Source organism: Streptosporangium amethystogenes, from assembly GCF_000721075.1.
In the GTDB taxonomy this organism is placed as follows: Bacteria; Actinomycetota; Actinomycetes; order Streptosporangiales; family Streptosporangiaceae; genus Streptosporangium; species Streptosporangium amethystogenes.
Map to the genome: position 1 here is coordinate 1 of NZ_JOEQ01000036.1, position 56,745 is coordinate 56,745.

General features: G+C 70.6%; 53 protein-coding genes. 19 read left to right on the top strand and 34 right to left on the bottom strand.

Annotated features, from left to right (window positions below):
* Positions 1–299: 299 nt before the first annotated feature.
* Positions 300–1,895 (bottom strand): MDR family MFS transporter, encoded by a 1,596-nt coding sequence (locus IG98_RS0135630; RefSeq protein WP_169750243.1) that lies wholly within the window; start codon positions 1,893–1,895, stop codon positions 300–302.
* A gap of 638 nt (positions 1,896–2,533) precedes the next feature.
* Here IG98_RS0135630 and IG98_RS0135635 point away from each other — a divergent pair.
* Both IG98_RS0135635 and IG98_RS0135640 read left to right on the top strand, forming a co-directional pair.
* Complete coding sequence (locus IG98_RS0135635) at positions 2,534–4,363, top strand: thiamine pyrophosphate-binding protein (protein WP_084195893.1); 1,830 nt, start codon at positions 2,534–2,536, stop codon at positions 4,361–4,363.
* Entirely contained in the window at positions 4,360–5,316 is a 957-nt protein-coding gene (locus IG98_RS0135640) for a beta-ketoacyl-[acyl-carrier-protein] synthase family protein (RefSeq protein ID WP_030922747.1), read from the top strand. The genes IG98_RS0135635 and IG98_RS0135640 overlap by 4 nt, the downstream gene beginning before the upstream one ends.
* Positions 5,317–5,495: 179 nt before the next feature.
* On the opposite strand, the gene IG98_RS0135645 is transcribed toward IG98_RS0135640, so the two are convergent.
* The 4 genes from IG98_RS0135645 to IG98_RS51265 form a co-directional block, all read right to left on the bottom strand.
* Positions 5,496–6,224 carry an EthD domain-containing protein gene (locus tag IG98_RS0135645; protein ID WP_030922749.1) on the bottom strand — a complete coding sequence of 243 codons (729 nt, stop codon included), beginning with the start codon at positions 6,222–6,224 and terminating at the stop codon, positions 5,496–5,498.
* Positions 6,225–6,336: 112 nt separating this feature from the next.
* Positions 6,337–7,992, bottom strand: coding sequence for an AMP-binding protein (locus IG98_RS0135650; RefSeq protein WP_051753372.1), 1,656 nt, complete (start codon positions 7,990–7,992; stop codon positions 6,337–6,339).
* Between the two features lie 103 nt (positions 7,993–8,095).
* Positions 8,096–8,812 carry an alpha/beta hydrolase gene (locus IG98_RS0135655; protein ID WP_030922753.1) on the bottom strand — a complete coding sequence of 239 codons (717 nt, stop codon included), beginning with the start codon at positions 8,810–8,812 and terminating at the stop codon, positions 8,096–8,098.
* Between the two features lie 108 nt (positions 8,813–8,920).
* Positions 8,921–9,076, bottom strand: a complete 156-nt coding sequence (locus tag IG98_RS51265; RefSeq protein WP_157594712.1) for a hypothetical protein — start codon at positions 9,074–9,076, stop codon at positions 8,921–8,923.
* On the opposite strand from IG98_RS51265, the gene IG98_RS0135660 reads away from it, so the two are divergent.
* Positions 9,069–9,479 carry a YybH family protein gene (locus IG98_RS0135660; protein WP_030922757.1) on the top strand — a complete coding sequence of 137 codons (411 nt, stop codon included), beginning with the start codon at positions 9,069–9,071 and terminating at the stop codon, positions 9,477–9,479. The two genes, IG98_RS51265 and IG98_RS0135660, sit on opposite strands and share 8 nt — an antisense overlap.
* A 123-nt stretch (positions 9,480–9,602) precedes the next feature.
* Complete coding sequence (locus IG98_RS0135665; RefSeq protein ID WP_157594713.1) at positions 9,603–10,319, top strand: TetR/AcrR family transcriptional regulator; 717 nt, start codon at positions 9,603–9,605, stop codon at positions 10,317–10,319.
* 88 nt (positions 10,320–10,407) lie between these two features.
* On the opposite strand, the gene IG98_RS0135670 is transcribed toward IG98_RS0135665, so the two are convergent.
* The 4 genes from IG98_RS0135670 to IG98_RS0135685 all read right to left on the bottom strand — a co-directional run bounded on the left by IG98_RS0135670 (position 10,408) and on the right by IG98_RS0135685 (position 13,595).
* The gene (locus tag IG98_RS0135670) at positions 10,408–11,247 is read right to left on the bottom strand and encodes a sulfurtransferase (protein WP_030922763.1); all 840 of its coding nucleotides are present in this window, start codon (positions 11,245–11,247) and stop codon (positions 10,408–10,410) included.
* An 86-nt stretch (positions 11,248–11,333) separates the two neighbouring features.
* Positions 11,334–11,834 carry an RrF2 family transcriptional regulator gene (locus tag IG98_RS0135675; protein WP_051753373.1) on the bottom strand — a complete coding sequence of 167 codons (501 nt, stop codon included), beginning with the start codon at positions 11,832–11,834 and terminating at the stop codon, positions 11,334–11,336.
* A gap of 50 nt (positions 11,835–11,884) precedes the next feature.
* Complete coding sequence (locus IG98_RS0135680; protein ID WP_037972151.1) at positions 11,885–12,262, bottom strand: rhodanese-like domain-containing protein; 378 nt, start codon at positions 12,260–12,262, stop codon at positions 11,885–11,887.
* 10 nt (positions 12,263–12,272) lie between these two features.
* Positions 12,273–13,595 (bottom strand): LLM class flavin-dependent oxidoreductase, encoded by a 1,323-nt coding sequence (locus tag IG98_RS0135685; protein ID WP_030922773.1) that lies wholly within the window; start codon positions 13,593–13,595, stop codon positions 12,273–12,275.
* A 116-nt stretch (positions 13,596–13,711) separates the two neighbouring features.
* Between IG98_RS0135685 and IG98_RS0135690 the strand changes: the two genes are divergently transcribed.
* On the top strand, positions 13,712–14,908 hold the full coding sequence (locus IG98_RS0135690; RefSeq protein WP_084195903.1) for an RNA-guided endonuclease InsQ/TnpB family protein: 1,197 nt from the start codon (positions 13,712–13,714) through the stop codon (positions 14,906–14,908).
* Positions 14,909–14,948: 40 nt separating this feature from the next.
* On the opposite strand, the gene IG98_RS0135695 is transcribed toward IG98_RS0135690, so the two are convergent.
* Genes IG98_RS0135695 through IG98_RS0135720 form a run of 6 tightly spaced genes read right to left on the bottom strand, consistent with a single transcriptional unit; the run spans position 14,949 to position 22,149 of the window.
* On the bottom strand, positions 14,949–16,148 hold the full coding sequence (locus IG98_RS0135695) for an acyl-CoA dehydrogenase family protein (protein WP_051753374.1): 1,200 nt from the start codon (positions 16,146–16,148) through the stop codon (positions 14,949–14,951).
* A complete protein-coding gene (locus tag IG98_RS53810; RefSeq protein ID WP_030922784.1) occupies positions 16,142–17,950 on the bottom strand; it encodes a dipeptide ABC transporter ATP-binding protein in 1,809 nt (602 codons plus the stop codon). The genes IG98_RS0135695 and IG98_RS53810 overlap by 7 nt, the downstream gene beginning before the upstream one ends.
* Positions 17,947–18,897: an ABC transporter permease gene (locus IG98_RS0135705; RefSeq protein ID WP_245651857.1), complete on the bottom strand. Its 951-nt coding sequence runs from the start codon at positions 18,895–18,897 to the stop codon at positions 17,947–17,949. Before IG98_RS0135705 ends, IG98_RS53810 begins: the two co-directional genes overlap by 4 nt.
* Before the next feature lie 11 nt (positions 18,898–18,908).
* A complete protein-coding gene (locus tag IG98_RS0135710; RefSeq protein ID WP_030922789.1) occupies positions 18,909–19,856 on the bottom strand; it encodes an ABC transporter permease in 948 nt (315 codons plus the stop codon).
* Positions 19,857–19,858: 2 nt separating this feature from the next.
* On the bottom strand, positions 19,859–21,517 hold the full coding sequence (locus tag IG98_RS0135715) for an ABC transporter substrate-binding protein (protein WP_051753375.1): 1,659 nt from the start codon (positions 21,515–21,517) through the stop codon (positions 19,859–19,861).
* Positions 21,518–21,576: 59 nt separating this feature from the next.
* A complete protein-coding gene (locus IG98_RS0135720) occupies positions 21,577–22,149 on the bottom strand; it encodes an NAD(P)H-dependent oxidoreductase (RefSeq protein ID WP_030922793.1) in 573 nt (190 codons plus the stop codon).
* Between IG98_RS0135720 and IG98_RS54465 the strand changes: the two genes are divergently transcribed.
* The gene (locus IG98_RS54465) at positions 22,148–22,282 is read left to right on the top strand and encodes a hypothetical protein (protein ID WP_281178581.1); all 135 of its coding nucleotides are present in this window, start codon (positions 22,148–22,150) and stop codon (positions 22,280–22,282) included. The genes IG98_RS0135720 and IG98_RS54465 overlap by 2 nt on opposite strands.
* Positions 22,283–22,708: 426 nt before the next feature.
* A complete protein-coding gene (locus IG98_RS0135730; RefSeq protein ID WP_051753376.1) occupies positions 22,709–24,013 on the top strand; it encodes a WD40 repeat domain-containing protein in 1,305 nt (434 codons plus the stop codon).
* A gap of 255 nt (positions 24,014–24,268) precedes the next feature.
* Here the strand turns inward: IG98_RS0135730 and IG98_RS52110 are convergent, their stop codons facing one another.
* Entirely contained in the window at positions 24,269–24,739 is a 471-nt protein-coding gene (locus IG98_RS52110) for an ATP-binding protein (protein WP_245651866.1), read from the bottom strand.
* Between the two features lie 180 nt (positions 24,740–24,919).
* Between IG98_RS52110 and IG98_RS0135740 the strand changes: the two genes are divergently transcribed.
* Positions 24,920–25,750, top strand: a complete 831-nt coding sequence (locus IG98_RS0135740) for a helix-turn-helix domain-containing protein (RefSeq protein ID WP_030922800.1) — start codon at positions 24,920–24,922, stop codon at positions 25,748–25,750.
* The gene (locus IG98_RS0135745) at positions 25,741–25,950 is read left to right on the top strand and encodes a DUF397 domain-containing protein (RefSeq protein WP_030922802.1); all 210 of its coding nucleotides are present in this window, start codon (positions 25,741–25,743) and stop codon (positions 25,948–25,950) included. Before IG98_RS0135740 ends, IG98_RS0135745 begins: the two co-directional genes overlap by 10 nt.
* Here IG98_RS0135745 and IG98_RS0135750 read toward each other — a convergent pair.
* Positions 25,928–26,872 carry an EamA family transporter gene (locus tag IG98_RS0135750; protein ID WP_030922804.1) on the bottom strand — a complete coding sequence of 315 codons (945 nt, stop codon included), beginning with the start codon at positions 26,870–26,872 and terminating at the stop codon, positions 25,928–25,930. The genes IG98_RS0135745 and IG98_RS0135750 overlap by 23 nt on opposite strands.
* Positions 26,873–26,911: 39 nt before the next feature.
* Here IG98_RS0135750 and IG98_RS0135755 point away from each other — a divergent pair, with 39 nt between their 5' ends.
* Complete coding sequence (locus IG98_RS0135755) at positions 26,912–27,526, top strand: MarR family winged helix-turn-helix transcriptional regulator (RefSeq protein ID WP_245651858.1); 615 nt, start codon at positions 26,912–26,914, stop codon at positions 27,524–27,526.
* Here the strand turns inward: IG98_RS0135755 and lysA are convergent.
* A complete protein-coding gene (lysA, locus tag IG98_RS0135760; RefSeq protein WP_030922809.1) occupies positions 27,514–28,797 on the bottom strand; it encodes a diaminopimelate decarboxylase in 1,284 nt (427 codons plus the stop codon). The two genes, IG98_RS0135755 and lysA, sit on opposite strands and share 13 nt — an antisense overlap.
* 144 nt (positions 28,798–28,941) lie before the next feature.
* Here lysA and IG98_RS0135765 point away from each other — a divergent pair, with 144 nt between their 5' ends.
* Genes IG98_RS0135765 through IG98_RS0135785 form a run of 5 tightly spaced genes read left to right on the top strand, consistent with a single transcriptional unit; the run spans position 28,942 to position 33,946 of the window.
* Positions 28,942–29,826: an ABC transporter substrate-binding protein gene (locus IG98_RS0135765; RefSeq protein ID WP_030922812.1), complete on the top strand. Its 885-nt coding sequence runs from the start codon at positions 28,942–28,944 to the stop codon at positions 29,824–29,826.
* Positions 29,823–30,737, top strand: a complete 915-nt coding sequence (locus IG98_RS0135770) for an amino acid ABC transporter permease (RefSeq protein WP_037972160.1) — start codon at positions 29,823–29,825, stop codon at positions 30,735–30,737. The genes IG98_RS0135765 and IG98_RS0135770 overlap by 4 nt, the downstream gene beginning before the upstream one ends.
* Positions 30,737–31,501 (top strand): amino acid ABC transporter ATP-binding protein, encoded by a 765-nt coding sequence (locus IG98_RS0135775; RefSeq protein WP_030922817.1) that lies wholly within the window; start codon positions 30,737–30,739, stop codon positions 31,499–31,501. The genes IG98_RS0135770 and IG98_RS0135775 overlap by 1 nt, the downstream gene beginning before the upstream one ends.
* Positions 31,498–33,102 (top strand): N-acyl-D-amino-acid deacylase family protein, encoded by a 1,605-nt coding sequence (locus tag IG98_RS0135780; protein WP_030922820.1) that lies wholly within the window; start codon positions 31,498–31,500, stop codon positions 33,100–33,102. The genes IG98_RS0135775 and IG98_RS0135780 overlap by 4 nt, the downstream gene beginning before the upstream one ends.
* A gap of 34 nt (positions 33,103–33,136) precedes the next feature.
* Positions 33,137–33,946: a serine hydrolase gene (locus IG98_RS0135785; protein ID WP_030922823.1), complete on the top strand. Its 810-nt coding sequence runs from the start codon at positions 33,137–33,139 to the stop codon at positions 33,944–33,946.
* 196 nt (positions 33,947–34,142) lie between these two features.
* Here the strand turns inward: IG98_RS0135785 and IG98_RS0135795 are convergent, their stop codons facing one another.
* Positions 34,143–35,054, bottom strand: coding sequence for a LysR family transcriptional regulator (locus IG98_RS0135795; protein WP_030922826.1), 912 nt, complete (start codon positions 35,052–35,054; stop codon positions 34,143–34,145).
* A gap of 262 nt (positions 35,055–35,316) precedes the next feature.
* On the bottom strand, positions 35,317–35,655 hold the full coding sequence (locus IG98_RS0135800; protein WP_211264270.1) for a hypothetical protein: 339 nt from the start codon (positions 35,653–35,655) through the stop codon (positions 35,317–35,319).
* Between the two features lie 102 nt (positions 35,656–35,757).
* Here IG98_RS0135800 and IG98_RS0135805 point away from each other — a divergent pair, with 102 nt between their 5' ends.
* Positions 35,758–36,492, top strand: a complete 735-nt coding sequence (locus tag IG98_RS0135805) for a TetR/AcrR family transcriptional regulator (RefSeq protein ID WP_084195896.1) — start codon at positions 35,758–35,760, stop codon at positions 36,490–36,492.
* A gap of 284 nt (positions 36,493–36,776) precedes the next feature.
* Positions 36,777–37,037, top strand: a complete 261-nt coding sequence (locus tag IG98_RS0135810; protein WP_157594714.1) for a hypothetical protein — start codon at positions 36,777–36,779, stop codon at positions 37,035–37,037.
* 261 nt (positions 37,038–37,298) lie between these two features.
* Here IG98_RS0135810 and IG98_RS0135820 read toward each other — a convergent pair whose 3' ends face one another.
* From IG98_RS0135820 to IG98_RS0135845, 6 genes are all read right to left on the bottom strand, one after another.
* On the bottom strand, positions 37,299–37,796 hold the full coding sequence (locus IG98_RS0135820) for a hemerythrin domain-containing protein (protein ID WP_030922837.1): 498 nt from the start codon (positions 37,794–37,796) through the stop codon (positions 37,299–37,301).
* A 194-nt stretch (positions 37,797–37,990) separates the two neighbouring features.
* Entirely contained in the window at positions 37,991–38,650 is a 660-nt protein-coding gene (locus IG98_RS0135825; protein ID WP_051753379.1) for an ABC transporter ATP-binding protein, read from the bottom strand.
* The gene (locus tag IG98_RS0135830; protein WP_037972161.1) at positions 38,643–39,578 is read right to left on the bottom strand and encodes an ABC transporter ATP-binding protein; all 936 of its coding nucleotides are present in this window, start codon (positions 39,576–39,578) and stop codon (positions 38,643–38,645) included. The genes IG98_RS0135825 and IG98_RS0135830 overlap by 8 nt, the downstream gene beginning before the upstream one ends.
* Positions 39,575–40,387 (bottom strand): ABC transporter permease, encoded by an 813-nt coding sequence (locus IG98_RS51270; protein ID WP_030922846.1) that lies wholly within the window; start codon positions 40,385–40,387, stop codon positions 39,575–39,577. Before IG98_RS51270 ends, IG98_RS0135830 begins: the two co-directional genes overlap by 4 nt.
* The gene (locus IG98_RS51275) at positions 40,388–41,368 is read right to left on the bottom strand and encodes an ABC transporter permease (protein ID WP_245651859.1); all 981 of its coding nucleotides are present in this window, start codon (positions 41,366–41,368) and stop codon (positions 40,388–40,390) included. It lies immediately after the preceding gene.
* Positions 41,365–42,915 (bottom strand): ABC transporter substrate-binding protein, encoded by a 1,551-nt coding sequence (locus IG98_RS0135845; protein ID WP_063766348.1) that lies wholly within the window; start codon positions 42,913–42,915, stop codon positions 41,365–41,367. Before IG98_RS0135845 ends, IG98_RS51275 begins: the two co-directional genes overlap by 4 nt.
* A gap of 258 nt (positions 42,916–43,173) precedes the next feature.
* On the opposite strand from IG98_RS0135845, the gene IG98_RS0135850 reads away from it, so the two are divergent.
* Positions 43,174–43,629 carry a GNAT family N-acetyltransferase gene (locus IG98_RS0135850; RefSeq protein WP_030922856.1) on the top strand — a complete coding sequence of 152 codons (456 nt, stop codon included), beginning with the start codon at positions 43,174–43,176 and terminating at the stop codon, positions 43,627–43,629.
* 259 nt (positions 43,630–43,888) lie between these two features.
* Here the strand turns inward: IG98_RS0135850 and IG98_RS0135855 are convergent, their stop codons facing one another.
* From IG98_RS0135855 to IG98_RS0135885, 7 genes are all read right to left on the bottom strand, one after another.
* Complete coding sequence (locus IG98_RS0135855; protein ID WP_030922858.1) at positions 43,889–45,358, bottom strand: dihydroorotase; 1,470 nt, start codon at positions 45,356–45,358, stop codon at positions 43,889–43,891.
* Positions 45,351–45,671: a hypothetical protein gene (locus IG98_RS0135860; protein ID WP_030922861.1), complete on the bottom strand. Its 321-nt coding sequence runs from the start codon at positions 45,669–45,671 to the stop codon at positions 45,351–45,353. The genes IG98_RS0135855 and IG98_RS0135860 overlap by 8 nt, the downstream gene beginning before the upstream one ends.
* Entirely contained in the window at positions 45,664–46,572 is a 909-nt protein-coding gene (locus tag IG98_RS0135865) for a cyclase family protein (RefSeq protein ID WP_157594715.1), read from the bottom strand. The genes IG98_RS0135860 and IG98_RS0135865 overlap by 8 nt, the downstream gene beginning before the upstream one ends.
* Positions 46,573–46,635: 63 nt before the next feature.
* Positions 46,636–47,838 carry a CaiB/BaiF CoA transferase family protein gene (locus IG98_RS0135870; protein WP_030922867.1) on the bottom strand — a complete coding sequence of 401 codons (1,203 nt, stop codon included), beginning with the start codon at positions 47,836–47,838 and terminating at the stop codon, positions 46,636–46,638.
* A 54-nt stretch (positions 47,839–47,892) separates the two neighbouring features.
* On the bottom strand, positions 47,893–48,723 hold the full coding sequence (locus IG98_RS0135875; protein WP_051753380.1) for an IclR family transcriptional regulator: 831 nt from the start codon (positions 48,721–48,723) through the stop codon (positions 47,893–47,895).
* A 272-nt stretch (positions 48,724–48,995) separates the two neighbouring features.
* Positions 48,996–52,958, bottom strand: a complete 3,963-nt coding sequence (locus IG98_RS0135880; RefSeq protein WP_030922873.1) for an AAA family ATPase — start codon at positions 52,956–52,958, stop codon at positions 48,996–48,998.
* Positions 52,959–54,086 (bottom strand): exonuclease SbcCD subunit D, encoded by a 1,128-nt coding sequence (locus IG98_RS0135885; RefSeq protein WP_030922876.1) that lies wholly within the window; start codon positions 54,084–54,086, stop codon positions 52,959–52,961.
* Between the two features lie 141 nt (positions 54,087–54,227).
* On the opposite strand from IG98_RS0135885, the gene IG98_RS0135890 reads away from it, so the two are divergent.
* On the top strand, positions 54,228–55,745 hold the full coding sequence (locus tag IG98_RS0135890; RefSeq protein WP_245651860.1) for an alpha/beta hydrolase family protein: 1,518 nt from the start codon (positions 54,228–54,230) through the stop codon (positions 55,743–55,745).
* Between the two features lie 72 nt (positions 55,746–55,817).
* Here IG98_RS0135890 and IG98_RS0135895 read toward each other — a convergent pair whose 3' ends face one another.
* Complete coding sequence (locus IG98_RS0135895; protein ID WP_030922883.1) at positions 55,818–56,699, bottom strand: enoyl-CoA hydratase-related protein; 882 nt, start codon at positions 56,697–56,699, stop codon at positions 55,818–55,820.
* Positions 56,700–56,745 lie beyond the last annotated feature (46 nt).

Below are 56,745 nucleotides of genomic sequence, written 5' to 3' on the forward strand. Positions count from 1 at the left end.
ATCGAGATGCGCGACACCGACGAGGACGTCTTCCGCGCCGCGGAAGAACTCGGCATCGACCTGTCCCGGCGCGAGCCGAGCAGCGTCGAAGAGGTCTGACGGTCTCCATGCACGACCTGCGGGTGCCGGTCCGCGACGGAGGGAAGGTGGTCCTCTTCCGGCGCGGGCCGACACACCGCGGTGGAGCAGAACCCGCGGGTTCGCGAAATGACCCATCGCAGACCTGCTCGGCACGGGCCCGGCGGCCGGCAACGCGGTCGCCGCCCGGGTACGGACTCCGGGTGGGCCGTCGCGGAGGACTATCCCTCGGCGGCCGTGCCGGATGATCCGGTGAGCGGACGTTCCTTGAGCAGCAACGCCAGCACCAGGCCGGCCCCGAACACCACCGCCAGCCACAGGAAAATCGGCACCAGGCCATCGGCGTACGCCCCGGCGACGAGCGCACGGCCGGCGGGAGGCAGCGCGGCGGCGGCCTCCGGCGTCAGACGGGACGGGTCACCGGCTCCGCCGAGCACGGGCCCCAGCCCGGAGGCGATCCGGTTGGCGAACACCGAGCCGATCACCGCCGCCCCGACCGTCACACCGATCTCCCGTACGAAGACGACCGTGGAGGTGGCGGTGCCGACCGAGGACTGGGGCACCGCGATCTGCACCGCGGTGATCGAGACCTGCATGAAGCAACCGACCCCGAGGCCGAGCAGCACCAGGTAGGCGGCCAGCAGCCACGAGGGCGTCTGCGTGGTCATCGATCCGAGCAGCAGCATCGCGGCGGTGGCGAGGGCGGTGCCGGCGATCGGGTAGATCTTGTAGCGCCCGAACCTGCTGATCAGGAGACCGGTGCCGATGTTCGCCGCGAGCAGGCCGAGCGTCAGCGGCACCAGGAACAGGCCCGCCGCGGTGGCGCTCATCGAGTACACCATCTGGACGTACGACGGCACGTAGCTGACCACGCTGAACAGCCCGGCGCCGACCACGAGGCTCAGTCCCCCGGCGATCAGGACCGTGCGGTCGGCGAGGAGTCCGAGCGGGATCAGCGGATCGGCGGCGCGGCGCTCGGCGAGCACGAAAAGGAACGTTCCCAGCACGGCGAACGCGACCAGGCCCAGGATCGTCGGCGACGCCCAGCCGTGCAGCGTGCCGCCCCAGGTGCCGATCAGGACGAGCGCGGTGGTCGTGACGGTCATCAGAACGGTGCCCGTCACGTCGAGGGGGGCCGAGAGGCGCCGCTTGGGAAGGTGCAGCGAGGTGGCGGCGAGGACGAGCGCCACGATGCCGAGCGGCAGATTGATCCAGAAGATCCAGCGCCATCCGGCACCGTCGGTGAGCGTCCCGCCGAGGAGCGGGCTGACCACCGTGGCGACACCGAAGACCGAGCCCAGCGGGCCGAGGAACCTGCCCCGGTCGCGCGGCGGGACCAGGTCGGCGACCACGGCCTGTGACAGGATCATCAGTCCCGCGGCGCCGAGACCCTGCAGGGCGCGGGCCAGGACGAGCTGGACGATGTCCTGGGCCGCACCGCACAGCACCGACGCGACCAGGAAGACGACGATCGACCCGAGCAGCAGCGACTTGCGCCCCAGGGCGTCGCCGAGCTTCCCGAAGACCGGCATCGCGACCGCCGCGGCGAGCGCGTAGGCCGCCACGACCCACGACATGTGTTCCAGGCCGCCGAGCTCGCCGACGATGGCGGGCAGGGCCGTGGCGACGATCGTCTGGTCCAGCGCGGACAGGAAGGTGACCAGCAGCAGGGCGACGAAGACCCTTCCGAGCCGGGGGGCGGGCGCCTCCGGTCGGGCGCCTGAGGAAGCGGAGGCGGGAGTCTCGGACAGGGATGAGGGAGAAGGAAGAGCCCTGGGCTGCGCAAGGGCGTCGGGCGTGACAGGGGGGTGATCCACGAGAGGCTTCTCCGCGGGTCTCCGCTCGCGCTGTGCGGCGGTGACGGCGGCAGGAGGCGCGGCACGGGGCATGATCGTCCCGGGCCGACGGGCTGCGATGTCAACAACGCGCCCCGTCGTCCTGACAAGTGTCCCATGCCCCCTTCCGCATCATCCGCCCCGGGTACGCCTTCCGCCGCCGCGCCGTGGACGGGCATGGTTCCGTGCCGGAGCCGGGACCACGCCGGAGCCGTCCCGCGTCGCGGTCCCGATTCGGCGGCCCGTACGGGGAGACCTCACGCGCCGGACGAACACCGGGGATGAAGGCAGTGGCCGCCGCGACGGGAAAGGGCCTCACGCGTCAGATCACCGGTCTCGGCCGTCTCCGTGATTCACGTCTCCGGATTTTACAAAACAGCGCCATTCAACCGATAAACACTTTGTTTGTTAACTCTATGTTCTCCGGGAATTTCGAGCATGCCGGGTGTTCGTCACCTCGACGGCGGGCGCCCCTCCACGCCGCCGTTCCCGCACCGTGCATTTGACCTGGAAAAACGGACTCCCGCCCGCCGGTGACAGCGCCCCTCTCCACCGTGCGGGTGATCGGTGATGGCCCTCTCCTCCCCCGCACGGGTGATCCGGCATCCGCCTGGAGAGTGATGCCCAGTAGGCGAACGGATGATGAATATGTCGTTAGATATCACGTTGTCCCGTTAGATATCCCATTGCTTCGTTTCCCGGGGGGAACAGTTGTGCTGAACACCGGAACAGATTCGGTAAGCGAGCTGACCGTGGCCGAGTTTCTCCTCGAGCAGCTCGACGCTCTGGGGGTGGACTCGGTTTTCGGCATTCCCGGCGGAAACATATCTGCGTTCATTCAGGCGCTGCGAGAACATCCGAAGATCAAATTCATCATCGCCTCTCACGAGGGAGGAGCCGCCTTTATGGCGGACGGATACGCGCGGTCGACGGGAAAGCTGGGCGTGTGCCTGGTCACCGCGGGCCCCGGCGCCCTCAACGCGCTGACCGGGGTCGCCTCAGCTCACCGTGACCAGGTTCCGCTGCTGGTGGTGGGCGGTCAGGTCCGGACGGATCTCTTCGGCCTCAGGGCGCTTCAGGACAGCAGCGATCTCGGCACCAACATGACCGCGATGTACTCCCACGTCTCCGGGTTCTCCACCGGCCTGAGCGACCCGGGCTCCTTTCCCCGGATCCTCTCCCAGGCGATCAACGTCGCGACCGGTCCCCGCCCCGGTGCCGCGTACCTGTCGGTTCCCGCGGACATCGCCCGGATGCCGGTCGGGGACGAGAAGGCCACCGTGGTGGCCCGGCGGCCCGGCATGGAACTCGACCCCGCCGAGGCGCGGCGCGTCCTCGGAGCGCTCTCGCAGGCACGACGTCCCCTGATCTTCCTGGGGAACGGAGCGCGGCAGGCGCTGCGCTCGGATCAGTCGTCGCTCCGGGAAATCGCCCACACGCTGGGGGTTCCCGTCGTGACCAGCATGCGTGCCAAGGGCGTCTTCCCCGAGAGCGACGACCTCTGCCTCGGCGTGCTGGGGACGGCGGGCACCGAGCGGGCGGCGAGTTACGCCGCGGCGGGGGTCGACGCCCTCCTGGTGATCGGCAGCGGTCTGGGGGAATGGGCGACCAGGAGCTTCGACCGCGATCTCGCGGCCGTCTCGTCGTACTTCCACGTCGACCTGGATCCCACGGTCTTCGCTCAGTTCCTCAAGGGCGGCGAGCACATTCAGGCCGACGCGGAGATCTTCCTGCGTGGTCTGCGCCGTGAGCTGCCCGGGCTGGGCGAGGTGAAGCGGGCACCCACGCTCTCGCCCTCCTCCTCGCGGCCGACGCCGGTGCCGCTTCCCCGTGACAGCGGGACGGGCGTGTCGCCGGCGGCGGTGATGCTCGCCCTCAACGACCTGCTCACCGGTCAGGACGACCTGTACATCGACATGGGCAACTGCACGGCGTGGGCCACCCACCATCTGGTGATCGATCCGCCGACCCGCGTCTTCTACCCGTGCGGCCTGTCGTCGATGGGCTGGTCATGCGGCGCGACCGTCGGCGGGAGGATCGGTGACGGCAACCGTGTCGCGACCGCGCTCGTCGGCGACGGCGCGTTCCTGATGAACGGCAACGAGGTCAGGACCGCCGCCAAGAACCGGGTGGGCGCGATCTTCGTCGTCCTCGACGACGGCTACCTGGGGATGGTCAACCACGGAGAGCACGCGCAGAACGGTGGACGTTTCTCCCTGGCAGACGACTTCTACGGGCTGGGGGCGGTGGATCTCGCCCAGTTCTCCCGCGCGCTCGGCGCCGACGCCTACGTCGTCGAGAAGGCCGAAGCCCTGCGGGGGGCAATGGGCGAGGCCAGGTCGGCGGCGGCCAGGTGGTCACGACCCCAGGTGGTCGTGGTCAAGATCGACTACCGGGTGAGTCCCCCCTACGGTGAGCGGTTCGCCGCGGTCGCGGGGGACGCGCGATGACCGGGGAGACGCGTTCCGGCATCGGCGTCGCTGGACTGGGATCGGCCCTGCCGCCGACCGTCGCGGAGGCGGTCTCCACCGGGAGCGGGCCCTCGGCCGAGAGCGGGCTGTTCAGCGGGGCCCGCAGCCGCCGGGTCCTGATGGACGGCGAGGCGATCGAGGATCTCGCGGTGTCGGCGTGCCGCGGGGCCCTGGAGGAGGCCGGTGTCCGCGCGAACGAGATCGACAGCCTGTACGGATACATAACGGTCTCCGAATTCCTGAGCCCGAACGGGCTGTTCCGCGTGCACCGCGACCTGGGACTGGGGAGCCACGCGCTCGTGGTACCGGTCAACTGCGAGTTCGGCACCTTCGTCATGGCGCTCGCGCTCGCCTGGGAGTCCATGCGGGCCGGGCGTTTCACCCACGCGCTGGTGAGCGTCGGGACGAACTGGAGCCGTCACGTGGACGCCCGAAACCCGCACGCGGGGATGATCGGGGATGGCGCGGGTGCGGCCGTGCTCCGCCGGTCGGAACGGATGGTGATCGTCGACTGGATCCACGAGACGCGCAGCACCGAGTACGGCGCCATGACGATGGCCGTCCGCCGGGACGCCGGTGACACCGTCCGGCCCGTCTACCGCATCGAGCCCGACGCGGGGGTGGGAGCGTTCCGGTCCACGGGGATGGACGGGCCGCCGGACCTGATCCGGAGGCTGCTCGGACGTCACGGGATCGACCTCGGGGAGGTGACCGTGATCGGCCACCAGGCCTCCGACGTCCTGTTGGAGCACTGGCGGAACCTCCTGCGTCCGGCCCGCTACCACGACACGCTGAGCGACTACGGCAATCTCACCGTCGCCTCCGCGGCGGTGACGCTCGCCGCCGCCGCCGACGTCGTCGACACGCCCTACCTGGTCTTGTTCGGGGTGGGGATCGGCTCCTACCAGATCGCGTTGTTGATCAGGAGGTGAGAGACGGGTGGCCTTCCCCGGCCGCCCCGGCGAGTACGTCCGCCACCGCCTTGGGCACTTTCGCCCATATGGAGATCATCGCATGGGACGTCGGCCCCGGGGCTCCCGCGGCGGCCCCCACCGTCGTCGCGGGAGTCTCAAGGCCGGCGTCCCATGCGCGGCCGGGGGAAGCCCCGTCGTCAACACTCCGTGGTCGGCAGAGGCTCGTCCGGCCGCCCGAGTACGAGGACCTCACGGGTGAACGCCATCCGGTACGTGCCGATGAAGACGTGCTCGTCGGGCAGCAGGACGTCCTGCCGGGCCTGGAGCAGCGCCATGTGGTCGGACACCGGGTTGTCGACGGCCAGTTCGGCGATGCCGTCGTAGGCGGGGGCCTCATAGGGCGACCAGCCGCGGAAGTCGGCGGCCAGGCCGACGTTGGTCGTGTAGCGGACGAGTGTGTCGCCGAGAACGTCCCGAACGAGAGGCATGTGCCGCTCGCGCCAGTGGGCCGCCGTCTGCGCCGGGGTCATGTCGGGCCGGCGCGCCAGCATGAACAGCACCTTGACGCCTCGGTGGGCACGCGCCCTGTCGACGTGGACCTGCTGGTCGGTGGCCATGTGCTGAAAGGTGCCCATGAAGTCTCGCTCGCCGTCGCGCAGCCGGTCGGACGTCTCGGCGACCAGAGCGGCGAGCTCTGCCGGGTCGTCGACGTCGTACCAGCCCTCGGCGACGCCGTCCCAGGCGGGGGCCTCGTCCGGGGCCCAGCCGGAATAGTCGGCGGGCATCCCGACATTGCACGCGTAGCGCAGTAACCGTTCGCCATGCGCCTCCACCACCTTCGGGGCGTGCACCCGCGTCCAGTAGTCGACGGCCTCCTCGTGGGTCTGGTCGAGACGCCGGTTCCACAGCGTGAACAGCTTGATCACATCGCACTCCTGTCGGTGTTCGCCGGCGGGGACGGCACGGACGGTCTGGGTACTTCCCTGTACCGGGACACGCGGGCGGCGACCGGCTCGACCGGTCGCCGCCGGCACGTGCTCACGACCGGTGCGTCCGCTCCCCCGTGAGCCGTTCGCGCAGCCGGAACTTCTGCACCTTGCCCGACGCCGTGAGCGGCAGCGCCTCGACCACGGACCACTGCTTCGGGACCTTGTGGCGAGCGAGCCGGGCCAGGCAGTACTCGCGCAACCCCTCCACGTCCGGCGTACGACCGGGCGCCGGGCGGACGAAGGCGGCGACCTGCTCACCCCACGTGTCGTCCGGTACCCCGACGACGGCCACGTCGGCCACGTCGGGATGCTGGAAGATGACGTTCTCGATCTCGCGGGGGTAGATGTTCTCGCCGCCTCGGATGATCATTTCCTTGAGGCGTCCCTCGATACGGCAGTAGCCGCGCTCGTCCATGCTGGCCAGGTCGCCGGTGTGCAGCCAGCCGTCGGCGTCGATGGCCGACATGGTGGCCACGGCGTCGTCGAAGTAACCCGTCATGACGTGATACCCGCGGGTGCACAGCTCTCCGACGGTGTCGACGGGGAGGGTCGTGCCGTCGGAGGGATCGACGATGCGCACCTCGGTGTGGGGCAGGGGCCGGCCGAGGGTCTCCATCCGGTCCTGCCCGCCGTCCTCGGACGAGGTCGCGGTGATGACCGGCGACGCCTCCGTCTGGGCGAAGAGGACGCTGACGACCGCGGGGGTCCGGGTCTCGATACGACGGACGAGTTCGGGCGGCACCACGGCTCCCCCCGAGATCACCCGGGTCAGCCCGGACACGTCCGTACGGGCGAACTCCGGGTGGTCCAGCATCCCGATGAGCATGGTGGGCACGCCGATGAGCGTGTCCGCCCTCTCGGACTCGACGAGATGCAGCATGAGCGCCGGGTCGAAGGCGGAGGGGAGCACGAGCGTCCCGCGAACGGCGAGCGCGCCGAGCACGCTCACCACGCAGCCCGCAGTGTGGAACAGCGGCATCGGGCTCACCTGCACCCCGCCGGGAGTGAGCCGGCATCGCTCGGCGTAGAGACGGGCGTTGTTGACGATCCCGCGATGGTGCAGCACCGCGCCCTTCGGGGTCCCGGTGGTTCCCGAGGTGTACTGCACCTGCGCGGCGCTGCCCGGGTCGACCCTGGGAAGCGGGGTGTCCGGCCGCCCGGCCGACAGGAACCGTTCCCAGTCCGCGAAACTGACGACCTCCCGCAGGCCGGGCAGGTCCGGGCGTACCTTCGCCAGGATCCCGGCGAGATCGGAGCCACGGTAGCCGGGAACCAGGAACACCCCGGCCGCCCGGGACTGCCTGAGGACGTGACGCAGTTCCTCCGCGCGCAGCGCCGGGTTGACGGTGACGATGGTGACGCCGGCGAGTGCGGCGCCGTACTCGAGGAGCACCCACTCGGGCAGGTTGTCGGCCCAGACGGCGACTCGCTCGCCGGGCCTGAAACGGGCGAGCAGGCCGCGGGCGACGGCCTCCGCCTGCTCGAGCAGTTGCGCGAACGTCCACCGGCGGCGTTGTGCCGCGTCGGGTACGCCCTCGACGAGGGCGACGGAGCCGGGGCTGTCCTGCGCCGCGGCGCGAAGCGCGGCGCCGACGGTGAGGTCGGCGAGCGGCGATGTCACCTCGGCGGGCCACCAGGATCGGGTCAGCGGCGGCCTCGGCTCTCCCGCCTCGCCGGCCGGGTGCGCGTACGGTGTGGGAGTCATCGCGGAATCTCCATCTGAGTCTGGCGGGCCTGTTCGGAGGCCGGGGCGGCGGGAATTCGTGGCCGCCATGGCCACGGCCGTGGTGGTGCGGGGATCTCTCGCGTCAGGAGGCGAGCGACTCGATCAACCCGGCGACCGTGGCCGGCATGACGCGTACCGCGTCGTGCGGGCCGGCCAGCTCGTAGTAGTCCCAGTCCGGCGACTCGCGCGCCGCGCTCGCGTACGGTTCCACGATCCCCAGAGGGCGGGCGTTGCAGTAGACGAAGGTACGGCGGGCGGCCGGTTCGGCCGGCGCCCGTACCGGTTCCTCCATCGTGCCGATGGGGTGCGAGGTCAGCCGCCGCGCGATCGCGGCGGCGCGCTCACCGGACCAGCCGGTGGTGTCCTCGATGGGGAACATCGGCGGGATGAGTGAGGGGGTGCCCGCGGCCTCGGCCAACGCCCGGGCGGCCGCGGTGAAGTCCGGGCCCAGCAGGTCGCCCACGGACTGGCCGTCCTGGGGCACGAAGGCGTCCAGGTACACCAGCTCGGCCAGCCGATCGCCCCGCTCGGCCGCGACACCGGTGATGACCATCCCTCCGTAGGAGTGGCCGACCAGTACGACGTCGTCCAGTCCGTGCTCGTCGATGACGCGAACGACATCGGCGACGTGCGTCGACATGTCGGTCTGGGCGGTGGCCTCACCCGCCCGCTCGGCCAGACCGGTCAGCGTCGGCGCGTGGACGTCGGCGCCCGCGTTCCGCAGCCTCGCCGCGACGTCGTCCCAGTGCCAGCCGCCGTGCCAGCCGCCGTGTACCAGCACGCAGGTGCGAAAGGTCATGTGAACCTCCTGAGATGGCCGCGGCCGTGGCTTCGACCAGCGAGGACTGGCCGCCCGGAGGCGCGGCGGGTAAGGTGGGCCCACTATCACTCGAACGGTGCTCGTGTGTCAATATTCTTGTTCCAGAAGCGCGATCAGCGTTCCCGAGCGGCTGCCGGGCGACCCCGACGCCGCTTCCACGGAGGCACCGGCGAGTGCTCCCGCTTGTTCGATCAGCAAGGAGCGGTGACGCTCCCCATCGCAGAAGAGGAGTCCGATGAACACCCTGGCCACCCCTGACGACCGCGCGTCCCTTCTCGACCATGACCGGCGTTTCTTCGACGCCCTGGTCGCCGGCGACGCGGCCCGCCTGAGCGAACTGCTGGCGGGCGACTTCATCCTGGTCAGCGTCAATGACGGCGCGGCGGTGCCCGGCTCCGTCCTGCTGGACGCGGTGTCGTCGGGAGCCGTCCGGTTCCCGGCCGTCCAGTCCTTTCCCGACGAGGCCGTCGTGCGCCGGATCGGCGATGTCGGCATCGTCGTCGGGCGGACCGGGATGAACTTCACCAACCCCGACGGCAGCACGTTCACCGGCGGCAGCAGGTACACCCATGTCTTCGTCGCCGGCTCCGGCGCCGGATGGCGCCTCGTCTCCGCCCAGGGGACGGAGATCAGGGCCGGGGCCTGACCTCGCCCCGTCTCCGTGCTCTCCTGGTCACCCGGGTACGGAGACGGACTCGGGTCGCCCCCCGGCAGAGGCCGCCACGACATGATCGCCGAGAGCCGGATCGAGTGACAGTACACTGCTCGTGTGTCACGAGCAGAGTTCGAACCAGAGCGGCGCCGGTCGGATTCGGCCCGCGCCAAAGGCCGGCTGACGTTCACCCGCATGGACGTGATCAGGGCCGGAACCCGGCTTCTCGACACGGAGGGTGTCGAGAAACTGTCCATGCGCAAGCTCGCCAACACGCTGGGCACCGGCTCGTCGACGCTCTACTGGCATGTCAGGGACAAGGACGAGCTACTGCTGCTCATCCTCGACGAGACCCTCCGTGAGGTCACTGTTCCCGCCGCCGGCACCTGGGACGTACGGTTGCTCGAGACCCTCGTCCGTTGTCACGAGGCACTGCTGCCACGCCCCGCGCTCGTCGACGTGCTCTGGCGCGCGGCCTGGGAACTCGGGCCCGAGACCTTGAGGGTGGCGGACGCCCTCACCGGGCTCGTCGCGGAGAGCGGCCTGCCGGATGACGAGGTGGGCGACTCCTACATGGCGCTCATCACCTTGCTGTTCGGGTTCGTGGCGGGCGAGCGCACCTCGCCGGGAAATCCCCGCTACAGCGAGGCTCGGGCGGAGGGCGAGACCGCGGGTTCCGGGCCGCCGTACCCCAACCTGATGCGATACGCACCGGGTGCGGGTGTGGAGACGATGGCGCGCCAGTTCCGCTACGCCGTCGAGCGATTCATCACGGGAATCAAGCTCCGCGTGGCCGAGCACGAGCGGGCGGCCGACGCCCCTCGGAGCTCGTGACGAGACCGGGCACCCGATCGGGCCGGCGGGCCGCGATGGCGACAACGCGGCCCGTCGTCCCGGCGAGTGCGCCCGTGCCGGGTCCCCGTCAGCCGGTGGCCGCGGGCCGGTCGGGGTCGTTGGACCACTGCGACCACGACCCGGCGTACAGGGCCGCGCCGATCCCGATCCGCTCCAGCGCGAAGACGGTGTGGGCGGCGGTCACCCCCGAACCGCAGTAGACGCCGACCGCGGTGCCCTCCTTCACTCCGAGGGCGCCGAAGCGGGCGGCGAGCGCCTCCTCGTCGAGGAAGGTCGCATCCGGCGTCAGGTTCTCCCCGGTGGGGGCGTTGACCGCGCCGGGGATGTGGCCGGCGCGCGGGTCGACCGGCTCGGTCCGGCCGAGGTAGCGCTCGGCCGCCCGCGCGTCGAGCAGCACGCCGGTGCCGGCGAGTTCGGCCGCGGCGTCGGCGTCGAGGACGGGCAGGGCACCGGAGGTCAGCGTCACGTTCCCCGGTTCGGGCCGGACCTCGCCGGTCTCCACCGGATGGCCCGCCGCCGTCCAGCCCCGCAGGCCGCCGTCGAGCAGCCGCACCGAGGACACCCCCGCCCAGCGCAGCAGCCACCACGCGCGCGCCGCGGACAGGCCGCCACCGGCGTCGTACGCGACGACCTCGTCACCGTCGTCCAGCCCCCAGCGGCGGGCGGCGCGCTGGAACGCGTCCGGGTCCGGCAGCGGGTGCCGCCCGGCCTCGGCAGAGGGCGGGGCGGCCAGCTCGGTGTCCAGGTCTACGAAGACGGCCCCCGGCAGGTGCCCTTCGAGATAGGCCCGGTGACCGTGTGGGTCACCGAGCTGCCAGCGAACGTCGAGAAGCCGGACACGCGACCCCGACCTAAGCCGTTCGGCCAGCTCGTCCGCACTGATCAGTCCGGTCGGGCTCTCACTCATCGAATACTCCCAGCGTGGCGACCCCGTCCTTCAGGGCGGGGCGGATGTCGACGTTCCGTCCTTCTGACATTTGACTACGGTGTGGATCAGACCTTGCGGCCTGTTTCCTGAATTCGGCCGGGACTTTGGAACCAGTGGGTCACCCAGGCGTCCGGGTCACCGGCGAGTTCACGAACATGACCGGGCAGTGCTCCCCCGGCGATGTCGGCGAGTGTCACCGATTCGAGAATGGATCTGAGGGTGGCACGCATGGCGATCCACACGATCTGCAACCCTTCCGAGGGCGGGCCGTACTCGATGTCCTGAGGACATTCTCCGCGAATGACGGTGAGCGGCCCGTTGAGGGCGCGGATGACATCGGCGATGACGACCTGGTCGGCGGGGAGACGGAGCCGGTGCCCGCCTCCGGTGCCGCGCTGACTGGTGATGAACCCGGTGCGCCGGAGCTCCGCCATGATCGCTTCGAGGAACTTGTGCGGGATCTCCTGCCCCTGCGCGAGTTCCTCGGAGCTGACCGGGCGATCCGCGTGCGCCGCGAGCTGTGTGAGGGCGCGCAGGGCGTAGTCGGTCTTGGCCGAGATTCGCACCTGGGCCTCAGTGGGCCCGGTCGCACTCGGGCGGCTGTGCCCGGGGGTGTTCAGGCATCCGTGGCCGCGCCGTCATGGGGGTGTGTCGCAAAACCCTGTTCCTTCCATGCGCTGAACCCGCCAAGAATATGGGTGACGTTGGTGTACCCCAACTCCACGAGCTTCTGAACGACCGGCCCCGAGCCGCGTTCCGACGAGCAGAAGACGACGATCTGCCGGTCGGGATCGGCGGCGTCGGCCAGCAGTTCCGGGGATTCCCGGTCGAAACTCTTCAGGACGTCGACCTTCTCCACGGCGACGGCCGTGGGCAGCAGGCCGTGTTCGGCACGTGCCTCGGGGCGGCGTACGTCGACGAAGAGCGCACCGGCGGCGAGTTTTCCGGTGGCCTGCTCGGGGTCGATGAGCAGGTCCTCGGGCGAGACGGTCATGGTCTTCCTCTCAGTGAAGTGGCGACGGTGTGTCGAGGGACAGGTCGAAGTGGGAACGCAGGGTGGCGCCCTCGTAGCCGGCGCGTACCAGGCCGCGTTCCCGCAGGATCGGCACGACGTGCTCGACGAAGGACTCGATGCCGCCGGGGGCGATCGGCATCATCAGGTTGAAGCCGTCGGCCGCCTCGTTCTCGAACCAGTACTGGAGCCGGTCGGCCACCTGCTCCCCGCTGCCGATGAGCGCCCACATTCCCAGCGGGGCGAGGCCACCGAGGCGACCGGCGAGCCGGCCGAGGGTGAGACCCTCGTCGACGGCCATGGTGCGCAGCTCGACGAAGCCGGTTACCGAGCCGTTGAAGTCCTCCGGAGCGGGGAGCAGGTGCACGGGGACGGCGTCGTCCGGGGAGTATCCGGACAGGTCGATGCCGAGCATCGCGCCGAGGGCGGTGAGGGCGTTGGGGTTGGTCACCAACCGGGACTCGATCTCCCGCACCAGCCGCCTGGCCTCGGCCTCGGTGGCCGCGACGTAGGGCACCACGCCTGGCAGGACCCTGATCGAGTGCGGGTCCCTGCCCAGCTCGGCGGCCCGCGTCTTGATGGAGCGGTAGACACCTCGCGTCTCGTCGATCGACATGGAGCGGGCGTAGACGGCGTCGGCGTGCGCGGCGGCCAGCTCGATCCCGGCGGGCGAGGCCCCGGCCTGCACGATCGGGGGGCGTCCCTGCGGCGAGGGCGGCACGGTCAGCGGCCCGGCCACCGAGAAGTGCTCGCCGACGTGGTCGACCGGGGTGATGCCACCGGGACGGATCATGGTGCCGGCCTCGCGGTCGGCCAGGATCGCGTCCGGCGCCCAGCTGCCCCACAGCCGCTCCAGCACCTGGACGAACTCCCGGGCACGGGCGTAGCGGTCGGCGTGCGGGATGTGCCGCTCTCTGCCGTGGTTGCGGGCGACGTGGTCACCCGCGGAGGTGACGAGGTTGACCCCGGCCCTGCCCTTGCTGATCAGATCGAGGGAGGCGATCTGGCGGGCGACGGTGTACGGATCGCTGTAGCTGGTGGAGACGGTGGGGATCAGGCCGATGTGGGTGGTGCGGGTGGCGATGGCCGACAGCAGGGTCAGCGGTTCGAAGGGGGTGTTGGCCAGGGCGTCGTTCAGGTCGCCGCGCAGCGCCGGGGTGTCGGCGATGAAAATCGAGTCGAACCCACCGCGCTCGGCGGTCTGGCAGAGCCGCACGTAGTACTCGACGTCCAGGGCCTGGTCGGTCCGGCTGTCGGGGTGGCGCCAGGCGGAGGTGTGGTGGCCGACGCCGCTGAGGTTGAAGTTCAGCGACATCGTACGGCGGGGCGGGGTCACCTGACATCTGGGGCGGACGCCCCGTCCTTCAGGGCCGGGAGGAAGCCCATCTCGTTGTCCATATTTTGTCGGTGCCTTTCGGTAGGTTGATCGGCGTGTCCCGTTTCCGGCTTCAGCCTTCGCCTGTGCAAGAGGCGAAGCTGGCCGAGCATTGCGGGCATGCGAGGCTCGTGTGGAACCTGGCGGTGGAGCAGCACGTTCACTGGAAGCGCGGCCGGAAGTCGGCGCCGGGGTTCGCCGAGCAGTGCCGCCAGCTCACCGAGGCGCGAGCGGAGTTCGAGTGGCTGCGCGCCGGGTCGATCATCGTGCAGCAGCAGGCGCTGAAGGACTTCCACCAGGCGATGGCGAACTTCTTCGGCAAAACCCACCGCAGGCCGACGTGGCGCAGGCGCGGGCAGGCTGAGGGGTTCCGCATCGTCGCGGTCAAACCCGGCGACGTGCGGCGCCTGTCGCGTCATGTTGGTGAGGTGAGGGTCCCCAAGGTGGGGTGGGTGCGGTTTCGCTGGTCCCGCAACGTGAGCGACGAGACAAAGTCGTTCCGGATCACCCGTGACCGGGCGGGCCGCTGGCATGTCGCGTTCGTGGCGATCCCTAAGCCGATCCCTGCACCCGGAACGGGCGAGGTCGTCGGCGTGGACCGGGGAGTGACCGTGTCCGCCGCCCTGTCCACGGGCGATCTGCTGAACGTCCCCACGCTGCGTGAGGGGGAGAAGGGCCGGCTGTTGCGTCTTCAGCGCAAGCTGGCCAAGGCCGGGCGCGACTCGAGGCGGCGTGAGCGGGTGAAGGTGGCCATCGCGAAGCTGAAGGTCCGCGAAAGCGACCGGCGCAAGGACTGGGTCGAGAAGACCAGCACCGATCTGGCACGTGACTTTGACGTCATCGCGGTCGAGGACCTCAAGATCGGTAACATGACTCGGCCGGCTCGCGGCACCCTGGAGGCACCCGGGAGGAACGTCCGTCAGAAGGCGGGCTTGAACCGGGGCATCCTCGCCGCGGGGTGGGGGCAACTCGTGGCCCGGCTGGAGCACAAGGCTCCGGGGCGGGTGATGAAGATCGATCCGCGGTACACGTCGCAAACCTGCAACGCCTGTAGGCATCTCGCCAGGGAGAGTCGTGAGAGTCAAGCTCTCTTCCTGTGTGTGGCCTGCGGGCATCGGGACCATGCCGACGTCAACGCGGCCCGTAACATCAGGGATACCGCCGTGGGGCAGACGGTGGCTGCGCGGGGAGGCGCCGGGTTGCCGGAGCCTGTGAACCGTGAACCTCAACGCGACCTCCTCCTGGTGGGGTAGTCACTGTTGGAATCCCCCTCCTTCGGGAGGGCGGAGGATGTCAAGTCCAGGTGCCTTTCTCGTTCAGTCCGAGGGCTGCGCGGCCGACGGCGTCGATCACGACGTCCTCGTTGGGCGGGTTGAACAGGGCGACGCGCAGGTCACGGAAGTGGCGTCCCAGCGGGGAGGCGTTCCAGACGGAGGCTCCGCCGACCAGGCGGCAGGCGTGATCGACGGCGTCCGAGGCGTGCCGGTGGACCAGGAGCTTGGTGGCGGTGGCCTGGACGACGTCGGCGGGTTCCGGGACGCCCTCGCACCGGCGTACGGCGTCCTCCAGCAGCAGACGCGCCTGGAGCAGGGCCAGCTCGATGCGCGCGGCGTGCTCCTGGGTGCGGGGTTGCTCGGCGCGGCTGCCCGGACGGCCGTCGCCTCGGGGACCGGTGGCGAACACGAGGGCCACCTCGCGGGCCGCCTCGGCGATGCCCAGGTGGATCGAGGCCAGCAGCAGCGCCCACCAGGCGCCGAAGGTACGGGTGATCTCCGGGGCCACCTCGGGGTCGTACGCCTCCGCGACGGCGTCCGCGGGGACGGTGACGCCGTCGAGGATGACGTCGTGCGAGGCCGAACCGCGCATGCCGAAGGTGTCCCAGGTCGGCTCGATCCGCACCCCGTCCGCATCGGCCGGGACGACGAAGGTGCGCGCCACGGGCTCGGCGGCGGTGTCGTCGTCGCCGTCGTTGTCCACCGTGGCCGACACCAGCAGGTGATCCAGGGCGATGCTGCCGGTGACGTAGCGCTTGTGACCGCTCAGCAGCCACGACCCGTCGTCCCCGCGAGTGGCACGGGTCTGGACGGCGCCGCCCCTGCTGGGGGCGCCGCTCAGCCGCTCGCTGCTGGCGAAGTTGACCAGGCCGTCGGTGGCGGCGAGGGTACGGCCCAGCTCGGCGGCTCCCCGGCCGGGGACCTGTGGCGAGAGCAGGCGCGTGCCGTGGATGTAGTGCATGGTGAGGACCAGCGCGGCCGAGGCGTCGGCGGCGGCGAGGGTCCGGATCACCCGGCTGGCCTGGGGCAGGGCGGCACCCCCGCCTCCATACGCGGCCGGGATGACGAAGGAGGGCAGGCCCGCCGCCCTGAGGTCGGCGAAGGTCTCCGCGTGTGGCCGGTCCTCCCCCGCGACCCGGGCGGAGATCGCCGGGACCAGTTCCCGCAGCGCGGCGAGGACCTGCCGTTCGGTACGCGCGCCGGTCAGCGGGCTCACCATCGGAGGCTCGTGTCCGCGCCGTGGTTCAGCCGTCCGGGTACCGCCATGAGAAGTTCCTTCGTGTAGGAGTGGTGCGGGTTGTCGAAGACGCGCTCGGCCGGACCGCTCTCGACCACCGAGCCGGAGCGCAGGATCGTGACCTCGTGCGCGATCTGGCGGACGACCGCCAGATCGTGGGAGATGAACAGGTAGCTCAGCCCCAGCCGCGCCTGCAGTTCGACGAGCAGCCGCAGGATCTGGTCCTGTACGGAGACGTCCAGTGCCGAGACCGGCTCATCGAGGACCATCAGCTCGGGGCGGAGCACCAGCGCCCTGGCGATGGCCACCCTTTGCCGCTGACCGCCGGACAGCTCGGTGGCGTGCCGGTCGAGAACCGACGAGGGCAGGGCGACCTGGTCGACGAGCTCGGCGACCCTGCGGCGCCGGGCGGCGCGGTCCCCCTCACCGAACGCGTCCAGTGGCTCGTCGATGAGCGCCGAGACCGAGAGCCTCGGATCCAGGGAGGCGAACGGGTTCTGGTAGACGGGCTGGAAGCGCCGCCGCAGCGGACGCAGTTTCCCGCGGGTGGCCGTGGTGATGTCCACGCCGTCGAACAGGACCCGCCCCCGGGTGGGGGCCTCCAGCCGCAGCGCCATCCGCGCGGTGGTGGACTTGCCGGAACCCGACTCGCCCACCAGGCCGACCGTGCGGCCCCGGCCGACGACGAGGTCCACGTCGCTGACGGCGACGGTCACCGAGGCGGCGCGCTTGAACTCCTTGGTGACACCCCGAAGCTCCAGCAGCGGCGCCGGTACGGTTCCGCTTTCCGGCGTCTTCTCCGTGTCGGTCTCCGGACGCGGACGCGATTCCAGGTGTGGTACCTCCGGGTTCGGCCCGGCCTCGGGACGTGATCGCGGCTCCGGGCGCGGCTCCGGGTTCGGCCCAGCCTCCAGAGGCGACTCCGGGGCCGCTTCCGCCTCGGGGCGCGGTGACGAGGTGGCGATCAGCGTCGGCCCGGTCAGGGTGGGGACCGCGCCGAGCAGGCGGCGGGTGTAGGCGTGCCGGGGGTCGCCGAGAATCCGCTCGGTCGGCCCCTGCTCCACGAGGAGGCCCTCCCGCATGACCACGATCCGGTCCGCCCGGTCGGCGGCCACCCCCAGATCGTGCGTGATCAGCAGCACGGCGGTGCCGTTCGCCGAGGTCAGGCGCTGGATGTGGTCCAGGATGCGGCGCTGGACGGTGACGTCGAGCGCGCTGGTCGGCTCGTCGGCGATGACCAGCCGGGGTGCGCAGGCCAGCGCGATGCCGATCAGCACCCGCTGGCGCATGCCGCCCGACAGTTCGTGCGGGTAGCGACGGGCGTAGTCGGCGGGGTCCGGCAGCCCGGCCTCCTCCAGGATCTTCTCGACCAGCCCCCGGACGTTCCTGCGGGTGGCCCGGCCGTGCAGCAGCAGCACGTCGGCCACCTGGTGCCCGATGCGCCGTACCGGGTTGAGCGCGACCGCCGGGTCCTGGGGGATGAAGCCGATCTCGGCGCCGCGCAGGTGGCGCATCGCGCGGTCCGGCCAGCCGGTGATGTCCTGTCCGCCGAAGTGGACCCGTCCCGCGCTGATCCGTCCGGTGGCGGGTAGCAGCCCGTTGACGGCGTGCGCGGTGGAGGACTTGCCCGAGCCGGACTCGCCCACCAGTGCCACCGTCTCCCCCCGGTCCACCCGCAGGCTGACGCCGCGTACCGCGTCCGTCTCGTGCCGGTCACCACCGCGCCGGGCAGGCCCGTACCCGACCCGCAGGTCGGTCAGGCGCAGCAGGGGCTGTGTACTCAACGGTCGTCTCCCCTGCCGGTGTCCAGGGCGCGGGCGACCCGGTTGGTCGCCAGCATGGTCGCCACGATCACCGCACCGGGCAGGGTGGTCAGCCACCAGGCGCTCACCAGGTAGTTGCGCCCCTCGGAGACCAGTGACCCCCACTCGGGAGCGGGCGGCGGCGCGCCGAAGCCGAGGAAGCTCAGCGAGGAGACCGCCAGGATGGCCGTGCCGAACTCCAGGGCGGCCATCACCAGCACCGAGCCCACGGCGTGCGGCAGCACATGGCGGATGAGGGATCTCCACCGGCCGACCCCCAGTGCCTCGGCCGCCTCGACGAACACCTGGGTGCGGGCGCGCAGCACGTCGGCCCGCATCACCCGGGCGAAACCGGCCACCGCCGCCACGCCGACCGCGACCGCCACGTTCAGCGTGCCGAAACCCAGCACGGTGACCACCGCCAGCGAGAGCAGCAGTCCCGGAATCGACAGCAGCACGTCGACGCAGCGCATGACGGCGTCGTCGAACCGGCCGCCCACGTACCCCGAGAGCAGGCCCAGGGACGACCCGACGAGGAATCCGACCAGCACCGCCAGGGCGGTCGCGGTCAGCGAGAGCGAGGCCCCGTGCACGACCCGGGAGAACAGGTCGCGCCCGAGATGGTCGGTGCCGAACCAGTAGGTGCCGTTCGGGGGCAGCAGCTTGTCCTTCGGCGAGCCGACCAGCGGGTCGAAGGGGGCGAAGATCCCGGGTGTGAGCGCCCAGGTCAGCACCAGCGCCAGGAACAGCGCGGAGAGCACCAGTCCGGGGCGCCGCGCGACCGCGCGTGCCCCGCCGGTGCCACGGCGCGACCGGTCGAGGCCGAGATCGGGACCGGAACCGGGGCCCACCGGGACACTCGGCGTCCCAGGGCCGGATGGCTCGTGCGGTGCGGGACCGCCGGGCAGGGTGGTGGCGGGATCGGACACGCTCAACTCCTTCACGTGACCGCTCGCGACGGCCGGATGCGCGGATCGAGCAGCGGGTAGACGGCGTCGACCACCAGGTTCACCACCACGAAGACGAGGGCCGACAGCACGACCAGGCCCTGGATCATCGGGATGTCCTGCGCGGCGACGGCCTGCTCGACCAGGCGGCCCACCCCCAGCCGGGAGAAGACCGTCTCGACCACGATCGCCCCGGCCAGCATGTTGCCGACCGTCATGCCGACCAGGGTGAGGCTCGGCAGGCTCGCGTGACGCAGCACGTCGACGAAGAGGATGCGCAGCCTGGAGGCGCCCTTGGCGGTGGCCGTGACCACGAACGCCTCGTCCCAGGTCTGGCGGAGGCTCTTGATCAGGACCTGGGCGATGATCGCCGCGGTGGGCAGGGCCAGCGTCACCGCGGGCAGCACCAGCGAGGCGAGGCCCCGGTTGCCGATCGCGGGAAACCAGCCGAGCCGGAACGAGAAGACCTGCAGCAGGAGCAGCCCCGCCCAGAACGACGGGATCGACACCAGCAGCGGGGGCAGCGACAGCAGCAGCCGCCGCAGCCGTCCCCCGCGCAGATAGCCGGTGAGCAGGGCCAGGCTCCCACCGAGCAGCACGGCGATGACGAAGGCCAGCGCGGCCAGGCCCGCGGTCTCCGGCAGCGCCTGGCCGATCAGCTCGGTGACCGGCAGCCGCTGGGGAATGGAGGTTCCGAAGTCGCCCTGGACGAACCGCCACAGCGCGATGCCGTACTGGACGTAGAACGGCTCGTCGACGTGGTACTCGGCGCGCAGCGCGGCCACCGCCCCGGGATCGAGCTCGCCCATGGATCCGGTGGAGGCGAGCATGATCTCCACCGGGTCGCTGGGCAGCAGGTAGAGGATCACGAAGCCGGCGGTGAAGGCCGCCCAGAGCACGAAGGCGCCCTGGGCCGCGCGGCGCAGCAGGTAGCGGGTCATGGTCAGCCGGCCAGCCAGGTGTCGTGGAAGAAGTGCGCGGCGTAGGTGTCCAGGCCGTAGCCCTTGACCCGCGGGGAGACCGCGACGACCTTGGTCTGCTCGCGCAGCGGGATCCAGTGGCCGTGGTCGATGACGTACTTCTGCAGGTCGTCCGCGGCCTTCGTGCGGGCCTCGGGGGTGGCCGCCTCGTTCAGCGCGTCGGCGACGGCCTCCAGCTCGGGCTGCTCGGCGTTGAGCAGCGCGGAGTTGCTCTTCTTGAACAGTCCGGCGAGGAAGTCGATGTCCTTGCTCGCGCCCGAGCCGGTGAGGAAGTCGTAGTCGGCCTTGGAGATGTCCTTGAGCATCGCGGCGTTGTCGGCGGGGGTGTTGGCCTTGATCTCGACCTTCACCCCGATCCTGGCGAGCTGCTGCTGGGCGAGCTCCAGTTCCTGCTGGGTGGCGCCGAAGAAGTTGCCGATGATGTAGGTGATCTTCGGCTCCAGGCGTACGCCGTCCTTCTCCCGGACCCCGTCGGCGCCCGGCTTCCAGCCCGCCTCGTCAAGGATCTTCTTGGCGCCCTCGGGGTCGTAGGCGAGGTCTGTGCCGAAGTCCTTCCAGCCGGCGGTGCCGGAGGAGACGATGCTGGTCGGGGCCTTGTAGATCTCCGGGTAGAGGGTCTCGGTGATCTCCTTGCGGTCGGTGCCCTTGAGGATGGCCCGCCTGACCGCGTCGTCGGAGCCCAGCGGGCTGTACGGGTTGGGGCGCATGCCCGGGACCAGGTTGGGCACCACCCGCGAGACGATCGTCTGCCCGGCCGAGCGGAGCTGCGGCAGGTCGGTGATCGGGATGTCGTCGCTGATGTCGAACTGGCCGCTGACCAGGCCGCCGACCCGCACCCCCGACTCGGGCACCGCCTCGAAGACGATGCCCTCCAGGTACGACGGCCCCTGGTGCGCCACCACGCCCTCGGCACCCCACCTGTAGTCCGCGCGGCGCTTGAGGGTGACGGACTTGTCCTTGACGATCTGGTCGAAGACGAAGGGGCCGGTGCCGACCAGCTTGCCCGCGCAGCGCTCCTCGGTGGTCGTGGCCAGCGTGGCGGCCGACAGGATCGCCAGGTAGGGGTCGCTGGCGTTGCGCAGGAAGCCCAGTTCCGGCAGTTTGAAGTTCAGCGTGACGGTCAGGGGGTCGACCACCTCGGCTCCGGAGAAACTGTTGAGCGCGTTCAGTGTCAGGGTGTCGGTCTTGCCCTCGCCGACCAGCTTGGCGAGCGTGGTGAAGTTGTCGGCGACCACCTTGGCGTCCAGGGGGGTGCCGTCGCTGAAAGTCACGCCCTCGCGCAGGTGGAAGGTGAAGACGGTGTAGTCGTCGTTCACCTCCCACTTGGTGGCCAGCCGAGGGATGATCTCGCCCGTCTTCGGGTCCTGGTCGGTGAGGGTGTCCAGGATCTGGTGGGTGACCGTGCTGTTGCGTCCGCCGGTGAGCGAGACGTCCAGGCACGGCTGGAAGCTGGAGACCGCGATGGTCAGGTTGCCGCCCTGCACCGGCGCGCCGGTGTCGGCGCCGCTCGCGCCCGCGGTGGCCTCGCCGCCCGAGGAGCAGCCGGCGGCCAGCAGCGCGAGCGCGGCCCCTGCGGCTGCCGCCCGGACGGGGGAGGTCGAGAACAACGGATATCCGAACATGAGAAACCCTTGTCAAAAGGACGACCTGGAAAGGTCGTTGAAGGAGAGAAAGACCGAGGTCAGAACAGTGACCGGTCAAAGGACCGACCGGAGGTCTGGTCGGGGATCAGGGCGAGGGCCTGGGCGAACCGGTGGCAGGCCGCCGCGACGCGGGATTCGCTCGCGTCGGTCAGGCTGACCCCGCAGGAGTGCCGGACGATGTCGGTGTCGAGCACGAACGCCCCCGGCCCCACCTGCGAACAGCCCAGCGCGCTCAGCACCGGCCACAACGTGTGGTCGACGGCCGGCAGGCGCGCCCGGCTGCCGCCGTTGACCAGCGGCAGCGCGACCTTGCCCGCGAGCGCGCCCGGCGGCAGCACGTCCAGGAACGTCTTGAGCAGCCCCGAATAGGACGCCTGGAAGATCGGGGTGGCCACCACGACCCCGTCCGCCTGCTCGATCAACTCGGCCGCGGAACGGATCTGCGGATCGGCGGAGTCCCCGGCGATCAGCGCCGCGGGCGGCAGGTCCGCCGGGCTGATCAGCACCGTGGTGTGGCCCTCCAACTCCAGCCGCTCGGCGATGTTCTCGACGAGGGCCGCGGTGGCGGAACCCGGGGTCGGGCCGCCGATGACTGCTACGACAAGGGCCATGCGAAAGATCTCCTACGGCGTGCTCGCCAGACGGATGGAGAAAGAGACGGGGTGCCCCCGCGACGTCGCGGTCAGGGCGGGTGAGGACGGCTGTGACCGGCGCTTCACGACAGACCCACGGGGCCGTCGTTGACGCTCGGTGATGGGTGGCCTCAGCGACAGATGGCGCCGTCGGTCCGTACGAAGTCGACGAACAGGCAGCGCACCAGAATGATTTCCGGCACGCGACGCCTGTTGTACGTGGTCAGTGCCGCGAACATAAAAACCATACTTCCATACCGGTTTAGTAGGTTTCAAGTCGTAACCCGAGCCCGATCCCTCGACGCTCGTGACGGAACGTGTCCACGACGGCCTCGCCCCACCGCCGAACGCCCCGCATGGACGCCCTCCTGGGAGCGACCACCTGTCCCGAACCCACCCGGGTCGCCGACCGACCGCGGCGCGGACAGAGCCTGTCCCCACCCTGGTGGGCGCCCCGCGGAACGGCCCGGGTTGACACCTCGGCAGGTGACGGAAAGACTCCCCGCCGGGGAGAGTGTGATCTTAAGGAAAGTCCACGATGTCACTACGCCAGTCATGGACGACGGACCATGACCCGCTGTGCCTGGGGTACTCGCCGGGTGACAACCTGGCTCTGCCCATTGAGGAACTCAACCTCACGATCCGTGCGTACAACTGCCTCAAACGGGCGGACATCCATACCTGCGGCGAACTGGTCGCCCTCAGCGAACGGAATCTGCTGGCCATCAAGGGCCTCGGCTCCGGGCTGGCCGAGGAAACCAAGCAGAGGCTCGCCGACATCGGCCTGTCCCTGCGAGCCGCCCTGCCCGACGGCGTCCGGGAGCACTCCGCCTTCGTCCGGCGCGACTCCCGGGCGTCCGTCTGCTCGGTGGCCTTCCACCCTGGCGGCCGCCTGCTGGCCACCGCCGGTTGGGACGACACGGCGCAGTTGTGGGACACCAGCACCGGCCGGCCTGTCGGCGCCCCCTTGTCCGGCCACACCGACACCGCGCCCCTCCGGCCTGACAGCGACCACACGCGGCTGTGGGACACCACCGCCAAGCGCACAGCACGGCTGTGGGACACCACCACCGGCCGGCCCGTCGGTGTTCCACTCACCGGCCACACCGAGCCGGTCCACACGCTGGCCTTCCACCCCGACGGCCACCTGCTGGCCACCGCCGGTGCGGACGACACGGCACGGCTATGGGACACCACCACCGGCCGGCCCGTCGGCACCCCGCTGGCAGGCCACATCAGATCTGTCTGGTCGGTGGCCTTCCATCCTGAGGGCCACCTGCTGGCCACCGCGGGCTGGGATTACGGGGTACGGCTGTGGGAGGTCTCCACCTGCAGGCTCATCGCCCTGTTCACCGGCCACACCGACACCGTCTGGTCGGCGGCCTTCCGCCCCGACGGCCACTACCTGGCCACCGCGAGCGAGGACGGCACCGTACGGCTTTGGGACGCCACCGGCCAGACCGTCGCCCTGTTCAATCACACCAAGCCGGTCCACACGCTGGCCTTCCACCCCGACGGCCACCTGCTGGCCACAGCGGGCGAGGACGGCACCGTACTGCTGTGGGACACCACCACCGGAAAGCCCGCCGGCGCCCCGCTGGCCGGCCACACCGACTACATCTGGTCGGTGGCCTTCCATCCCGGGGGCCACCTGCTGGCCGCCGGGGGCGCCGATCACACGGCGCGGCTGTGGGACACCGCCACCGGCCGGCCCCTCGCCGTATTCAGCGGCCACCTTGGACCCGTCGCCTCGGTGGCCTTCCACCCCGACGGCCACCTGCTGGCCACCGCGGGCCACGACAGCGCGACACGACTATGGGACATCTCAGCGCCACATCCGTGACCTGTCAGAGCGGAGAGTCGAAACGCACCAGGCCCTGCCTGGCGGATTGCCGTGGCGAGGATCGGTCAGGCGGTGCCTCGACCGCAGCGGGGACAGGGCCTGGAAAGAACCTCACAGCCACACCTCGCCCGGCGTGGAGGCGGCGGCCCCGCCGATTCAGGTTCGGGGCTGCTCTTCCCAAGGAAGACGTACACACCGCGCCTGTCCAGGACCGGGTTTTGAGCGCATTCCTTGCTTGAAGAAAATCACCGAATGCTACGACTCCGGCTGGACGGTGGGAATGGCATACGTATCCGTGGGAATTTCATCGGAGCCTGAGGGATTCGCCGGGATCGCACACCATACCGTCCGACCGCCGGCCCCGAAGTCACGAATGCCCCAGTTTCCTGATGAAAGCTGGTTGACAATGAAAAGCCCTCGTCCGTCTTCCGCATTCGTGGATTGATTCTCCCGTATGTGTGGTTTGCTGGACTCGGAACCGGGGTCGGTGACCTCTATCTGGACGAAGTCGTCGACCACCTTCAGGACGACCATGACCAGGTCCCCCACCGGTCCGGACTCCGAGTGTTCGACGGCGTTCGTGGTGATCTCGGAGACGGCCAGTCGCACCTGCTCGTAGGCCGGATGATCGGTGCCGAGAAGATCGAGCACCATCTCTCGTGCGCGCGAAACCGATTCGGCTTCTCTCCGCAGGAAGATCTCCGCTGACTTTCTGATCGGCTGCATCACGACGCCCTTTCCGCTAACCCGCAGATCCGCCCTTCGGACTTTCTCGCCATACATCCCGGAGACTGCCCGATGCCATTCCGAGATTCCAAAAAAAAGGCTACGCTCGGTAGTAACCCCGGACTCACGGTCACTACACAGATATATGTGGAGGGCCGTGTGTTGATGAAAGGAAGGGAAATGTCCATCTCCCCGAGCATTAGCCCCACAGTCTCCCCAAAGGAATATTTCGCCGCAGAGCTCCGCAAATACCGCAAGCAAGCGGGGCTCAGCCAGAAGGAGCTGGCGGACCTCATCGGCTGGTCGACCAGCCTGGTCAGCATGGTCGAGCTCGGACATCGAAAGGCGCCCCGGGAGATGGCCCAGAAGATCGACGAGGTCCTGGAACTCGGCTCCGCCCTCACAGACCTGTGGGACCTGCTCAACCACGTGGGCAGCCACCTACCCGACTGGTTCAGATCCTGGATCGAGATCGAGCGGGAAGCCGAGTTCTTCCGGACCTGGCATCCTCTCGTCGTTCCCGGCCTGCTGCAGACCCGCGACTACGCCGAAGCCATGCTGCGGGGCGAGCCCCGCATCACCGCCGAGCAACTGGAGGAATACGTGTCGGCCCGAATGGACCGCCAGACCATCCTCAACCGGCCGACCCCTCCCATGCTGTGGGCGGTCATCGACGAGGGCGTTCTGCTCCGCCCCATCGGTGAAGACGGCGTGATGGCGGCGCAGCTCCGGCACCTCGTCGAGATGGGCGAGCGTCCCGACATCGCGATCCAGATCCTCCCTCTCGAAGCCCGTACGACGACAGGCATCAACGGAGGGTTCGTCATCGCGCAGGCACACAGGGGTGTGCTCAACGCGGCCTACGTCGAGTCCGCCAGTGCGGGTCAGGTAACCGATCGACCCGACGAGGTCGCCGCCCTAGCATTGAGATACGAGGCGATCCGCGTCGAAGCACTGTCCCAGCGCGAGTCGCTGAAGCTGATCAAGGAGACGATCAAGCAATGGACCTGAACCGGGAACTGGCAGCGGCGACGTGGACCAAGTCCACCCGATCGGGGAGCAACGGCGGCGAATGCGTCGAGGTCGCCAAGCTGTCCGGCGGACGCCACGCCGTCCGCGACAGCAAGAACACCACCGGCCCCGCCCTCATCTTCACCGCCCCCGAATGGACCACCTTCATCAACGGCATCAGGAACGGCGACTTCGACTGACCTCGCGGAAGGCCCGACGCCGGGCAGGTCCCGCCGGCCTTGCCCGGCCTCGTCGCCGCCCGATCGCGACGAGACGGGCCGCGACGGGCTGCCCGAGGAGGATGCCGACGAGGGTCAGCGCCAGCCCGCAGAACTGTTGCGCGGTGAGCACCTCTCCGGCGATCGTCGTGCCGAGCAGCACCCCGGTCACCGGGTTCAGCAACCCGACGAGTCCCACCGTTCCCGCCGACAGGTGCCGCAGTCCGGCGAACCAGGCGACGAAGGCGAGAGCCGTCGCGATGACGCTGAGATAACCGAACCCGAGGATCTCGGGTCCGTCCAGGCTCGGCGGCGAGCCCTCCAGCGCGACGGCGAAGGGCAGCAGGACGACGCCCCCGGCGATGAGCTGCCACGAGGTCGACGACAGCACGTCGACCTCGGCGCTCCACCTCTTGGCCAGCACGAAGCCGAACGACGACATCACCATGGCCGCGACGGACGCGAGCACGCCCAGGGGGTCGACGGCGGCCGCGCCGGTGAACAGCATGAGGCAGACACCCGCGATGCCGATGCCGGCTCCGGCCAGGTGCAGGACCTTCGGGTGCTCCGAGAGCAGTGACCAGGCCAGCAGCATCATCACGACGGGCGACGTCGCCATGATCGTCGAGGCGACGCTCGTCGGAAGCAGCTGGGCCGCCAGGTAGACGAGCGCGAAGAACGCGCTCATGTTGATGGTGCCGAGGAGCAGGGATTTCCACCACCACGCCCCCCGGGGAAGCTTCCTGCCGATGAGGAGAAGCAGCAGTCCCGCGGGCAGCGCCCTGATGACCGCCCCGTACAGGGGGTAGCCGGGCGGGAGGAACTGGTGGGTGACGAAGTAGGTCGTCCCCCACGCGATCGGCGCCATCGCCGTGACCAATGCCCAGCGAAAATTAACTTCCATGGAAGGCAATATAGCTTCCTTGGAAGCTATACTCCAGACATGAGCGAACCTCTGGATCATGTAGCCCGCATCCAGCAGGAATGGGCTCGCGAGCGGCCGGACCTGGACGTGAGCCCGCAGGGTGTGATCGGGCGCCTGCACCGCCTGGCCGGACACCTCACCGAACAGCTCTGTGTCGTCTACCGGCGATACGGGCTCGGGGAGGGAGAGTTCGACGTCCTCGCCACCCTGCGACGCGGCGGCGCGCCGTTCGAGCGCGCCCCCGGAGAGCTGGCCGCCTTCACCATGGTCACCACCGGTGCGATGACCAAGCGCGTCGACCGGCTCGAACGTGACGGGCTCGTCACCCGCCGCCCGAGCGAGAGCGACGGCCGCGGCCGGGTGGTCGCGCTCACCCCCGCGGGCAGGGAACTGATCGACCGGGCGTTCGCCGAGCACATGCGCAATGAGCGCCGGCTCCTCGACGAGCTGACCCCCGAAGAGGCCGCGCAGCTCGAATCACTCCTCGCCACCTGGCTGGCCCGCTTCGAAACGCCTCTCCGGACGGACGAGAGCGGGCCCCCGCTCGAAGAGCGAGGGCCCGGTCGTGGTCCGAGTCGGTCAGGCGGAGCGGTGGACACGGCAGGTGGCGCCCGGCCCCGTCAACGCAGGTAGAGGCGGAGCAGGTCCTCCTCGGTCTCCCGGCGCACGATCGCCCTGGCGACCCCGTCGCGGACGGCGACCACCGGGGGCCGCGTCACATGGTTGTAGTTGCTCGCCATCGACCGCTGGTAGGCCCCCGAGGCGGGGATCGCCAGCAGGTCGCCGGGCCGTACGTCGGCGGGCAGCGGAAGGTCCCGGACGAGCACGTCACCGCTCTCGCAGTGCTTGCCGACCACGGTGACCTTACGCGGGGGGGCGTCCGAGGAGCGGGAGGCCAGGAGCGCGGTGTAGGCGGCGCCGTACATGGCGGGGCGCGGGTTGTCGCTCATCCCGCCGTCCACGCTGACGTAGGTGTTGACGCCGGGGATCTCCTTGACCGTGCCCACCTCGTAGAGGGCGACGGCGGTGGGTCCGGCGATCGAGCGGCCCGGCTCGACGGCGAGCCGGACCTGGGCGGGTACGGCCTCACGCAGCGCCGCGACCACCTCGGCCGGACGCGGCGGGACCGGGTCGCCGGGCCGGTAGACGATGCCCAGGCCGCCACCGAGGTCAAGCTTGGGGATCGTCACGCCGTGCTCAAGCTCGCAGGCCAGCAGGAAGTCGGCCATCCGGCGGGCGGCCAGGGTGAAGCCGCCCAGATCGGTGATCTGCGAGCCGATGTGGGAGTGCAGCCCGGTCAGCTCCAGTGAGGTGGTGGCCAGGACCCGGCGGACCGCCTCGGCCGCCAGTCCGGCGCTGAGCGAGAACCCGAACTTCGAGTCGTCGCCCCCGGTGGCGATGAACTCGTGGGTGTGCGCCTCCACCCCGGGGGTGACCCGGATCATCATGCGCTGGCGTATCCCCGCCTCGTCCGCGAGGGCGGCCAGGCGCTCGATCTCGGTGAAGGAGTCCACGACCACGCAGCCGACGCCCCAGGTGACGGCACGGCGCAGCTCGGCGACCGACTTGTTGTTGCCGTGGAAGACCACCCGCGCGGGGTCCATGCCCCCGGCCAGGGCCACGGCCAGCTCGCCCCCGGTGCACACGTCGAGACAGAGCCCGGCCGTGTCCAGCCAGCGCACCACCTCGGGGCAGAGGAAGGCCTTGCCGCCGTAGTGCACCTCTCCGTCGGGAAGCGCCTCCCGCCACTCGGCGCAGCGGCCCTGGAACTCCTCCTCGTCGAGGACGTAGGCGGGCGTGCCGAACTCGGCGGCGAGTTCCCGCACGCCGATCCCGCCGAGGCGGAGTTCCCCGCCGGTCCATGCCGCAGTGCGCGGCCAGCCGTTCTCCATCACCAGGGTCATGGTGTCGAAGGTAGAGACTCGCGGCTTTTGTCCGGTCTTAGCGGCGAAGTTTTCGATGCTAAGACTCGCAAGCATTCATGTGTGTTGGGGCTGTTACCTCCCGTCGACACCATAAACTCAGCTATTCGCAAACTGGGAGGTTCCGTGACAAAGCGCCTGTATTCGGTCATTGCTGTCGCGCTGGCGGTATCGGCATTCGCCGGCGGTTGCGGGCGCTCGTCGTCGGGAACCGACGCCGGCGCGGGCGCCACCTCGGCGGCCGGCAAAACCGCCAAGGAGCTGGTGCCCGAAGCCGTCCGTGAGAAGGGCGAGCTCCGGATGGCGACCTCGGAGGGCTACCCGCCGATGGAGATGTACAAGCCGGGCACCCAGCAGCTCACCGGCGTCGACCCGGACCTCGCCGAGGCCATCGCGGCCAAGCTCGGCCTGAAGGCCAAGGTGACCAACGCCGCCTTCGACGGCCTGATCCCGGGTCTGCAGGCAGGCAACTGGGACGTGGTGATGTCCTCGATGAGCGACACCGAGGAGCGCCGCGCGGCCGTCGACTTCGTCGACTACTTCAACGCCGGCGGGGCCATCATGGTCAAGAAGGGCAACCCCGAGGGCATCAAGACCCTTGAGGACCTGTGCGGTCGTACCGTCGTGCTGGCCAAGGGCAGCTCGAACCTCGCGATCGGGCAACGGCAGGACGAGAAGTGCGCCAAGAAGATGCAGATCATGCAGAGTGAGGACGCGCCGACCGGCCTGCTGAGCATCGACTCCGGCCGCGCGGTCGCCACCATCGTCGACTCCCCCGTCGCGGCGATGTACGCCAAGGAGACCGGTAAGTACGAGGTGCTGTCCGAGCAGTACGACGCCGGCCCCTGGGGCATCGCGATCGACAAGCGCAACACCGCGCTGCGCGACGCCGTGGCCAAGGCCATGCAGGAGCTGACCGCCGACGGCGGCTACCGGGCGATCCTGGAGAAGTACGGCGTCGCGAGCAACGCCGTGCCCGAGGTGATGGTCAACACCAAGCCATGGAAATGACCGGAACAGCCTCGGACACCGAGGATCCGCACCTGCCGATCGACGCGCTCAGCCCGCCCCGGCCCGGCCGGTGGATCATGGCGGCGGTCGCCGGGCTCATCCTGGTCTGGCTGGCCTACACGATCATCGTCAACGAGAACCTGCACTGGGACGTCATCGCCGCGTACCTGATGGACGGCAGGATCCTCGGCGGCCTGTGGGTCACGATCCAGCTCACCGTGCTGTCGATGGTGATCGGCCTGGCGCTGGGCGTCCTCGCCGCGGTGATGCAGCTGTCCGGCAGCCCCGTGCTGCGGGGCGCCTCCGCGCTCTACACCTGGTTCTTCCGCGGCACCCCGCTGCTGGTACAGCTCATCTTCTGGTTCAACATCGGGCTGGTCTTCCCCTCCTTCGGCATCGGCCTGCCGTTCGACGGCCCCAAGCTGATCGAGTGGCAGGCCAACGAGCTGATCACGCCCTTCACCGCGGCCCTGCTCGGTCTGGCGATCAACGAGGGCGCCTACATGGCCGAGATCGTCCGGGCGGGCATCCGCTCGGTGGACCCCGGCCAGCGTGAGGCGGCCGAGGCGCTCGGCATGTCACACCGGCAGGTGCTTCGCCGGGTGGTGCTTCCCCAGGCGATGCGGGTGATCATCCCGCCCACCGGCAACCAGTTCATCTCGATGCTCAAGACCACCTCGATGGTCTCGGTCATCGCCGGGGCCGAACTGCTGACCGTCTCCCAGCGCATCTACCTCGGCAACTTCGAGGTGATCGCGCTGCTCATCGTGGCCTCCATCTGGTACATCGTGCTCACCACCATCGCCAGCGTCGGCCAGCACTTCATCGAGAAGCGGTTCGAGCGCGGCCACCACGCCCTGCAGGTCAGGGTCCGCCGCAACCTGCGGCCGTTCAGCAGGGGGAACGTCTGATGGCCGAGCCCATGGTGAGCATCCGCTCGGTGCGCAAGCGCTTCGGCTCCGTCGAGGTGCTCAAGGGCATCAGCCTGGATGTGCCCGTAGGCGGCGTGGTCTGCGTCGTCGGCCCGTCCGGGTCCGGCAAGTCAACACTGCTGCGCTGCGTCAACCGGCTGGAGACCATCGACTCCGGCCGTATCCGGGTGGACGGCGACCTGATCGGCTACGCCGAACAGGGCGACCGGCTCCACCACCTGAGCCCCGCCCGGCTCTGCCGCCAGCGACAGGACATCGGCATGGTGTTCCAGCGCTTCCACCTCTTCCCGCACCGCACGGCGCTGGAGAACGTCATGGAGGGCCAGGTGGTCGTCAAGGGCGTCTCCAAGAGGGACGCCAGGAGCAGGGCACTGGAACTGCTGGAACGGGTGGGCCTGGCGGACCGCGCGGACCACTATCCCGCCCAGCTCTCCGGCGGCCAGCAGCAGCGCGTGGCGATCGCCCGCAGCCTGGCCATGGACCCCAAGCTCATGCTCTTCGACGAACCGACCAGCGCGCTCGACCCCGAACTGGTCCAGGAGGTGCTCGCGGTCATGCGGGATCTGGCCGCCAGCGGGATGACGATGATGGTCGTGACCCACGAGATGAACTTCGCCCGCGAGGTCGGCGACAGCCTGATCTTCATCGACGGCGGGGTGATCGTCGAGCAGGGCCACCCCCGCGACGTGCTCGCCAACCCGCGCCACGAACGCTTCCGCGCCTTCCTCGGGCAGGTCCTGTGACCCAATTCGACCTGCTGCTCCGGGGCGGCCTGGTGGTCGACGGTACGGCGGCCCCCGATGCCGCCCGCCCCGCCGACGTCGGCGTCCTCGCCGGTCGCCTCACGGTGCTGCCCCCGGGAACCCCGGCCGGCTCCCGCCACACCGAGGACGTGACCGGCCTCGTCGTCGCACCCGGTTTCATCGACGTGCACACCCACTCCGACGGCGTCACCCTGATCGACGGGGAACCGGGCGGCGACCTGACCTGGGCCGCCGTCCTACAGGGGGTCACCACGGAGATCTGCGGCAACTGCGGCTCCAGCCTCTTTCCCGCCCTGCCGGAACGGCTGGCCGCGATGCGCGCGGAGAGCCGGGTCTACTTCGGCGGCGACGTCGGGATGTACGAGGGCTTCGCCGAGTTCGCCGCCGCGCATGCGGCCGTACCCCGAGCCAACCATCTCACCTCCCTCGTCGGGCACGGCACGCTCCGCGCCGGAGTGATCGGCCCCGTCGATCGGGCCGCCACCCCCGGCGAGCTGGAGACCATGTGCGCGCTGCTCGACCGGGCGCTCTCGGCGGGCGCGGCCGGGCTCTCCAGCGGGCTCATCTACACCCCCGGCACCTACGCGAGCACCGACGAGGTCGTCGCGCTGGCCGCCGTCGCGGCCGGGCACGGCAAGCCGTACGTCACCCACCTGCGCGATGAGATGTCACGCGTGGAGGAGGCTCTGGAGGAGGCCGTCGAGATCGCGCGCAGGAGCGGTGCCCCGCTGCACATCTCCCACCACAAGACGGCGGGCAAGTACGCCTGGGGACGCACCGAGCGCACCCTGCCCAGAATCGCCGGGCTGCGGGCCGAGGGCATGGACGTGACCTGCGACGTCTATCCCTACACCGCGGGAAGCACGGCGCTGGGCGCGATGCTCCCGCCCTGGGCCTCGGACGGCGGGGTGTCCGCGCTGATGGCGCGGCTGGCCGACGCCGGCCAACGCGATCGGATGCGCCGGGCCATCGCCGAGGGCGTCCCCGGCTGGGAGAACACCGTCGGCAACGGCGGCTGGCACCGCATCTCGATCGCCTGCGCGCCACGCCACCCCGAGACGGAGGGGCACACGATCGCCGAGCTGGCCGCCGCCCGCGGCCAGGACCCCCTCGACGTGGCCGCCGCCCTGCTCGTCGCCGAGCGGGGCGAGGTCACGATCATCAGCCACTCCATGGTCGAGGACGATGTACGGCGGGTGCTGGCCGCGCCGTACTCGATGATCGGCTCCGACGGCGTGCCCAAGCCCGGCGGCCGTCCCCACCCGCGCTGGGCGGGGACGTTCCCCCGCGTGCTCGGGCACTACACCCGGGAGCTGGGACTGCTCGGCCTGGAGACGGCGGTGCACAAGATGACCGGCATGGCCGCGGCCAGGTTCGGGCTGACGGGGCGCGGCGTGATCAGTGACGGCGCCCACGCCGACCTGGTCGTCTTCGACCCCGGCTCGATCGCCGACGGCGCCACCTTCGCCGCGCCACTGGTCCCGCCGACGGGGGTCCACTCGGTGATCGTCGCCGGCGAGAGCGTGGTCCGCGACGGTGCCGTGACCGGCGCCCGGCCGGGGACGGTGCTGGCCACGTGATCGACGGTGACGGTGACCTTGGAAGGATGGGGCGATGACAGAGTCCGGCCTGCGGGATGAGAGCGGCGCCGCCGCGGCGACCACCAGGGTGGCCGTGTCGGTGCCGGGGCTGATCTCCATTCACGAGGACGCCGAGCTGACCCTCGCCAGCACCGGCAAGCTGCTGCTGCTCGCCGTGGTGGCCCGGGGGATCGCCGAGGGGGAACTCGATCCCGCCGAGATCGTGGAACTGCGGGACGATGACCGCTGCGGGGGCTCCGGTCTCCTCGGCGTCCTGTCCGGCCGCCGCTGGTCGATCGGGGACCTCGCCGTGCTCACCGCGTCGGTGAGCGACAACACCGCGACCAACGCGCTGCTGCGCCGGCTCGGCCTGGACCGGGTCGCCGAGGGCGCCGCCGCGCTCGGCTTCGCGCGGACGCGGATCCTCGACCGGATCCGCGAGCCGCGCCTGCCCTCGCACCCGCCGACCTTCGCCGTCGGTACGGCGGGCGAGCTCGCCCGGTTCGCGGCCGGGCTCGACGGGCAGCGGGAGTGGACCCGGCTGCTGCTGGGCTGGATGGCCTGCAACACCGACCGGAGCCTGGTTCCCGCCCTGCTGCCGAGCGAGCCGGAGGAGCGGGAGATCCCCGGCTCCGTTCCCGCAGGGACGGTCTGGGTGGCGAACAAGACCGGCACCGACGTCGGCGTGCGGGCCGATGTGGGTGTGATGATCGGCGCCGGAGGCCGGGTCGGCTACGCCGTACTGGCCAACGGGCCCGCCGGAGGCGAGCACACCCTGGTGGAGCGGGCCCGCCAGGCCGGCTTGGCCATCGGCCGCCTGGCCGGCCTGCCTCTCGACAGCTGACCCGGGACACGCCGGCCGACCATGCCGGCGTGTCCTCCCGGCACCTCGGCAGGGACGGCTCCGCCCGCGCGGGCACCAGCGGCGCCGCCGGAGGCCGCTCCGCTCGACGGCTTCGGCGACTCGCAGGGGCTCCGCCACGCCCGGCGCCGCGGGTCCGATCCCAGGTTCGGCCGGGTCGCCGAGGAGTCAGGAGAGGTCAGCGCAGGGCGTTGCGGATCTGGGCCGAGGCGTCGCGCAGATAGTCGATGAAGGAGCGCAGCGCCGGGTTGGGATTGGTCGGACGGGTGGCGGCGCCGATCCTGCGATAGAGGCGGGGCCCGTCCAACCTGCACACCTGGATGCCCGAGGCCCCCTGCGCGCCGAGGCTGGGCACCAGCGCCACCCCCAGCCCGGCCCTGACCAGTCCGAGCGTGACCTCGTAGTGGTCGCTGCGACAGCGGATCATCGGGTTGAATCCCTCCAGCGCGCTGGCACGCTCCAGCACCGAGACCGGGGTGTCGGTGCCGTACGTGGTGATCCACGGCTCGTCGGCCAGGTCGGCGAGTCGTACCCGCTGCCGCTGTCCCGCCGGATGGCCCGGCGGCACGACCAGAAGCTGCGGCTCGTCGAACAGGTGGATGACCTCGACCCCCTCCGGCGGCTTCCAGGGATCGAGCGCGTGCTCGAAGACGACCAGGATGTCCAGCGCGCCACGCTCCAGGTCGGGCAGGAGCTCGTGTGGCTGGCCGAGCACCAGGTCGAGCTCCACGGCGGGGTGGCGGGCGGTGAAGGTCGACAGCGCCAGCGGCAGCAGCCGGTATCCCGCGGAGGCGAAGAACCCGATCCGCAGTTGCCCGGCGTCGGCCCTGGCCTGCGCCAGTAGATCCTTCTCCGCCGCCTCGATGATGTCGAGCACCTCCTGCGCCCGGGTCGCGAGCCGCCGCCCGGCCGCGGTCAGCCGCAGACTCTGCGCGCCCCGCTCGACCAGGCCCATGCCGGCCTCCTCCTCCAGCTTGGAGAGCTGGTGGGACACGGCGGAGGGCGAGAGCCGCAGGGTTCGGGCGGCTCCCGCGATGCTTCCCGTCCTGAAGATCTCCAGAAGCACCCGCAGGCGTTGGCTGCTCAGCATCGTTCCAGTATCGGCACCGGCGACGCGGCCGGACGGCCGGGGTCCTCGTTGGTCAGGACGCGCGCGACAGGCGAGAACAGCGCTTCCGGATCCGGTGTCGTCCCCCTCCCCCTCTTCAGGGGCACGAATGTGCCCCTGGGAGCCCGCTGCCGCGGTACCTCCGCTGCCGCGTCGAAGAGCCGGATTCCGATGGACAGGTCGGCCCGTGCCGGCAGTCACGTTCTGCCTGTTCGGCAGCACGTGTCAACGCGCGCACGGCTTGTCAGCCATCCAGACGGACGGTGACGGTGACGTGACCCGCTTCGTCACGTCTGGAAACCGCGTGCCCGGTGCGGTCGATCCCATCCAGCTGTAGCGATATCGGACCGCCCTCGGCCAGGAAGTTGCGCCACCACACCTTGGCGTCGGGGAACTGAACGCCGATCGTGACAGTGTCGGCCGAGCGCCGGAAGGCGACGGGTGTGCTGAAGGTGCGCCCCGAGCGGCGTCCCGTGTAGGTGACGACCGTGAGGTGTCCGCTGATGAACCGACCCCATCGAGGCGAGGAGCGCAACGTCAGGACACAGGAGTTGAAACGGCCGACCGCTCGCTTCGGAAGCACTCTCCGGTATCGCACAGAACCTCCATCACGACGGGTGTCTCTTACCGGCCAGCGTAACCCGATAAGTGGAGAGACCTATCCACTTGGCCTAAAGTGAGAGACATGCGCGCTAAGACCTCTCGTATGCCGGCCGTCCCCGACGCGGCCGTGGGGTTGCGCGCCGACGCACGGCAGAACCGCGACCGCATCGTCGAGGTCGCTCGCGAACTGTTCGCCGACCGCGGACTCGACGTGCCGATGGCCGCGATCGCCCGGCATGCCCAGGTGGGGATCGCGACGCTCTACCGCCGTTTCCCCACGAAGGAGTCGCTGGTCACCGAGGTGTTCGCCGATCAGTTCGAGGCATGCGTGTCGGTCCTCGACGACGCGCTGGCCGATCCGGACCCGTGGCGCGGGTTCTGCACGGCCATCGAGAAGGTGTGCACCATGCAGGCCGTCGACCGTGGCTTCAGCGCGGCCTTCATCGCGGCGTTCCCCGACGCGGTCGACATCGAACAGGAACGCGACCGCGCCATACAGGGCTTCGCCGAGCTGACGCGACGCGCCAAGGAGACCGGGCGGCTGCGCGCCGACTTCGTGCCGGACGACCTCGCCCTACTGCTCATGGCCAACAGCGGCATCATCGCCGAATCCACCGAAGCGGCCCTGGCCGCGTCCCGACGACTCGTCGCCTACCTGCTCAGCGCCTTCCGCGCCGAACAGGCCGAGTCCCTCCCATCGCCCGCCCCGCTCAATCTGCATGACGTCCTGAACTCACCGGCCTCCACCCCTCGTCCCGCACCGCAGGCCGGCACCAGCCCCGGCGACCCGCCCCAGAGCAGATCACGGAACCGCTGACCGCTCGCTCCTCGGCACGACCGGACATTCGCCTCCGCCCCGTAGGCGTAGGCGAGGTTGTCGCGGCCGGTCGGCGTGCCGGGGTGTTCGGCGCCCGATCGATGGCGCGGGACAGCTTGGCCAGGCCAGTCAAGTAGTGCCCCACCAGCCTTCCCATCGGCTCACAAGCGTTTTCCAAGCATGACCACGCACTCTGCGACAGGACATCACGTGTTCGGGACGCGATTCTCGCGGGAGTCGCCTTTCAGATGGCACGTGTTTCTTCTACGAAGGGCAGGAAGAAAATGAGAGCTCGTCGTCTGGCCACAGCGGCGCTGATGGCCGGTGGACTTGTCTTCGGCACCATGGCCGGCCCCGCCGCAGCCGCCACCACCACCACGGCGGCCTCCGCGCAGGCCGCCCCGTCTTGGCACCTCGCGGGCTACTACCAGTACAAAAACGACTGCAACAGAACCGGTTTCACCGCCATTACCAACGGCGGCATCGTCCAGTCTTACAGGTGCGATCTCGAAGGCTCTCGCTTCGCCCTTTATCTCTACTACTGAAATAGCCTGAGAAAACGTCGGCTCGGGACGGATCTCTCCGTGAGTCCGTTCCGAGCCGACCGTCCGCGGCCGTGTTCCCCTCAGGCGTCGAGGCCGGGGTCACGGCCGGCGAAGGCGGCCTCGCCGCTCAGGTCGAGCGGTTCGCCCGCCCGGTCGTTCGCCGGACGTCGAGGCGGCCTTCGTCTGATCATGTGCTCCGGCCAGGGTGCACGTGACCACGGCAAAGGCGGTTGCCTGAACACCGCTGCGGACACGAACCGATCAGCTCTCCTCGTCGTCGGTGAGCAGGAAATCGGGCCGGAAACGATCCCAGCCCGGCACGTTCAGCGCGTTGAGCGCCGAGACGATGCGTTTCTCCTCGTAGACGAAGTGCGTCTCCATCAGCGCGGCGAGACTGTCCAGCTCGCCGCGTACCTGGACCGGATCCGTCTCCTGGTCCAGGCTGCCGACGAGCGCCTCCAGCCTCCTGAGGGAGTCCTCCACCAGCCGGTGGTCGCGACGCAGTTCGTCCAGCACCGGGCGCAGTTCGGGAAACCGCTCGGCGAGCTCGGGGAACGCGCCGTCGTCCTCACCGGTGTGGTGCCGGTGCAGGGCGGAACAGAAGGTCAGGCAGTGGGCCCGCAGTTCGCGGGGGCGCACGCCGCCGCCGAGGTAGGCCTCGACGTTCTCGCGGAGTGCGGCGAGCTCCTCGCGGAGCCAGAGATGTACTTCGATCAGTTGGTTGCCGAACGCCCTCAGGCGTCCATCGGGTGTTTCCACGGTCGTCCAGTGTTCCGGCGCCTCCATGCCCTCGGCGATCTCTTTGCCGGGTGCACCGCGACGCTGGCACAGAACCTCATCATCATCGCGATGATCAGTCAACCCGCACTCGCACCGGCCGGAGAAAGGGCGACCCACCCCGTTTCGTTCCCACAGTGAGGGGGGGCCGGTGCGATCCACGTACAAGATCGTGTTCATGATGGAGACAGATCTCCCTGTCCGGCGAGACCGACGACCTCGTCGGCCCAGCGATCCAGCAGGATCGGGTCGTGACTGATCGCCAGTACCCTCGCCCCGGTACGCTCCCGGTAGGCGTTCACCACCCCGACCAGGTGTGCCTGTGTGGAGGCGTCCAGCATGGTGGTCATCTCGTCGCAGATCAGGTAGCGGGGTTCCAAGGTCAGCGCCCTGGCCACGCAGGCCCGCTGCAACTGCCCGTCGGAGACCTCGTGCGGCCATCGGGTGAGCAGGTCGCCGGTCAGACCTGTCTCCCGGGCCAGTTCGGTGACGCGCCCCTCGTCCGGCCGGCCGTTCGCGGTCAGTGGCTCGCCGATCACTTCGGCGAGCTTGAGCCGCGGATCCACCGCGAGCCTGGGCTGCTGGTAGATCAGGGCCACCCGGATGCGCAGCTCGCGGGCCGCGCGCTGCCGCCAGCGCGTCACGATCGTGCCGTCCACGGTGAGCGTGCCCGACGCCGGACGCAGCATCAGCGCCATGACTCTGGCCAGCGTCGACTTCCCGCAGCCGCTCGGCCCGGCCAGGCCGGTCACCTTACCCGGCATGATCGTCAGGGACGTCTCGTCCAACGCGGTGTGCCTGCCGTACCTGACGGTGATTCCGGACGCCTCAAGCATGCCTGTCCTCCAGGGCGTGGTGGCAGGCCACGCCGCCGTCCATCGGTGGCGGCACCGCGCACCGCTCGGTCTCGTGGCCGCAGCGCGACCGGAACGCACATCCTCCGGGCAGCCGGGTCAGCTCGGGCGGCAGGCCGGGGACGGGGACGAACGCCCGATCAGGCTGGGCCGCCACCAGCCCCGCCGTGTACGGATGGCGGGGGCGCCCGAGCACCTCGGCCACCGGCCCCACCTCGACCAGGCGGCTGGCGTACATCACCGCGAGGTCGTCGGCGACCCGTTCGGCGGCCCGCAGGTCGTGCGTGATCAGGAGTACCGCACGTCCCTCGTCGCACAGCTCGCGCAGCGTCCCCATCGCCCGGTCCACCAGCGGCCGGTCCAGCCCGCTGGTCGGCTCGTCGGCCAGCACCAGCCACGGGTCGCCCGCCAGCGCGATCGCGTTCGCCACCCGCTGGGCCATGCCGCCCGACAGCTCGTGCGGGTAGCGGTCCAGCTCCCGCGGGCGCAGGCCGTACCGCGCCGCCAGGTCATCGGCCGTGGCGTGCGAGCCGAGCTCGCGCACGGCCTCCTGAAGTTGCGCCCGTGCCGTGCGCACGGGCGTGAGGTGGGTGGCCGGGCTCTGCGGGATGAGCCCGATCTCGCGCCCGCGCACCCGCCTGGCCAGTACGGCCTGCGAGGCGCCGAGGAGTTCCACCGGCTCCTCGCCGTGCTCCAGCCATGCCTGGCCGGAGACGGTCGCGTTGTCCGGCAGCAGGCCGAGCAGCGCGTGCGCGAGCACCGACTTGCCGCACCCGGACTCTCCCACCAGGGCCAGGCAGCTACCCGGCCGTACCTCGAAGGTCGCCTCGCTGACCGCTCGCACCGTCGCGCCCGGGATGCGGAAGCTGACGCTCAGCCCCTGGACCCGTAGCCGTCTCCTGCCGGTCACAGTTCCAGCTCCGATCTCCAGCGGGGGCTGCGGCGGTCGCGCCAGTGCTGGGCCAGCACCGACACCGCCAGCGTGGGCACCAGGATGAACAGGCCGGGCATCAGGCTCGACCACCAGTCGCCGGTGAGCAGCGAGCGCTGCCCATCGTTGATCATGTTGCCGAGTGAGGCCAGATGCGGCGGGAGTCCCAGGCCGAGGAAGCTCAGCGCGGTCTCATGCCAGATCGCGTGGGGCATCATCAGCACCGTCGCCAGCGTCAGGTGCGGGAAAAGGTGCGGTAGCAGATGGCGGCGGACCACCCGCATCCTGGTCGAGCCTCCGGAGATCGCCGCCTCCACGAACGGGCGCGAGCGCAGCGAGAGCACCTCGGAGCGCACGATCCGCGCCGCCGTGGTCCAGTGCGTCACCCCCACGGAGATCACCACGGCGGTGGCGCTCGGCGCGAACAGCGCGACGATGAAGATGCCGAACAGCAGGTGCGGCAGGGCGTTGAAACCGTCCACCACCCGCATGAGCAGGCGGTCGGGCAGTCCTCCCAGAGTGCCCGCCGCCAGGCCCATGAGCCCGCCGATCACCATGCTGACCAGCGCGGCCACCAGGCCGACGAGAAAGGAGACGCGCAGGCCGTAGATCGACCGGATCAGTACGTCCCGCCCGACCTCGTCGGTGCCGAGAGGGTGCGATAGAGAGGGCGGCTGCCCGGCCGCGCGCAGGTCCACCAGGCTCTGGTCGAGTTGCACGACGGGCGGCACCAGGAGCACGGCGAGCGCCAGCAGCACCAGGGTGCCGGCCGCGAACCTCACCGGCATTCAGCCCACCCCCAAAGTGCGCACCCGCGGATCAGCCACGGTGTAGGCGATGTCGGCGAGCAGGTTGCCGGCCAGCACCGCCGCCGTGCCCAGCAGCGTGAGCGCCGCCAGCAGCGGGAAGTCCACGGCCAGCGCCGCCTGCACCGAGGCCGCGGCGACGCCGGGCCAGGAGAAGATCGTCTCGACCAGGATCGCGCCGGTGACCAGTTCCGGCATCCGAGCGCCGAGCAGGGTGAGAAAGGGCAGCAGCGCCGACCTCAGCGCATGCCGCACGATCACGGTTCGCTCGCGCAGGCCGCGGGCGCGCGCGCCGATCACGAAGTCCTCCCGCAGCACCCCGATGACCGACTCCCGCACGTAGAGCACCAGCCACGACGACTGGGAGATCGCCAGCACCGCGACCGGCAGGACCAGGTGCGCGGCCACGTCGGCGGGGTCGATCGTGGTCGACGCCGCGTCGGTCAGGCCCCCTGCCGGCAGCCAGCCCAGCTGGACCGCGAAGACCCAGATGGCCAGCAGCCCCAGCCAGAACACCGGGGCGGCCTCGTTGGCGAACGCGCCGCCGGTGATCACCCGGTCCACCCAGGAGCCGCGCCGCCAGGCGGCGAGGGTCCCCACCACCAGGCTGCCGGCGAACATCAGTACCAGCGCCGAGCCGGTGGCCAGCAGGGTCCAGCCCAGCCGCTCGCCGATGATCTCGCTGACCGGCCGGTGCAGGGAGCGCGACTCGCCCAGCTCGCCGCTGACCAGGTTGCCGAACCAGGTGGCGTACTGCTCAAGGACCGGCCGGTCCAGGCCCCAGTTCTGCCTGATCGACTCGACCACCTCGGGAGAAGTGACCAGCGCGCGTTCGCCGAGGTACTGCCTGACCGGGTCGAAGGGGGAGGCCTGGGCCAGCGCGAACATGACGATCGTGACGGTCACCAGCAGTGGCACCGCGAAGGCCGCCCGCCAGGCGACCATCTTGAGTACCGCTCTCACGCGGCCGGCTTCCAGGTGTGGATGCCGGCGAACAGGCCTCCAGTGGCGTGCTCGTGGCCGTCCACGCCCGGCACGATCCCTTCGTACCTGCCGCGGATCACGTACACGTGTTTGAGGAAGACCAGGTACGAATAGACCTCGTCGTCCCTGACGACCTTCTGGAAGTCGGCGTAGATCCGCTCGCGTTCCGCCTGCTCGCCCGAGGCCCTGCCCTGCTCCAGCAGCCTGTCGGCTTCGGGATTGTCGTAACGGCCCGGGTTGAAGAAGCCCTGGCCCTTGAAGTCGGAGTGAAACAGCTCGTAGTTGACGTAGTCGGGGTCGTACGGGCTGCCGAACCCCATGACCGCCGCGTCCCTGTCCAGTCGCGCTTCGATCGCGTCCCAGTCCAGGCCGATCGGCTCGACCCGCAGACCGATCCTCTTGGCGTCGGAGGCGGCGGCCAGCGCGAGTTCCTTGCGCAGCGAATCGCCCGCCGGATACATCAGAGTGAACTCGGCGTCCCTGCCGTCCTTCTCCCTGATGCCGTCCTCACCCATGATCCAGCCTGCCTCGTCGAGCAGCCTCCCCGCGGCTTCGGGGTCGGTGCCACCGGTCACCTCGGGGTCGTGCCATCCGGTGTCGGGCGAGATCGGCCCGTAGGCGGGAACGCCCGCGCCGGCCAGGATCGTGTCGACCATCGCCTGCCGGTCGAGGGCCAGGCCGAACGCCCTGCGTACGGCCCGGTCGCCGGTCACCGGCTGGGTCATCGGGAACACGATCGCGCGATAGTCGGCGCTCGGCACGTCGTACACGCTCAGGTCCTGCCGGCCACGTAGGCCGGCGGCGGCCTTCGGCGGCAGCACGGTGGCGTCGAATTCGCCCGCCCGGACCCGGGTCGCGCGCACGTTGTCGTCGGGTGCGAAGGCGAGCACCAGCCGGGAGATCGCCGGAGCGCCACCCCAGTACTCCTTGTTCGCCTCCAACACGATCTTGTCCCCGGGCGTCCAGGAGACGAACCGGTAGGGGCCGCTGCCGACCGGTCTGGTCTTCTCCATCGTGCCCATCGGCACGATGCCGAGCGTGGTGCGCTGCACGAACGGCGCATAGGGATACCGAAGACCGAACACCACGGTCCGCGCGTCGGGAGCCGCCACATCCTTGATCGCCGAATAGTCGCTCCTGATCGTGGAGCCGTTGGCGGGATCGAGCAGCGCCTCGTAGGTGTACTCCACGTCCTTGCTGGTCAGCGGCTTTCCGTCATGGAACTTCAGCCCCTCTTTCAGGGTGAAGGTGACGGTCGTCCCGTTCGCGGAGACGGTGGGCGGCTCAGCGGCGAGCGCGGGCTTGATCGTCAGATCGGGTGCCCGGCTCATCAACCCGTCGAAGATCAACGAGCCCCCGTCAGGGGAGAACCCGAGCACCGGGCTCAAATTGTCGAATTCCGAGCTCAGACCGATGACGAACGTGTCATCCGGCGGGTCGGCCGCGCCCCGAGGGGCGGAGCAGGCCGCTCCGGCCAGAGCGAGGACGACGCACAGCGTGGCGGACTTCTGGAGAAGTTTTGTCACAAGAGAACTTCTATCACTTGCAACTAACTCGCAATAACATGGGATGGACTTCCCGTGGAGCTCAGGTTGCATCCGCCCGCCGCCCGACCGCGGCGGCAGGGGGCCGCGCCACATCGGCGCGATCGAGAAGGTCTCGCCGCCCGGCGGCGCAAGTGGGCCGTGCCCCAGGGCGACCGCGCCTCTCCCCGGCGCCCGCCTTCCGGTTCCGTGATGTCCGGTGGGAGGATCGATTGTTCCCACAGGAGGATGAGCACGGAATTGAAGATCGTAGTTGATGACCTCTCCGGTCCGGAGATCGCCGGATTCCTTGACGAGCACGTCCAGGAGATGCGGTCCATCACTCCGCTGGAGAGCAAGCACGCCCTCGACCTGGAGGGCCTGCGCAGGCCAGAGATCACCTTCTGGGCCGTCATGGACGGTGACATCCTGGTCGGCTGCGGCGCGATCAAGAGGCTGGACGCGGGCCACGCGGAGGTCAAGTCGATGCGCACCAGGCCGACGCGCAAGCGGAGCGGAATCGCATCCCTCCTCCTGGAGCACATCGTCACCGAGGCCAGACGGATGGGATTCACCAGGCTGAGCCTCGAGACCGGGGCGGCCGAGTTCTTCCTGCCGGCCAGGAAGCTGTACGAGAAGTTCGGATTCGAGTACTGCGAGCCGTTCGCGGACTACAAACCCGACCCGAACAGCGCGTTCATGACGAGAGCGCTCTGAGGACCTGTCCAGCCGATCCTTTCCGGATCGCTGACTTCCCGCGAACGCCTCACCGCCGTCGTGCCCTCCAGAACCCGCACCCGCGGGACCACGCCGGCCTTTCTTCTCGTCTGCCGTTTCCGATGTGCTCCCGGTCGTGAGAGGCCATCGGATCGATCGTTTGATCCCCCCGTACGGCCTTCGAACCGGCATGGTGGCAAATGGAAGCGACCGGGCCCCGCTCGGAGAGCGGGGCCCGGTCGCTTCCTGGCGGAACCGGTCAGGCGATGCCGGTGGGGCGGTGGATGTAGCGGCCCACCGGGTCACCGACGATCTTGCCGGCGTCGAGGACCCGGTTGCCGCGGACGAAGGTGTCGGTGACCCGGGCGGTCAGCTCGAAGCCCTCGAACGGGGTGTACTCCTGGGTCGACTCCGAGTCCGCGGCCCGGACGGTCCAGGTCTGGCCCGGGTCGACAAGGCACAGGTCGGCGTCCAGGCCGACCGCGATGGCGCCCTTGGTGCGCAGGCCGTAACGGGTCGCCGGGTTCTGCGAGGTGAGCGCCGCGATCCGCCCGTAGGACAGGCCGCGGCGACGGCCCTCGGTGATCATCCCCGGGAGCAGGTACTCGGCTCCGCCGAAGCCGGACTTGGCGACGAAGATGTCGTCACGCGGTTCGCCGAACTTCGTCTCGTCCCGGCAGCAGGCATGGTCGCTGACCACCCAGTCGACGGTGCCGTCCAGCACGTACTCCCACAGCGCCTCGACGTCCTCGCGGGGCCGCAGCGGCGGGTTGACCTTGCCGCCGAGGCCGTGCGCGGTGGTGATGTCGGCCAGCAGGTGGCCGACGGTCACCTCGCGCCGGAAGTTGATGTGCGGGAACGCGCCGGCCATCCTGACCGCGGCGTCCACCGCCTTCCGAGACGACAGGTGCAGCAGGTTGATGGTGGGCAGGCCGGTCTCGTGGGCCAGATAGGAGGCGATGGAGACCGCCAGGCCCTCGGAGTGCGGCGGCCGGGAGGCGTGGTAGGCGGCCAGGCCGCTCAGGTCTCCGGCGTCCTCCACCATCTTGGTGTACGCGCTCATGATCTCGGCGGTCTCGCAGTGCAACGACAGCGAGATCTCGTCGGCGAGGTCGGGGAAGCGCTCCCTGGCCGCCTGCACGCCGCGCATCACGAACTCGAAGTGCGCGTAGTCGTAGCGCTCCCCTGGCGGGATCATCAGGAAGGAGTTCTGGTCGGCGGAGCGACCGTGCAGGCCGTGGCTGCCGTAGAACATGAAGACCTTGAACGAGGTGACGCCGAAGCGCTCGATCAGGTCGGGGATCTCCCCGATGTGACCGCGCGACATCGGCGCGAGGTGGAAGCCGTAGTCGATGTAGGCGCGGTCGGCGGCGGCGTCGAGCACCTCGGGGAAGAAGTCGGCGTACTCGCCGCCCTTGTTGAGGTAGTACTGGCCGGTCCGCATGTAGGTCAGCGCGGTGGTGACACCGCCCTGGGCGCTCGCCCTGCTCTCGGAGACGGTGTCCTCGCCCAGCGGGTTGTAGATGCCCCAGTGCTGGTGGGCGTCCACCACGCCGGGGAAGGCGAGCTTGCCGGCGCCGTCGACGACCTCGCGGGCCGCCGAGGCGTCCAGGCCGGGTTCCACCCTGGCGATCCGCCCGTCCTTGATGGCGATGTCCGCCTCGACGGGCTCGTCGCGGTCGTGCGAGACCACGCGGACATTCTTCACCAGCAGGTCATACTCAGTCACGGCCGTCTCCTGTCGCGTGCTGCGGCTCCGCCACCAGGCGGAGCAGGTCTCCGATGTTGTCCAGCTCGTCGAGCCGTGCCACCCGGTCGGTCACGGCGTCCATGGCGGCGGCCGGCGGCCGCCCCTCGGCGTTGTCGCCGAATTTCGCCGCCGGCTCGCCCACCGAGAACGGCCGCTGGGAGCTGCCCCTGTTGGTGGACGCCTCCTGGCTCCGCTCCCGGCCGTCGGCGTCGCGGGCGCGCGGCACCGCGGGGAACCGGACGCTGTCGACGGCGAAGCCGGCCGGTTGGCGGCCGGGCGTCGGTTCAGCCACGGCGACCGCCCCGTCCTTCGGCCTCGGAGCCCCGCAGCGGCGGGCGTCCGACCAAAGCGAGGGGCCGCACCGGGGAGCCGGTGGCGCCGAAGAGCGCCAGCGGCGACAGCACGAAGGTGAACTCGTGCACGCCGTGCAGGGCCGGCTCCTCCAGGTTCATCGTCTCGATGAGGTAGATGCCGGACTCCACCAGCAGCACCCGGTGCGCGGGCAGCACGCTGTGTCCCTGTCCCGGGGGCAGGCACTCGAAGGCGATGGTGTCGGCCCCGGCGGCGCGCACCCCGCGCTCGGCCAGCCAGTACGCCCCAGCCTCCCCCACCCCCGGGACGCCGGACTCGGAACCGATGTAGACCGTGCGGTCGGGATCGGAGAAGCGACCGCCCCACCCGCTGCGGATCAGCACGACGTCACCGGCCTCGACCTCGGCGCCCTGTTCCCGTACGGCCCGGTCCAGGTCGGCCGGGGTGATCTCGTAGCCCGGCTCGCAGGAGACCACTCCGAGCGCGGCGGGCAGGTCGAGCAGCACGCCCCTGCACACCATCGGCGCGACCGTGTGGACGCCGTGCTCGGGGTAGCGGCCCCCGACACAGGCCGCCGCCGCGTCCGCGCCGCCGTGCAGCCTGCCGTCGTGGGACACATGGGCCAGCGCGTCGATGTGCGTGCCCACGTGGGTGCCCATGACGAGCATGTCGTTGGCCGCCGACCCACCGTCGGGGCGCACCTTGTCTCCGTGGCGGCGCGGGAGCGTGTGGGTGTACGCGGGATGGTTGGGCGACTGTGGCATGCCCGCGTAGAACGGGCGACCCAGGTCGTACACGGTCACGCCGCCGCGTACCGCCTCCAGCAGGGGGTCGCGTACCGTCTCTCCCGGCAAGGTGGCCAGGGTGGTGGATGTGCTCACGTCGTCTCGTCTCTCCCGATGTCCGCCTGTCCCCCGATCGACGCGTCACCGCGCCGTCGCGGATCAGGCGATGATCTTTCGTTCTCGTAGGTCACTCAGGGTGGCGGGGTCGCAGCCCAGTTCCTTGACGAGCACATGGTCCGTGTCGGCTCCCAGGTCACGGCCGGTGAATCGGATCCGGCCCGGTGTCCGCGACATCCGCCACATCACGTTGTGCATCAGCAGCGGACCGAGGTCGGCGTCGTCGACCGAGGTGAGCATCTCGGTCTCGCGGACATGGGGATCCTCCACGAGGTCACGGGCACTGTAGACGGGGGCGATCGCGGCGCCCGCCGCGGTGAACTCCGCGACGACCTCCTCCCTGGTGCGCTCGGCGACCCAGTCGCCGAGCAGCCTGTCCAGTAGTTCCACGTGCTGGACCCGGCCCGCGCCGGTGGCGAACCAGGGCTCGTCGATCACCTCGGGGTGCCCGACCAGGCGCATCACCCGTTCGGCGATCGTCTGGGCACTGGTCGAGACCGCCACCCAGTGGCCGTCGGAGGTGAGGTAGGTGTTGCGCGGCGCGTTGTTGGTGGAACGGTTGCCGTGCCGGTGCGCGATGGTCCCGAGCTGCTGGTAGACGGTCGGCGAGGGGCCGACGGCCGTCATGATGGGCTCCAGCAGGCTCATGTCGACGACCTGACCGCGCTTTTCCGGGTCACGCTCGCGCTCCCACAGCGCCATCATCGTCGCCGACGAGGCCGCGATGCCGCAGATGCTGTCGGCCAGCCCGAAGGCGGGCAGCGTGGGCGGTCCCTCGGCCTCCCCGGTCAGGTGGGCGAAGCCGCTCATCGCCTCGGCGAGCGTGCCGAACCCGGCCCGTCCCGCGTACGGCCCCGACTGCCCGAAGCCGGTGATCCTGACGATGACCAGCCCGGGATTGACCTCGTGCAGCTTCTCGGGGCCGAGCCCCCAGCGCTCCAGGGTGCCCGGCCGGAAGTTCTCGATGAGCACGTCGGTGCGTTCCATCAGCCGCAGGAAGAGCGAGGCCCCCTCGGGCGCGGACAGGCTGAGCCCGATCGTCTGCTTGTTCCGGGAGATCTCCTTCCACCACAGCGAGACGCCGTCCTTGGACTCGCCGTGGCCGCGCATGCCGTCGCCCGCCGTCGGATGCTCGATCTTCACCACGTCGGCACCGAAGTCGCCGAGGATCTGAGCGCAGAGCGGCCCCGCCAGAATCGTCGAGGCGTCGACGACTCGCAGACCTTCCAGTGGTCCGTCGCGCATGCTCACTCCCAGTTCAGAGATGGTTGTGCTGATGTGTGAAGAATGTCTTCGCGCTCACGGGACGGACGTCGCGCGACGCCCGTCCCCCTCCGCCGTACGGCAGCCGAGGTCGGCCGAGATGTCGGCGGCGGTGGCGGCCGCCCACTCCCCGAGCGACTCGCTGCGGCAGCGGGTGAACATGTCCTGCGACCCGCACACCGACACCGAGCCGACGACCTGTCCGGTCGCGCCGTGGAAGGCCGCCGCCACACTCGCCGCCCCCGACTGCCGCTCACCGGAGCTGACCGCGTACCCGAGGGCGCGGATCCGGGCGATCTCCCCGCTCAGCTCGGCCGTGGAGGTGATCGTGGCGTCGGTGACGCTGTCAAGCCGGTGGTGGGCCACGTAGTCGGCCACCTCCGCGTCGGGCAGCGCCGCGAGGATCGCCTTGGAGGAGGACCCCGCGTGCAGCGGATGACTGGTGCCCAGCGCCACCGACATGCGGATCTCCTGGTCGGAGAGGACCTGATCGGCGTAGATCCGCGACCAGCCCTGGCGGAGCGACAGGGTCGTCGTCTCGCCGGTCCGTTCGGACAGCGCCACCAGATGGCGATGGGCGATAGCCGGCACGTCGAGCTCGCGCATGGCGGCCAGGCCGACGCTCAGCGCCCCGGGACCGAGGCGATAGAGCTTCCGCTCCTCGTCGAAGCTCAGGAACTGGCCGGTCACCAGCTCCCGCAGGATGCGGTGCGCCACGGCCTTGGGCAGTCCGGTGCGCCGGGCGATCGTCGAGACGCCCTGGGCCTGAGACGAACTGCCGATGACATCGATCACAGCGAGAACCCGTGCGATACCGGAACGGGCACGTCCGGGTTCCTGCTCCTCTTCGAGCTCCTCGGCGGTCACGGTTTCCTCGGCTGATCAGGGGGCGGGGGACCGTGACCGTGTGAGCCCGCAGGGATTCCATGATTCGGATTCCATCGGCGTTCCGGTCAGCGGTACGACGTTCAGCTGAACCGAACGGCGTGAAACGAATAGTAAGCAGCGGCACATGCGGAGTCAATGCGTGATCCGAAATGCCGGGCGGCTCTCCCGGCGCTCCGTTCCTTGGCGGAGGTCACGAACGCGCGAATCTCACCGCGCCGTCGACGGAAGCGCTACCGAGTAACCGGGGACGGTCACTGACGGACCGTCGAGCCCCGGCGCTCCTTGCGGATGTGCAGCTGGGCGGGGACCCGGGTGCGCAGCTCGGCGACGTGGCTGACGATGCCGACCGCGCGGCCGTTGTCACGCAGGCCGTCGAGGATGTCGAGCACCCCGTCGAGGGTGTCCTCGTCCAGGGTGCCGAAGCCCTCGTCGACGAAGAGCGTGCCGATGTCGACTCCGCCGGCCTCGGCGGTGACCACGTCGGCCAGGCCGAGGGCCAGGGCCAGGGAGGTGATGAAGCTCTCGCCACCCGACAGGGTCGCCGGGTCGCGGCCGACGCCGGTCCAGCTGTCCAGGATGTGCAGGCCGAGTCCGCCGCCGGACCTGCTCCGGTCGCCGGCGGAGCGGTCGCGGTTGTGCTCCAGCAGGTAGCGCCCGCCCGACATGTGGTCGAGCCGCTCGTTGGCCGAGGCGACCACCTGACTGAGGCGCTCACCGAGCACGTATGAGGAGAGCCGCATCCTCCACCGGTTGTCGGCGGAGTTCCCGCCGGTCAGGGCGGCGAGCCGGTCGGCCAGGCGGTGCTGCTCGTCGGCGGGCCGCCAGCGTTCCAGGCAGGCGGCCAGCTCGGTGCGGAGAGCGGCCAGCCGGGTCAGCCGGCCCTCGGCCTGGCTTCGCTCGGAGAGCAGGCGGGCATGGGCGGCGTCGGCCGCGTCCCGCGCCTCACGCAGGCTCGACAGGTCGGGTTCCGGCTCGGCGGCGGCGGTGACCAGCTCGGGGTCGGCGAGCATGGCGGCGACCGCGGCGCTCTCCGTGGCGAGCTCGTGGAGGCGGGCGGCCTTCTCCTCCCGCTCGGCGGGAGAGCGTACGGCCGCGCGGGCGTCGTCCAGCCCGAGGAAGCCCGCCTCGACGACGGCGCTCAGCGCCCGGTCGCGGGCGGTCACCAGCTCGGCGGCGCTGACCCGCTCGTCCCTGACCGCCTCGACGGCCTCCCTGAGCAGTTCCGCCTCGTCGGCCAGCCGGTCCAGCCTGGCGGTCAGTGTCGGGTCCTGGCCGCGCGCCTCGTCGATGCGCCCGGCCAGCCGCTCGGCGTCGGCGCCGAGCCTTTCGACGTCCGTACGGCGGGCCGCCAGGTCGACGGCGAGTTCGCGCGAGCGTTCCCGGAGCCGCTCGGACTCGGCGGCGATCACGGCCGCCTCCGCCGCCAGCGCCGGCTCGGCCTCGGCCGACTCCCGGAGCCCGGCCAGCACTCCCTCCGCCTTGGCGAGCTCGCCCGCGGCGTCGGGCACGGCCAGGTCGGTCCGGTCGCTCGCCTCCCGGTGGGCCGCGGCGACCTCGACGGCGTGGACGGCTGCGGCCAGGGCCGTGGAGAGACGCCCGGCCTCCGCCGCCAGACGGTCGCGGCGGGCCTGGACCGTGAGGTCGTCGCCCCGGGCCCGGTCCAGGCGGGCGGTCAGGCGCTCACGCTCGGCCCGCCATCCCGCCAGGCGGGCACGGCCTTCGGCGAGCCGCCGGGCGATCTCCTCGATCCGGGTTCTCGCGTCGTCCAGCTCGGCGGTGATCCGCTCCACCTCGGTGGCGAGGGCGTCCTCGGTGCTCGCCGTGGCGGTCAGTGCCTCCAGTTCCCGCTCGGCCCCGGCGAGGGTCTCCCCCGCCCGTTCCCCGGTCTCCTCCCCCGCGACGGTGCGGACCTCGCCGAGACGGGAGAGCAGCACCGTGACCGCGCTCTCCGCGTCCCGGCGCCGTTCCTGGGCCGCCTCGTAGGCGCCCTGGGCCGCGCGCTCGTCCTCGGCGGTGCGCGCCTCGTCCGCGGGGGCCGCCGGGGCGGGGTGGTCGGGCGAACCGCAGACCGCGCAGGGGTCGCCGGGGGCGAGCTTGGCGGCGAGCTCGGCGGCCATGCCCTCGATCCTGGACCGCTGGATGTCCTGGTAGCGGTCGCGGAGCGTCTGCGCGAGGTCGGTGGTCTCGACCTGGGCCGCGCGCGCGACCTCCAGCTCGGCGCTGAGCGCCTCGCGGCGCCGTACCGCGGCGAGCACCGCGGTGGCGGCCTCGGCACGCGCCCGCGCCGCCGGAAGTCCCGCCCCGGCGGCCCTGGCCTCGTTCAGCCGTGCGGTCGCCTCCGCCGCCTCGGCGGGCAGCGCCTGCCGGAGCTCGCGGACCTTGTCCTCCTGCCGGGCCGCCTCCGCGAGCTCGTCGTCGAGTACGGCGATCAGCCCGTCGAGTTCGGCCAGCCGCGCCTCCTCGACCCGCAGCCCTTCCAGTCCGGCCAGCTGTCGCCCGCACTCCCTCTCTCGGGCGGCGAGGAGCTCGCGGATCTCACCGGGCTCGACGGACAGGCCGGCGTCCTCACGACGGGTCCCGAGCACGTCATGGGCCTCACCCGGAGGCAGGTCACCGCTCACGGGAGTGGCGAAGGCGTCGCGGACCCCTGGCGGGAGAGCGGCAAGCCCGGTGGCGAGGTCGGCGCGGGCCGCGGCCAGGTCGGCGGCGAGGCGGTCGCGCCGCTCGGCCGCCCGGAGGCGGGTGGCGGCGCCCTCGACCGCCGACTCGGCGGCGGGGACGCGGGCGGCGTCCAGACGGGCGGCGGTGAGACGCTCGTCCACCTCCCGCCGGAGCTCGGGGATGACCTTCAGGCGGGAGTCGGCCATGGCCTGCGCGGCGGCCAGCTCGACGATCTCGCGAGCGGCCCTGTCCCGCTCCCTGACGATTCCCGCCAGGCGTGACTCCTCCGTGCGCAGCTCGCCCAGGCGAGTGATCTCGCTCCGGCGATCGCGTTCCAGCTCGACCAGGTGACCGAGAACGGCATGACGGCGGTCCGTGTCGGACTCCGCCCGATGCCGGGCGTCGTCGCAGAGCGCGTCGGCGCCCGTGCGGTCGCGGACGACGTCCCGGGTGGCATCGATGAGCGGGAGTGCGCGGGCGACGGCGTCGGCGGCCAGGCTTCGGGCCTTGGTCGCGGCCTCGGCGCGCTGCTCGGCGCCCTGGATCAGCGGCAGCACCCGGTCGGCGGCCGCCGCCTCCTCCAGGAGGGTCTCCAGGTCCGCGCGTTCCTCGGCGGTCTCCTCCAGCGCCCGGCTCCTGGTCAGCGCCTCGGCGTGACGGCGGCGTCGGTCGGCCAGCGCGGTGCCGCGTTCCAGGCTCTCACGCGCCTGCCGTACGGCGGCCTCGCTGCCAACGCCCACACCGCCCAGCCGGGTGACCTCCCGTGCCGCGAGTTCCTCGACCGCGTGGGCCCATCCCAGCGGGTCGTCCTCCACCGAGACCTCCACCGAGGTCTCCGCCGAGGTCTCCGCCGAGGTCTCTGTCAACGCGGCCGAGAGCGCGGACCCCGCGGCCTCCTCAAGGCGTTTCACCGCGAAGTCGACCTCCTTGCGGAGGGCCTGCTGCTCGCGGAACGCCTCGGTGCGCCGGTCGGCGAGCCAGGACTCGGCGGTGGCGTAGACCTTCACCGAGAAGAGGCGTTCCAGGACCTTGCGCCGGTCCTCCCCGTCCGCACGGAGAAACTTCGCGAAATCCCCCTGGGGCAACATCGCGACCTGGAGGAACTGCTCGGCGTTCATGCCGAGCAGGGTGCCGATGAACTCCCCCGCCTCGTCGACCCGGTTGGTCAGCCCCACCCACTCCCCCGAGGGAGCGAGTTCGGCGAGCAGTGCCTTCTCGTTCTCCCTGGTCGTGCCGGTGCCCCTGAGCTTGGGGCGCTGCCAGCCGGGCGACCGGGTGATCTTCAGTCGGCGCCCCCTGATCGTGACCTCCAGCGCCACGCTGGGCCCACGTCCCGAGGGCGCGTGGTCGCAGCGCAGGCTCTTGGCGCTGTCGCGCCTGCCCGGTACCCTGCCGTACAGGGCGTAGCAGAGCGCGTCGAGCACCGTGGTCTTGCCCGCCCCCGTGGGGCCGTGGATCAGGAAGAGCCCCGCCTCGGCGAGGGCGTCGAAGTCGACCTGCTCCTCACCGGGGAAGGAGCCGAAGGCGGTGATCCACAGACGGTGCGGGCGCATCTACGCCATCGCCTCCTTCGCGCGGGAGGCCTCGACGGCCCTCTGCAGCAGTTCGGTCTCGGCGGGGTCGGCGGCCTCGCCGCGCACCTCGCGGACGAAGTCGAGGGCGACCTCGATCTCGGGGCGCCCGGTCACCCTGGGCCGGGTGACGGTCTCACCGACCCCGCCCTCGGGTTCGAAGGACAGGGCGAGGGTGTGCGGGAAGCGGGACCTGAGCCGCTCCATCGCACCCTTGGGCCGGATCCGGTCGACGAGCGTCACCTGGAGCCAGTGGTCCTCGTAGCGGGCGTGCTCGGGTGCGGCCAGCAGGTCGTCGATGCGACCGGTGAGCCGGCCGACCGGCCTGGGCACCGGGGCCTCGGCGAACTCCGCGCGCTCGTACCCGCCGGGGCCGATGTCGACCAGCCAGGATCCCTTCACCTGGCCGGCCTCGGAGAAGGAGTAGGCGATCGGGGAACCGGAGTAGCGGACGGTCTCGCTCATCCGCTGACGACCGTGCAGGTGGCCGAGCGCCACGTAGTCGACACCGTCGAAGGCGGACACCGGGACGTGCGCGACTCCTCCCACGCTGATGTCGCGCTCGCTGTCACTGCCCCGCCCCCCGGTCACGAACGCGTGGGCGAGGACCACCGACCGGGGTCCGCGCCGGGTGAGGTCGGCGCGGATCAGGGACATGGCGTGCCCGATCGCGGCGGTGTGGGTGCGCTCGGGCAGCTCCCAGGGGGCGCGCACCAGCTCGGGCTCCAGGTAGGGGATGCCGTAGAAGGCGACGTCGTCGACGACGACCGGCTCGCCGACCCGCTCGGGGTCGGTGCGCAGGTGGACGCCCGCCGCGTCGATGAGGTGCGCGCCGAAGCCGAGGCGGCGCGCCGAGTCGTGGTTACCGCTGATCAGCACGGTGCGCGCCCCGGTGTCGACCAGCCGCCGCAGCGCCTGGTTGCACAACTCGACCGCGTCGACCGAGGGCAGCGCCCGGTCGTAGACGTCACCGGAGACCGCGACCACGTCGATCCGCTCCGATCTGACGGTCTCGATCAGGTGGTCGACGAAGGCACCCTGGGCGGCCAGGAGACTCTCCCGGTGGAACGAGCGGCCCAGGTGCCAGTCCGATGTGTGCAGCACCCGCATGTCGCACGAAGCTAACAGGACTCAGCGACAAATGTGGCCACTCACATCACTCGCATCGCCCGTTCCGCTCAGGGTTTTCGTCCATGGGTACGCTTGAAGATCAGAGGGAACGATACCGGGAAACGACGATCACGGAGGCGAGTGACGATCGGGGATCGGATCGGCAACCAGGCCGGCCGTGGCGTTCTGAGCGTCGCCTCCGGCCTGATTCTCGTGGTTCTCGCGACGGTGGGCTACACCCTGCCGCCGCCGTTCGACCCGACCCCGCTCCGCGCCGACCCGGTCTTCCAGACCCTTCCTCCCCAGCCGCTGGACGAGGTCAGGCCGGTCGCCGCGACCAGGCAGATCACCACGCAGGACGTCACCGTCACGGCCGAGGACGGTATCCCCCTCCAGGCGACGATCCGCGCGCCGGTAGCCCCCGGGCGCCACCCGGCGCTGGTCTTCGTGCAGGGGGCCGGGCCCGGGGTCAGGGGAGAGTTCACGACCCAGGCCGAGTGGCTGGCCAGGGCCGGGATCGTCACCCTCGTCTACGACAAGCGGGCCGTGGGCTACGACTTCCGCAGCCGTGACTTCGGCCTGCTCGCCCGCGACGCCCTGCTCGTTCTGGAGGAGTTGCTCGTCCGCGACGACGTCGACCCGGCCAGAGCGGGACTCTGGGGGGTGAGCGAGGGCAGCTGGGTGGTACCCATCGCCGCCACCAGGAGCAGCGCCGTCGGGTTCACCGTGCTGGTGTCGGCCCCCAACGTCTCCCCCATGCGACAGGTGACCTGGGCGCTGGGCGAGCAGCTCGAACGGCTGTACGCGCCCAGAGGGGTACGCGAGCTGCTCACCCGCGCCATGGGCGCCGTGGACATGAACTTCCTGCGCTACGACGGTCTGCCCGCGCTGCGCGGGATGCGGCAGCCGGTCCTGGCCCTGTACGGCACGCGTGACCCCTCGATCCCGTTCGTGGAGAGCAGCATGGCGTTGACCGGCGCGCTCGCCGAGGGCGGTAACAGCGACTACACCATCCGCTACCTCGACCGCGCCGACCACGGCATGCGCGTGCACGGCGGCCCGTTCGCCCCCGGCTACCTGCAGACGCTGGCCAACTGGGTCCTGGGCCTGCCCGGCACGGCCAGGCCCGCGGTGCGCATCGCCGGTGCCACGCCGATCCAGCGCCTGGAGGCCAGCGACGTTCCCGCGGCTCCCTGGTACGCCGGGGGGACCGTCATCGGGCTGACGCTCTGCCTGGCCGCGGTCGGCTACGTGGTCGGCCCGGTGGCCGAGATGGTGGTGCGGCTCCGCGGCCGGTCACCCGCTGCGGAGACCAACGCCCGGATCTGGCCGCCGGTCCGGCGGCGGTTACGCCGGATGGCGTGGACCGGGGCCGGGCTGCTCGTCTCGGTGGTGGCGTTCATCACGCTGCTCGTGCTGTTCTCGGTCAACCAGGCCGGGGCGTGGCCCGCGGTGCTCACCGGGTGGCTGGTCATCAGGATCCTGGCGCTGCTGATGCTGCTGCAGGAGGTCACCGGCGTGGCGGCCGTCGCCGCGGGGTTGCGGGAGGGCTGGGAGCCCTCACGCCCGCAGAGTTTCGCGATCGCCGGGGTGCTCGGCGGCACCGCCCTGCTCCTGGTGGCCGCGGCCTACTACGGCCTGTTCGCCTTCCCCTGGTGATGTCCTGCCGGCGGGTTCCCGTTCCCCCCACGCCGCCTCCCGCATCCTGACCTGACGGCGAGGCCCGGAAGGTCAGCGAGGTTCGTAAGGGTTGTCCGGCCAGGAGGGGACCGCGGCGGAGAGGTCGTGGGAGACCTTCATCGGGAACTTCGCCGGCCGCTTCTCCAGGAAGGCCGTGACGCCCTCGACGCTGTCGGGCGCGGAGCCGAAGTCGCGCATCAGCATCGAGTCGGCTCGGTGGGCCTCCCAGGGGGAGGCGGCCGACAGGCCCGACCACATGAGCCGCCGGATCGCGGCGACCGAGACGGCGGAGGTGTTGTCGGCGATCTCGCGGGCCAGCGCGTGGGCGGCGGGGAGCAGCTCGCCGGGGGCGACGACCTTGGAGACCAGACGCCCCTGGAGCGCCTCGGCGGCAGGGAAGACCCTGCCGGTGACGGCCCATTCCATGGCCTGGGAGATGCCGACGAGCCGGGGCAGGAACCAACTGGAGGCGGCCTCGGTCACGATGCCACGCCGGGCGAAGACGAAGCCGAACCTGGCGGTGTCGGAGGCGAGCCTGATGTCCATCGGGAGCGTCATCGTCACCCCGACGCCCACGGCGGGACCGTTGATCGCGGCGATGACCGGCTTGAGCGACCTGGCGATCCGGAGCGCGACCGTGCCGCCGCCGTCGCGGGGCGAGCCGTCGACGGTGTCCTCACCGCCGAACATCTCCTCGCTCCTGTCGTGGTTGAAGGTGTCACCGCCACCCCCGAGGTCCGCGCCCGCGCAGAAGGCGCGGCCCCGGCCGGTGACGATCACGACGCGCACCTCGTCGTCGGCGTCGGCCAGGTCGAAGGCGTCGATCAGCTCGCGGCGCATCGTGTAGGTGAAGGCGTTGAGGCGGTGCGGACGGTCGAGGGTGATGGTGGCGATGCCGTCAGCCACGCCGTACTCGATCTCGGTGAAAACCATGACCGAATCTTATTCCAGTCAAAATCACAGGATAAAGCCTTGCCGA

Coding starts and splice junctions, on each gene's coding strand:
- IG98_RS0135635 (WP_084195893.1), top strand. CDS start 2,534: ATGCCCAGTAGGCGAACGGATGATGAATATGTCGTTAGATATCACGTT.
- IG98_RS0135640 (WP_030922747.1), top strand. CDS start 4,360: ATGACCGGGGAGACGCGTTCCGGCATCGGCGTCGCTGGACTGGGATCG.
- IG98_RS0135650 (WP_051753372.1), bottom strand. CDS start 7,992: ATGACTCCCACACCGTACGCGCACCCGGCCGGCGAGGCGGGAGAGCCG.
- IG98_RS0135655 (WP_030922753.1), bottom strand. CDS start 8,812: ATGACCTTTCGCACCTGCGTGCTGGTACACGGCGGCTGGCACGGCGGC.
- IG98_RS0135660 (WP_030922757.1), top strand. CDS start 9,069: ATGAACACCCTGGCCACCCCTGACGACCGCGCGTCCCTTCTCGACCAT.
- IG98_RS0135670 (WP_030922763.1), bottom strand. CDS start 11,247: ATGAGTGAGAGCCCGACCGGACTGATCAGTGCGGACGAGCTGGCCGAA.
- IG98_RS0135680 (WP_037972151.1), bottom strand. CDS start 12,262: ATGACCGTCTCGCCCGAGGACCTGCTCATCGACCCCGAGCAGGCCACC.
- IG98_RS0135685 (WP_030922773.1), bottom strand. CDS start 13,595: ATGTCGCTGAACTTCAACCTCAGCGGCGTCGGCCACCACACCTCCGCC.
- IG98_RS0135695 (WP_051753374.1), bottom strand. CDS start 16,148: ATGGTGAGCCCGCTGACCGGCGCGCGTACCGAACGGCAGGTCCTCGCC.
- IG98_RS0135710 (WP_030922789.1), bottom strand. CDS start 19,856: ATGACCCGCTACCTGCTGCGCCGCGCGGCCCAGGGCGCCTTCGTGCTC.
- IG98_RS0135715 (WP_051753375.1), bottom strand. CDS start 21,517: ATGTTCGGATATCCGTTGTTCTCGACCTCCCCCGTCCGGGCGGCAGCC.
- IG98_RS54465 (WP_281178581.1), top strand. CDS start 22,148: ATGCGAAAGATCTCCTACGGCGTGCTCGCCAGACGGATGGAGAAAGAG.
- IG98_RS0135720 (WP_030922793.1), bottom strand. CDS start 22,149: ATGGCCCTTGTCGTAGCAGTCATCGGCGGCCCGACCCCGGGTTCCGCC.
- IG98_RS0135730 (WP_051753376.1), top strand. CDS start 22,709: ATGTCACTACGCCAGTCATGGACGACGGACCATGACCCGCTGTGCCTG.
- IG98_RS52110 (WP_245651866.1), bottom strand. CDS start 24,739: ATGCAGCCGATCAGAAAGTCAGCGGAGATCTTCCTGCGGAGAGAAGCC.
- IG98_RS0135740 (WP_030922800.1), top strand. CDS start 24,920: ATGTCCATCTCCCCGAGCATTAGCCCCACAGTCTCCCCAAAGGAATAT.
- IG98_RS0135745 (WP_030922802.1), top strand. CDS start 25,741: ATGGACCTGAACCGGGAACTGGCAGCGGCGACGTGGACCAAGTCCACC.
- IG98_RS0135750 (WP_030922804.1), bottom strand. CDS start 26,872: ATGGAAGTTAATTTTCGCTGGGCATTGGTCACGGCGATGGCGCCGATC.
- IG98_RS0135755 (WP_245651858.1), top strand. CDS start 26,912: ATGAGCGAACCTCTGGATCATGTAGCCCGCATCCAGCAGGAATGGGCT.
- lysA (WP_030922809.1), bottom strand. CDS start 28,797: ATGACCCTGGTGATGGAGAACGGCTGGCCGCGCACTGCGGCATGGACC.
- IG98_RS0135770 (WP_037972160.1), top strand. CDS start 29,823: ATGACCGGAACAGCCTCGGACACCGAGGATCCGCACCTGCCGATCGAC.
- IG98_RS0135775 (WP_030922817.1), top strand. CDS start 30,737: ATGGCCGAGCCCATGGTGAGCATCCGCTCGGTGCGCAAGCGCTTCGGC.
- IG98_RS0135785 (WP_030922823.1), top strand. CDS start 33,137: ATGACAGAGTCCGGCCTGCGGGATGAGAGCGGCGCCGCCGCGGCGACC.
- IG98_RS0135795 (WP_030922826.1), bottom strand. CDS start 35,054: ATGCTGAGCAGCCAACGCCTGCGGGTGCTTCTGGAGATCTTCAGGACG.
- IG98_RS0135805 (WP_084195896.1), top strand. CDS start 35,758: ATGCGCGCTAAGACCTCTCGTATGCCGGCCGTCCCCGACGCGGCCGTG.
- IG98_RS0135810 (WP_157594714.1), top strand. CDS start 36,777: ATGAGAGCTCGTCGTCTGGCCACAGCGGCGCTGATGGCCGGTGGACTT.
- IG98_RS0135825 (WP_051753379.1), bottom strand. CDS start 38,650: ATGCTTGAGGCGTCCGGAATCACCGTCAGGTACGGCAGGCACACCGCG.
- IG98_RS51270 (WP_030922846.1), bottom strand. CDS start 40,387: ATGCCGGTGAGGTTCGCGGCCGGCACCCTGGTGCTGCTGGCGCTCGCC.
- IG98_RS0135870 (WP_030922867.1), bottom strand. CDS start 47,838: ATGCGCGACGGACCACTGGAAGGTCTGCGAGTCGTCGACGCCTCGACG.
- IG98_RS0135880 (WP_030922873.1), bottom strand. CDS start 52,958: ATGCGCCCGCACCGTCTGTGGATCACCGCCTTCGGCTCCTTCCCCGGT.
- IG98_RS0135885 (WP_030922876.1), bottom strand. CDS start 54,086: ATGCGGGTGCTGCACACATCGGACTGGCACCTGGGCCGCTCGTTCCAC.
- IG98_RS0135895 (WP_030922883.1), bottom strand. CDS start 56,699: ATGGTTTTCACCGAGATCGAGTACGGCGTGGCTGACGGCATCGCCACC.